The following is a 53,537-nucleotide window of genomic DNA, read 5'->3' as shown; positions in this document are numbered from 1 at the left end:
GCGTCTGTGTAGATGTTGCCTTCCAGATTCCGCATACCGTCGGCCTATCTCAATGTTAGTCAATTTCGGGGCTCCGTCACTTTTCAGGCCTACTGCCTGACTGTCTACGCTTAGCACTCAACATTACTGCTGATAGCCCAAGACTCGCTATTGGCAACGCGGCTGCACGTTCTACCAAGCAGGGGTTCCACCTGCTAAATTACACGACCTTGCCCGGTCGCTCACGGAATTCCGACTTCCGTTATCGTCTCCAATTTGCCGAGACAGATTGAATAGCGGAACTTTCAGTTCCGCTAAGGTACTTCATAGCTTGGTAATTTCTCAATACAGTAGCTTTAGCTAGTATCTGTCCAACTTCTAGAAACGATAACTCTACTCCAAGCTTTAGCTCAGTGAGGAAGTTAAGCTTTCTTAGCGGTTACACAGCAGCTGCTAAAGCTCTTTTTGCTTCTGCTCCCTGTATTGACCCGGAGTCATCCCCTCCAGCTTGCGGAACTGACGGATGAAATTTTGCGCATTGGTATACTGCAAGCGTTCAGCAACTTCCGTAATTTTCATTTCCGTAGCGCTCAGCCAGCTCTTCGCCATGTCGTGACGGTATCCGGATAAATAGTCGCTGAAATTAAGCCCGGTTTCTTTACGGAACATCCGACGAATATAATGGGTGCTGTAATTCATCCGCAGCGCACACTGCTCAAGGGTCAGGTCGCTATCATAATGCTCATGGATCAGATCCATCACTGAGCGGGAGATGCTTTTGCCGGATGATTCATGCCGTTTGCGTGTCAGCTCGATCATAGGATGAATAATCTGAGTATTGAACCAGCCTTCGATTTCTTGTGGTGTCTTTAGGCTGAACAGCTGCTCATACTCATTGCGGCGATCCTGGGAAAATAGTTCTCCTGTATCCCCCATGTCATAAATAACCCGAGCCAAATCCGTCAGCAGCATAGCGAAGGACATACGATAAAGGTTAGGGTCGGTTTCTACCCGAAGCACTTCTTGAATAAACTGTTGGAGCAGCTCACCCGCTTTGTCCCTGTCCAGAAAGGCAATCGCCTGTGTTAGCTCTGACACCAGGTGATGCGGATAGTAATGCCGGGACGCTTGCTGCGGCTTCAGGTCATCCAAATGCAAAATAGCTTTTTCCCCAAGACGTAATCTGTATTGCAGAGCTTCTTTGGCTTCTAGAAACGCTTGATGCGTTGCATACATATGCTCATATGGCCGGCTAATTCCTATGCTGACTTTAAGCTCCAGAAATTCAGCTGCTGCCTTCTGTACCGATTCAGCAAGAGCGCTCAAATCGCTCAACAGCTCCCTGTGATTCTCTACATCGCTGCCGACCAAGGTCACCTGATAATTGCCGATAGGCATTGCATGAATCCGCTGGGGCTGCGGGATCAGCTCGGAAGCGATATTGTTGATCGCAAACAAGAGCAGATCCTGCTCATTGGAATTGTACCGCGTTTGCTCCAGTGTATCGATTTGCAGAACCATTACAGCATACCGGTGCCAGGCAGGAATATGATACTGACTTGCTTTTTCATTCAGCTCACCGCGATGCATCTCGCCTTGAAACAGCTTAAGCATGAAGTAATCAATGAGCTGACCCGATTGAATCTTCATTTGACCCTCCAGCTGTTCTTTGGATTGATGCAGCGAAGCGAACTGTGTACCGATCCATTGCAGCTCATCCTTGACTGCAGCTCCTGAGCCGGACGCTTTACTGTGACGCATCGTAAATTCCATCAGGCTACGTACGGGGAAGGACATCCGCCTCGAGCCCCAATAAGCTAGCAGCGCAGTAAACAACAGCAACAGCAGACATGCCGTTAAAGTCGCCCACCCAATCGATGCAGATTCCTTCTTCGCTTCCTCTAAAGGAATTACCGATACATAGGTCCAATTATTGTACCGCGACTGATTATAGATCACGCTGTAGTCCTTACCCTGCAAAGTGCTATTGAAATAGCCCTGCATATTGCGAGTGTTCTGCAATTCCTTCAACCACGGCTCAGACAGGACGCTTTGACCGATTCGACTCGTGTTGCTGTGGATAATGACATTCATCTTGTCGTCAATAATCATCGTTTCCCGCGTTGAAAAACCTCCTGTCAGCAGCTTGGCCAGCTCCGTATTGGACACACGAACGGATAAATAGCCCTTTTGCTCGGAAGCCGTTGACGGAATAGGCTTCACCAGCTTAATGCCCGAGAAGGTTTGATCCATATCCGGCATCCATCGGGAGTTATAGACGGAATTGAATGTCCCGGCTTCCTTCCCTTTATCCGTACCAAAGTAAAAGCCGCCGTCTTTGATATACCATTCGTTCTGAAGACTGTGCAGCTCCACGGACTTAACGCCCAGTTCATACGTTTGCACACCCAGGAGACCTCTAACAAGCAATTCGATATCCTGAAAATCTTCAATTTTCATACGCTTCGCCACTGAATTAACAACAAATGGTGTTTCGGCATAACGACCGGACACCTGGTCAATTACTTTAAGAATTTGCTCGACCCTGTTTTGCGACTGCTGCAAGATGAAAACGTTTGCTTCGTTAACCTTGGTTTGGACTGTAGAAGTTGATTGGAAGAAGGAATAGATGCCAAGAGACAGAAGCGGAATCGTACTAACCAGTGTGGTAAACATCATCAACTTAATGAAAAAAGAGTATCGCGGGGGCATAGCATCCTCCATACGGCGGGTATAGTGCTTCCCATTGTATCATAAGCTTTCGCTTTTGAGGACAATTGTTTTGAGATAAATTACCATATATCTTCTCTAAATCCACAAAAAAAAGAAACCCGCCAACCAGGCCGATTTCTCGCCTTTCGCGGGTGCTTTTCATAATGATGCTGCCTACCTTACTAACAATGACGCCCAGGTGCTTTCGAGCCATGGATCAAAGTCAGCGCCCTTTTCACCTTCGTACGTATCGTATACATCGAGTCTCATCTTTTTTAGCTTCTCTTTAAACTCTTCAAACGTATGACCTTCCGGCAAACTCTTTTTAATTCTAAGCAAAATTTTAGTTACACCTTTAAATAATTCGCCTTTATTTTTGGACGGTAATTGAACTTCCTCACCCAATTCTCTGAGCTTACGGAAAGCCGCCTCTTGAACTTTATACACGGCATCGCTTTTCAATCTAGTCGTCAGCAAATCAATGATTTGTTTGTTTTTCCAACCGCCCAGCTCTTCAACAGCATCTAAACGCTCTCTCCAATTCGACGTTCGATTGACAGATTTTTTTAATTCCTCATAGTTGGGAGGCAAATCGATTTTTACTTCATTACTATTCAAGCCATTCAATCTCCTTTTATCTCCAAATGCTTTTGAACTGCTCCGTATGGAACGAGTATCCGTAAGGACAAACATACCACAGGTATGGCATTTACTCCAAATATATCTTTTAGGATGGCCACAATTGCATATACGCTGAGTTTGATCGTACGTAGACCAACGTGGCAGCAGGAAGCAACAGCCTATGGACCACGCAGAACAGGAATGGCCCTGGATGGGCAGTACTTCTTCTATGTGAATCGCAATTTCATACGATCTCTGCCGCTTCCGCAAGAAATTCTACAAGATGGAGCGCGCGCAGGGTGCCGGACTTATTTTCCCTCTCAATACCTAACTTCATTTGCAATAAGCATCCAGGGTTAGTTGTAATGATCGTGGCTGCCCTCGTGTCGTTCACATGCTCCATCTTTCGATCCAAGATCTCCATAGAAGCATCGAAATTGACGATGTTATAAATTCCCGCTGAACCGCAGCACATCTCCGCCTCTTTCATCTCAATAAACTCAACATTTGGGATGCTTCGGATTAACTGGACGGGTTCTTTGGTCACTCTCTGAACATTGGTCATATGGCATGAACGCTGATACGTAACGCGCTGTGGTGCGTGGCTTGCAAAGGGAAGCCCGCCGCATAAAACAAGAACTTGAGAGATATCTTTCGATTTGTCCGTAAACCTCTTCGCCCGTTCCACCCATTGCGGTTCGTCACATAATAGATGATCATATTCAACCAGCATCGCCCCACAGCCGCCAGCATTATTAACTATGAAATCCACTTCAATCTTCTCGAAAGCAGCAATATTTCTTCTGGCCAGCATTTTAGTTTCATCTAATTTTCCCGCGTGGGCATGCAGTGCCCCACAGCATGTTTGATTCTCGATAACTATGACGTCACATCCTGCTTCAGAGAGCAGCTTGACGGAAAGTTGATTAATTTTTCTAAACATGGCGTCCATCACACAACCGACAAAGAAGGCGATCGTATACTTTTTAGTTCCCTTAGCCGGGGTAAAACGCGGGAGGCTTGAACGCTCCAGCGGGGATACCGTCGGCGGTGTGACTGCTTCAAATTCACCTAAGTGAGAAGGTAATTTTTTCATGAGTCCGCTTTTTCTTGCCAGCTTTTGAACACCGCTTTTTTCATACATCCACATAGCATTTCCTATGAGATTCATTGCTTTTCGGCTAGGGAAAACCTTTTTGAATAACGTATTGCGCAAAGCTCGTACCGGAATGGAATACTTTTTCCTTCGTGTGATGGCTGCCCGAGCTGCTTCCAGGATCGATCCGTATTCTACTCCTGTAGGGCAGACCGTTTCGCAAGCGCGGCATCCCAGACATAGATCCATCGGTTCCTCCAACACAGAAAGATCCGTAATTTTACCCTCGCCAACCATTTTCACCAAATTGATTCGTCCGCGCGGAGAATGCGTTTCCTTTCCCATCGTTGCATATGTCGGGCAAGCCGGCAAACAGTATCCGCATTGAACACATGGATCGGTCTTATCGTATTTCAGTTCTTTGCGCAGCGCCTCTAAATTTTCGTTCATTCACTTAACACCAACTTTTGCCCCGGCTCAGGGAAGATTTTCCCAGGATTCATAATATGATTGGGATCCCAAGCCAGCTTGATTCGTTTCATCATATCTAATCCGGCCGCCCCCAGCTCCATTTCCATAAATGGCGCCTTCATGGTTCCTATGCCATGCTCTCCGGACAAGGTTCCCCCCAGTTGAATGGCAGTTTCGAAAATCTCGGCAACGGCTTGCTCCACACGTCTCATCTCTTCTTTATCGGATTTGTCCGCCAAAATATTCGGATGGAGATTCCCGTCCCCGGCATGGCCAAATACGACAAGATGGATATTGTACTTTATCTTGATTTCCTGAAGGCGACGACACATTTCTGGAATTTGGCTTCGAGGAACGGTTGCATCCTCCGAGATTTTGGTCGGTTTAATCCTGACAATTGCGGGAGAAACCAGCTTCCGTGCCTTCCATACCTCTTCTTTTTCCGCTTGGGTTTGGGGAATACGAACTTCTCTTGCTCCCGCCTCTTTACATACCTTCGATACCTGTTCGGCTTCGTCTTTAACTGCCAAGGGATGACCATCAAGCTCGATGAGAATCAGCGCTTCCGCGTCACGGGGAAGTCCTGAAGGTTCATAGTTTTCTACAGCCACGATGGAGGCTTGATCCATCAATTCCATTTTGGAGGGCAAAATTCCGGAGGTGAGAATTTTTGATATCGCTTTCCCTGCATCAACGAGGCTATCAAAAATAGCCATCACCGTTTCCGATGCCGGCGGCTTTGGAATCAGGCGCAAGATCGCTTTGGTAATAATGCCCAGGGTACCCTCAGAGCCTACGATCAGCTTGGTCAAATCATAACCGGTAACGTTTTTTACGGTCCTGCCGCCTGTCCGAATCAATTCCCCCTCTGGAGTAATCACTTCCAGTCCAATGACATAATCCTTGGTCACGCCGTACTTTAGTCCGCGTGGGCCACCCGAATTTTCCGCCAAATTTCCTCCTATCGTGGATACGTGGGAGCTGCTTGGATCCGGAGGGTATAATAGCCCCTTCTGTTCGGCCGCTTTATGAATATTGGAGGTTAATACACCCGGGGATGCTACAGCAACCAGGTCTTCCTCGTAAACTTCAAGCACATCGTTCATAACGGACAAATCAAATACCATTCCTCCATGAACCGGAAGCGGACCCCCACTTAAGCTGGTCGCTTGTCCACGGGGATATACCGGAATTTTCTCTCGATTGGCTAATTTCACAAGTGCGACCAGTTCCTCTACACTTTTAGTCTGAATAACTACATCCGGCAAATAGGTACCAAAAGAAGCATCAAACGAATAGCTGAAACGATCGCTTTCATTCGTCAGCACTCTGCCGGTTTTTACTATGCTTCTGATCTCTTTCACATGGGAATCCGTTACCTTTTTCAATTTATTCTCTCCCTCCCCTTGTTCAACTAAGTAGGCAAGTTTAGAAAAATAAGCTTAATTTTTTCTCCGCGTTTTTCAAGTGAATGGCACACTGGATTTTTGCCAGCTCCGGCTCTTCCATTTCGATGGCCAGTACAATATCCTGATGTTCCTTATAGACGGCTTTTCGCTTTTCTTTTAAGCCCAGATTGGGCCGGAGAGTAATCTCTAACGCTCTTTCATATAGGGCAGATAAGCTTTCCATCATTTGGATCATAATTGGATTCTGTGTCGCCAAAATAATCGTGCGATGGAATTCAATGTCGGCCTCTGTCCCTATTTTATCTACGTCGCTAGATTCGATTTCGAGCCAATTCAGTGCCTGATGCATTTGTTCCAATTGTTCCGGAGTACGTCTAAGTGCAGCTAAATACGCAGCTTCAGGCTCTAAAATTTTTCTCATCTCGAATAAATGTTTGATGACCCCGGCATCATCATTTTCAATTCGAATGTGATGCAATAATGCCGATCCGCCTATTCTCTCCTCAACATAGCTTCCTCCCCCTTGACGCGAGCTGATGACACCCGCCGCCCTCAAGACGCTGAGCGCTTCACGAATCGGGACTCTGCTCACGCCAAACTGTGCTCCCAATTCCATTTCCGTTGGCAATTTGGATCCTGGTAGGAACTCTCCGGTTTCGATCCTATGTAACAGCTCACGGGAAATCAGTTGCGAAATTTTTTCTTTTTCAGTCATAATTCTATCTCCAATCAGTCACCATACCAATTCAAATGTTGTAATACAAATTATTGCATATTGGAAAATTCAAGTCAACGAATAGCAACTGAAATAGGATTAAACAACGAAATTTTTAACTTTTATAATAATGCGGAATGATCGATTGAAAATATGTAATACAAGTTAGAAGGGTATTGGGTTTCACGTTGCGGTAGCTGTTCTGGAAATCGATACAATATCGTCGGACGGGAATCGGTCAATTTAATAGGAAGTTAAGTTCATTCGACCCAAAACAATGAAAGTACTCCGCTAAAGTGATAAAATGTTTCTGTATAAGCAGCAGAAAGGCGGAGAAGCTATGGTACATGCGTTCATCATTGAGCCCAATACGTATAACGCCTTTGAAAACGAGGCGGCACAGCTTGAACAATGCAAAGAATGGGGCTTACTTTCAGAGAAAGCAAACAAAACTAAAGCATTTTTTTACAAAAGAAATGGTACGAGTCTGCCCTGCACCATTATCGGCTTTGTCGATAAAATAACCGCAGTGATCGAATTTGATAACGAGCAGCGGCATTGCATCCATCCTTCGTACCTTAAGGAGATGCAGGCAGCGAATTATGGTCAGAAGCTGGCTGCGGCAGCTGAAGAAGCACTAGAGCCTGAGAGCTTGGAGCTTGAGCCGACAGAGGAAGAAGCGCTACAGCCTGAAAGCTTGGAGCTTGAACCGCCGCAGGAGGCTGCTCCACCTGCAGAAGAAGCCAAGATCGAAGAAGCTAAGGCAGAAGAAAAACCTGAAATCGAAGAGCCGAAAGCCGAGGAGCCCCCGAAGGGGAAAGCCAAAAAAGAAAAGGCGCCCAAGCTTCAGCTTCCCGAAGAAAAGGTGAAAATGATCGCTACTGTAACGGAGTTTACAACGGTGCCCAACAACTTCTCCGATAATGAGGATGAAGTAATCATCTACGAGGCGGTTTCCATTATTGATCCGGAAACTCAAATCGGCTCAGCTTGGTCCAGCCACAGTGCCACGCTTAAAAAATTGGAGCTGGAAATTGGGGATACAATCACCTTTGAAGGCAAAATAGTAGCCAAGAAGCTCACCAAGCATCCAGTGCCTTACAAGATCAACAATCCATCGAAGCTGCAAAAGGAAAAAGCCTGAGGCGGTGTCCACGAATACAAATACGGCTAGGGGCCACTTTCCAACTTTGTAAAACAGAAAAAACCGTTTCTTGACAAAATGGAGGTACTATCAACCATTTATCAGGAGACGGTTTTTTTATATGGATGTCAGCTTCCAAACGGAACCCTCAGTGTCACTTTCGTGCCGATGCCGATCTCGCTTTCGATGCTTAAATCCGTGCCATACATAAATTTTAGCCGCTTACTTATATTTTGCAGACCCACACTGGAACGAGAAGTTAGCTGGGTTCCCGGATCAGGCATCAGTACTTGCCTCAACCGTTCCTGCTCCAAACCGACGCCGTTATCCTCGACCTCAAACCAATAATGACCTTCCGCTTCGTAGCCTTTTATGCGTACAACTCCACCTTTCAGCCGGCTGCCAATGCCGTGCCGAATCGCATTTTCAACAAGCGGCTGAATGAGCAAAGGCGGAAGCATAACACTTTGCACAGCTTCACTAATCTCATATTCGATCTGGATGCGGTCCTTAAATCTTGCTTTTTCAATTTCGACATACGATTGAATTAAGGCCAGTTCATTGCTGAACGGGACACCCTTCTGAATGTTGCTGAATGAGAAGCTTCCCCTTAAGTAATCGGCGAGATCCGTTATCAATTTTCTTGACTTCATAACGTCCGTATAGCTAAGCGCCATAATCGTATTTAATACGTTAAATAAAAAATGCGGTTTAATTTGAGACTGAAGAAATGCGACCTCCAAATCAACCGTCTTGCCGACCGACTCTTTCATGATCAGCAAGCTTTTGACTCTTGCTTTTAATTCTGCCACATTGAAGGGCTTTGGCAAATAATCGTTTGCCCCTGATTCAAATGCGACTATTTTATCCTCCGGCTGGATCGAGGCCGTAACCATGAGAACGGGAAGCTCCAGAAGGCTGTACTTCCTGCGAATTTCCCGAACCACATCAAATCCTGACAGACCCGGCAGCATCAGATCGAGAATGACCAGATCAATTGAATGTCCTCCTTCCATTTGCTGCAAGGCTTCCTCACCGCTTTTGACGGCAATAACTGTATAATTAAGCCGTTCCAACGGATCTATTAACACCTTCAGATTGGAAAATTGGTCGTCCACTACCAATATAGTAAATGTCCCCTTGCTCTCGGATACATACGGCGTCACAAAAGAATAACCATGCTCAACCGGGTTACGGAGCTCACTAGACTCAATTTCACCCCCTCGGTTTTCTGGGTTCTCCCCTTCAGTGCTGCCTCCAGCGGACGGCAGACTCATCGTGAACACCGTACCTTCCCCTTTCACCGATGTCACATGAATCTCCCCATGCTGCAGCTCCAACAATTGCTTCACAATCGGCAGACCTAAACCGAAACTCTGATTAGAATCAACCTTCAACGATTTAAACGGCTCGAAAATAACAGATAGATCCTGCTCATCAATACCTATACCCGTATCTTTGACGAAAATGACAATCATCCCGTCCTTTTCCGCGGCACCCACTTCGATAGTGCCATACTCGGTATATTTCACCGCATTGTCCAGTAAATTACTAATAATTTGCCGAAAACGGCTAGGATCCGCAAACACGAATGGAAGATTCTGCGGCACGCTGTTTATGAGTTGAACCGGCTTTCCACCGGTCATAAATACGAATATTTTCAAAATAACTTCTATCGCTGATCGAGCATGAATTGGAACAGGATTAACTGTCATTTCCCCTTGCTTCAGCTTGGAGAAGTCCAATATATCGTAAACAAGCATAGATAACCGCTTTGCAACCGTAGTAATTATACCTATATTTTCCTTTTGCTCAACCGTTAGCGGATAACGATGGTCCTCCAGCACCGACTGTGCAATGTTCATCATGCCATGCAGCGGCGTTTTAAACTCATGTGCCGTCTTCGTTAAAAATTCATCCTTCAGCTTATCCGCCTGAATGAGCTGGAATGACAGCTCCTCGTTTTGCTTAAACGCATTCGAAAACCGAAGTGACATGAGCAGTGTCAGCATCAGTAAGAACATGAACGGCTCCACCGGTGGAAATGTGAAAAGCGGAACAAAAAAATAGATATTCAAATTTTGCACAAATGCATAAAGGTTCAGGGAAACAGCGGCAGCAGCCAAATACAAGCTCCCTTCCACTTTATGCAGGGCGGCCAAAACAAACACATAAAGGGCATAAAAAATCGGAAACACCCCATAAAACGTCGTTACCGGCTGCAACGCGATATGTTGGAAATAGGAGAAAAACAAGGCATACCCGATGAGCATTATACATCCTAAACCCAGCATAAACCTTATAACCCGCTTAGAGCAAAAAAGTCGATACGCCGTGTAAACATAGAGACTCAAAGACATTCCAGCTGCTATGACTGACATGTATTGAATGCGTAAAAAAAGCCAGCCCGGCATGAAATCGATGAGTTCATACACCACTCTCTCGCCGCGGTATGCAGTAAAAGTGCCAATAAACAAACATATGAAACCAAACATGAGGACAGATGTATCTTTTCTGCGCTGGATATATAAGCCGATAAAATAAAGCCCTACCATAATGAAAGCGGTAAGTCTGATCCAATCATAGGCTATCGCTTTGCTCTGCAACTTCCCAATTTGATCGGCATACCCCAAATAAATAGAATGGATAATCCCGCTGCTTGCAGGAAAATCGTAATTCGAGACCTGAACAATTACTTCATTGGTTCCTGGCTGCAAAGTAAAAAAGCCGGCGAATGGCTTATTCCGGCCATCATAAGATCGATCATCTGACGGATTTCCGCTGGACCCGATTGATTGACCGTTTACGAATACGTGATTCGCCATGGGGATTGACAATGTTTTCAGCCCGTACATACGCTGTTCGGCGTCGTTATAGATACGCAGTCGATACGTTGCGCTGCCGAATGTGTCCATCCGGTCTGACCATGATCCCGGTACGGCAATCATCTGAAGGGAAGAAACGCTCCCCTCAGCAAAGTTTTGTGCGGACAATAACTGATTAGGATAAAACTCCCACTGGCCATCGAGCTTAATTATTCCATCCTCAGCGAACCGCCAGTTGGATATATCGAGCACCCCATACTCCGCCTTCGGTGCTCCGTTATCATCAAGCTTCAAAACCATTGGGATCGTACCGTATGTGCATACGAGCATTGCAAATGTAATGAGAAATGCCGCTATTTTCCGTTTCATTGGCCGCTCCTGATCCGGAAATTGGACGAAATCAGCTGCTGGTACAATCCGACCGTTTCCAGTTCCAATTCAACATCCAGACGTTCGCGTACTTCCAGCTCTAACTGCCGGTATACTTTAATGGCCTCTTTTCGATCCCCCATCTCCATGTGCAGCTTCATCAGCTCCCGGCTATCTTGCTCAGAATCTGGGGAGATGGCTACGATCCTGCCTAAGCATTCCTTAGCATTAGTTAACTGGCCTTTCTTTTTGAAAAACAGGAACAGTTTGCGTAGCGAATGTATATATTTGTCCAAGAGCTTTTCCCGTCTCGGATACACCCAATTGAAGCCGCAATCCTCCATGTAATCTCCTTTGTACAGAGCAACAATCCGCTCAAGCCGCTGTAAGCCGAGACCTGTCTCTTCCAGCGGCTTGTCGAGCAGCTGTTCGAGCTCCAATACATCGCAAATCAGGCTGCCGCAATCAAGCATATAACCATTACCCGTTTTTTGGACGGCAATTGGCAGGCCGCTCTCGCGAATATTTTTCCTAAGCAGCGAAATACAAGTATGCAGATACGATCTCGCCTTCTCGGCATCGGATTCCGGCCATAGCGCTTCAGTAATGACGGCACGCTCCACGGCTCTGCCGGATCGATGGACAAGAAATGCGCATAATTCCTTCTCTTTATTCGTCCGCCACGACAATTGCGTGCTCTCAGCTTTTCCCGATTGAACAGTGAAACCACCCATGCAGCAGATTCTTGGGTCATCATTCACCTCGTGTTCCCCATTCGATCCCGTTACAGCTTCCTCGATCCGCTTGAACGAATGATGCAGCCTCTCCAGCTTGATCGGCTTCAACAAATAGTCGAGAGAATGAATTTCAAATGCTTCAATCGCATACTCCGCATAGGCAGTTGTAAAAATAATGTGCACGCCCGGATGAACCGTTTGAATGGCACGTGCGGCGTCCACACCTTTCATTACTGGCATTTCTATATCCATAAAAACGGCATCTACTTGCAGTTGTTTAATGTCTTGAACAGCTTGCAGCGGATTCATATATTTGCCTACAATATCCACATTGCCGAGTTCAAGCAGCATAATTTCCAGCATATCCAGCGCATGTTCCTCATCATCAATCAACACGACGCGAATCATAGATGCTCCTCCAGTACTCGTATGTTCTCATTCATTAGTTCTTTTATTCGACAAATTTAGAGGATGTCCTGCTCTTTTTCCACAATCAGGCAAGCTATGAAGGATACTCTCTGAAGCCGCAGTGACGTGCAAAAAGAAAACGCCTTGCGGCGTTTTCGGTGTACGATATTCGTTTGTGCATTGCCTGAAATCAGTACTTTCCCTCCTCTGACCCTCACTTCCCGTAAAATCCTGCAAACATACAGTTATTTTCTTCAAAAGCTTGCTGTTGGGAGAAAATAACTGCGATAGTACATCAATTTTCATGGAAAACGTTCCAGTTCAGCTAAGAATGAAAAAAAAGATGCACATTTGCATGAATTCAATAATACTACGATAAGACGGTTAAAAGGATGTATGAATGCAGGTTTTTGAGGTAGCCAGAGATTTGAGTTCCGCCCTTCTCTTCTCTATTCAAACTTCCCATAGAATGCTTTACGGTAAATCTCTGCCAGCTCTGTTACCAGAGGCATTCTCGGATTTGCGGTTGTGCATTGGTCTTCGAAGGCGCGGTCAGCCAGTTCATCTGCCCGGGTTTCGAACAGCTGCGGATCAATTCCGAGCTCAGAGAATGAAGAAGGGATTCCAAGTGCCTGATTCAGCTTGCGGATTGCTTCGATCAAGCTGTTCACGCCTTCCTCCGTCGTCCTCGCCGGAAGTCCTAGAATACGGGCGATTTCAGCGTAGCGCTGATCCGCAATGAAGTGGCCGTATTTCGGGAACGAGGCGAATTTGGTTGGCTTTTGAGCGTTATAACGGATGACATGCGGCATTAGGATTGCGTTCGTCCGGCCATGCGCGGTATGAAATTCACCGCCCCACTTATGCGCCAAGCTATGATTGATTCCCAGGAAAGCATTGGCGAAGGCCATCCCTGCAATCGTAGATGCATGTGAATCTTTTCTCTCGCCAACGAATCTCCTGTAGCCCAAGATTTCTCCAGGTATTCAAAAACCAACTGGATTGCTTTTATCGCCAAGCCATCGGTATAGTCGTTGGCCATTACGGATACATAGGCTTCAATCGCATGGGTAAGCACATCCATACCTGTGTCGGCTACCGCTGTTTTCGGCAAGCTGTACACATAATCCGGGTCGATGATCGCTACATCCGGGGTAAGCTCGTAATCTGCAAGCGGATATTTGGTGTTGCCTTCGCGTTTATCCGTAATGACCGCGAAGGAGGTCACTTCTGAGCCCGTCCCTGAGGTTGTCGGGATCGCAACAAATTTCGCTTTTCTCCCAAGACAAGGATATTTATAAACCCGCTTGCGGATATCCATAAATTTTTGTTTCAATGATTGGAAGCTCGTATCCGGGTATTCATAAAACAGCCACATCGCCTTTGCCGCATCCATCGGGGAGCCGCCACCCAAAGCAATAATGCAATCCGGCTGGAAGCCCTCCATTATTTTCGTGCCGCGCTCAACTGTTTCCACAGACGGATCAGGCTCCACATCCGAGAAAACCTCGATATACACAGGGGTTTTACGTTTCCGCAAATAATATTCCACACGTTCTACATAACCAAGCTTTACCATCATCGGGTCGGTTATGATTAGAATTCGGGAAATATCCGGCATTTTCTCAAGGTATTGCGTCGAGCCCTTCTCAAAATAAACCTTGGGAGGAATCTTAAACCACTGCATATTCACGGTCCGGTAAGCAACGCGTTTGATGTTAAGCAGGTTGACCGCCGTTACATTCGAGGTTGTAGAGTTATGTCCATAAGAACCGCAGCCCAACGTTAAAGAAGGCAGGTTCGTATTGTAAATATCGCCAATTGCGCCATGGGTAGAAGGTGCATTTACGATGACACGCCCAGTTTGGAGAGCTGCTGCAAAATTTGCAATAACCTGATCATCCTTGGAATGAATGACCGAAGAGTGACCCATGCCGCCATAAGCTGTTACTTCTGCTGCCCGGCTGATGCCCTGGGCCGCATTCTTCACCTTGTAGCAGGCCAATACCGGACTCAGCTTCTCAGCGGACAGCGGATAAGCTTCACCTACTCCATTCAGCTCGGCTACCAAAATTTTCGTATTTGAAGGAACATGAATGCCTGCCATCTCAGCAATCTTCACTGCAGACTGTCCTACTATAACCGCATTAACGGCACATTTCTCCGGATTAATGACCAGCTTGGACACCGCTTCCGTTTCTTCCTTATTTAAGAAGTAGCAGCCCATCTCAATCATCAGATGTCTGGTTTGCGCATAGACCGGCTCTTCAATGATAACCGCCTGCTCTGAAGCACAAATCATGCCATTGTCGAACGTCTTCGATAAGATCAAATCCGTGACGGCTTGCTGCAAATCCGCTGTTTTGTCAATGAAGCAGGGGACATTGCCCGGCCCGACGCCCAGTGCGGGCTTACCGGTGCTGTAGGCGGCTTTTACCATCGAGGAGCCTCCTGTTGCAAGCACCAAAGCCACGTCCGGATGATTCATTAGCAGAGCGGTTGCCTCCAGGGACGGATGCTCGACCCACTGAATGCAGCCTTCGGGAGCGCCTGCCTTTACCGCCGCCTCCATCATGGTTCGAGCAGCCGCTTCACTGCATTTCTGAGCGGAAGGATGGAAAGCAAAAATAATCGGATTACGCGTTTTTATCGCGATAAGCGCCTTGAACATCGTGGTAGAGGTAGGATTCGTTACCGGAGTCACACCTGCCACAATGCCAACGGGCTCAGCAACCTTTTGATAATTCTCATAGACATTATCTTCGATTACACCGACTGTTTTGCCATATTTAATGCTGTGGTAAATATACTCGGAAGCGAATAAATTTTTGGTGATTTTATCCTCATAAACCCCTCTGCCTGTTTCCTCCACAGCCAGCTTGGCAAGAACCATATGCCGGTCCAATCCGGCCAATGCCATTTGCTGAACGATGGTATCCACCTGCTCTTGGTTCAACTGCATGAAGGACTGCAGCGCCCGCTTTGCATGTTCAACCAGCCGATTAACTTCTTCCTGCGCCGGAGTTCCGCCTGCAGCTTCCAGCTTCTTATTTACAGCCATAAGTTCCGCCTCCACAATCGATATATTTTTTTGCTTCCTCAGCCTGATACTTTGCTGCAATCCTCACAACTAATTATATATTGACATAACTGCTTAATATAAAGACTTATCGCGTAATCAGGCTTGAGCGATATGGCCGAAGGAGCCGTCATGGCGCTTATAGACTAACTCCGTCAGGTTCGTCTCCCGATTATGAAATAGATGGAAATCATGGTCCAGCAGCTTCATGTTCAGAATCGCTTCCTGCACATCAACCGGCTTCAGCAGCACGTTCTTCCTGCGAACCACTGCGAAGTCCTCCACTTCTGCCTGCTCAGCTTCTGCGATATTAGCAAGCTCCGGAATTTCAAGTCCCGACTTCCGCAGTCTGCCTTGAACCTTTTCCTTCAGCTTACGCATCCGCCGCTCCAGCTTATCAGCTGCCAGATCAATCGCCGCATACATATCGTCCTGCTTCTCCTCCACCCGCAGCGTCATTCCATAAAACCGAATCGTCACCTCCACCGTATGCTCATGCTTATGTCCCTGTACGGATAACGTTATATGCATATCCCCTTCCACATCGTACATATCGTCAGGCTTCCCAAGCTTCCGTTTTGCATAGTCGCCTAACACCGGGGTAATCTCCATATTTTTTCCATGTAAAATTTGTCTCATGGTTATCCGCTCCTTACATATTTGAATAATGCGTGCTTTATGATCCTTCGATTTTCAGGAAAATAAATAATCCAAATCCGTTAAAACCTGAGCTGTCATTGGAAAAACAAGCTGTTCTTCCTTAACTAAGTGCTCCTTAAGAATGCGGCACGCATGAATCAGATAAGCCAATGCCTGGTGCAGCTGCACAAGCTCCGAATCCTCCCCAACCTCATGAACAGCCCTCAAAAAATATTGGATATACTCCTCAGCTAGCTCATGATCCTTCTCAAGCGCCCAAAATGAAAGAATCATCGAAGGCGATGATTGCTGGTGGAAGTAACCGTTTAGAAAAGGAAACAGCTCCTCCTTCTCCCAATCCGAATGACGTTCCAATTCTTGCATAAATGCTTTCACCCAAAGTCTCAGATGCAGAAGCGATTGGATTGCCTTTCTCTTGTCCGTTTCCTGCTCCGCCAGCTTGGCCTGGCCTTCCATATCCAACAATATCTGCATTAATTCACCGTGCTCCTGTGTCAATCGGTCCAGTGCGGCACTTAATTCAGTGGAGTGGGCAGTACCTGATTCCATCGGATATTGATCGTTTTTCATTCTCATTCCCTCCAAGTTAAAGCATTCCTTACTCGCTGATCCCTTCTATCCATACCAACTATGGATTTCAGCAAGCAGAAAAACGAGTTCTTTCTGATACCAGTGCATTTGAAATTGATTTTCATGTGAAATAAATCACATTGTTGAAAGGAAGCCTGCACTATTATTAACAATGCGGGCTTTTCACTCAGCTATTTTATAATTAAAACCGGAACCTCCGCGTGCTGTACAACATAATGGCTAACACTACCCAGAAGCATTTCCTTCAATCCCGTAAGCCCACGGCTGCCCATAATAATCAGGTCGGAGCCCTGCTCTTTCGCGAAATGGAGAATTTCGTTCTCCGGCGAGCCTTGAATCAAGGAAACAGAATGAGGATTTTCCAATTGCGATAATTCCCCCTCCAGCCTCTTCACAATCTCGTTTCCATACAACAGGTCGGATTCATAAACATTTTCAGTAGTAACGGGATAAGCGCCTGCTATAAATGCATTAAATTTTATAACCATAATGACATGCAGAGCAATATCCGGACTGGTTTGAGCGATTTTTACTGCCTTGTCCAACGCCTTTTCAGATAATTCCGATCCGTCAAAAGCAACCAAAATCTTATTGCAAAACATTTTGAACACCAGCTTTCTTATTGGTTATGCATTAAGTATACGCCCTGCAAGCGCTGCTGGATGTGAGATAAATCACCGTTAAGTATAATCTTCGGATCGAAGCGTTATTCGTTGTATGAGAGAGACTTACGGTAAGCTATCCGATAAATTCCTGCAACAAACAAGCTTCCCCCTACAGCATTTCCTAGAAATACAGGGACAAAATTCGTTATATACTGCGCCCAGGTCGCCTGACCCGCAAAGATCGCAGCCGGTATTAAAAACATATTGGCGACAACGTGCTGAAAGCCGAAGGCAACAAAGGCCATGGTAGGGAACCAGACGGCAAGGATCAGCCCCGCACCATCCTCCGAACCGTTTGACATCCAGACAGCCAAGGAAACTAACCAATTACATCCAATACTGGAGATAAAAGCTGCAACGAAAGGCTCCTCCAGCTTGGCATGAGTTAGCGCGACCGTCTGGGCCAAATACGGCCCCTGCTCTGTCATCCCTCCAAGGTGGCCAAACACGTAAGCAACAAAGATCGCTCCGGCGAAGTTGCTTATAGTTATGACCAGCCAATTTGCGGCTACCTGCCAGCAGGAGGCTTTGCCCGCAAAGCAAGCGAAAGGCAGAGCCATCATATTGCCAGTTAGAAGCTCACCCCCTGCAACCAGACAAAGAATAAGACCTAACGGGAATACCGCAGCTCCCATAAAGCCCCTGAAGCCTTCCCAATCGGGAGGCAAGGCAGCACTTACCCGGATGGCTAACAAGAAGCCTAGTGCTATAAACACCCCAGCAGCAAATCCAAGCGGAAGTTGGACAGAAAGCGGCATATTCGCTTTTTTAAAACCGGCCTGCAAGGTGCGAAGGGCGATTTGATCCGGTTTGATGAAGCCCATTGCTTTCCCTCCTTAGTAAACATACTGTTGCTTAATAAGCCACATGTATCCGATCTATATTTGGCAGACTGCTGATAGAACCTTGATCAACATGTGAAAAATATCACAATTATAGAAAGAAGCAGTCCTCCCTTTGCATCCTAAGAGGATTCAACTGTTAGGAGATTCTGCAATCAAAAGCATGACCTTTAGTATAAGCTTGGGCATGCTTTTGATCATGATCCTTGTATGGCTATGCGACTGCTGCGCTTCTGTTCACTACTAGGTTATTAAGTACGGAAAACGGATGCTTTTTCCTTCAGTAAATCCGATTGGCGCTGCAGCAATTCCGACGAGGAAGCAATTTCTTGCATAACAGCACTTTGCTCCTGAGTAGAAGCGGCTGCTTGCCGGGCAGAATTTAATATCTCTTGTGCAATCGTATCTATGATTCGTTGCTTCTGTCCGGCATCTTGTATTTTCACCGCTTGCTTATCAACGGTTTGAGCGATTCGCAATACGGCGCCTTCCGTTTCATGAGCGCTGCTTCTAATCATCTGGAGTGCTTGTTCCGTCTGCTCACCTTTGGATGCTTCCTCGTGCATCGCTTCTCCTTGCTGCTTTAACCGTTCCACTACGTCATCCACTTTACTCTGGACCTGCCGAATTAACTCATCAATCTCTTGAGCGGATTTGGAGCTCTGCTCGGCGAGCTTTCTAATCTCCAGAGCTACGACCGAGAAGCCGCGCCCTTCCTCGCCTGCTCTGGCTGCCTCGATGCTTGCATTCAACGCGAGCAGATGCGTCTGGGCGGCAATTTCACCAACCAATTGGGTCACGCTCCCTATTTCCTTGGCATAAGCTTCAAGCTGCGCTGCTACCTCGATGGTCTCCAGCCCTGAATTAGACAGCTCTATCAGGGTATGCACTAGCGACCTGACAATCTGGCTGCTATCCTCAATGGTACGAACCATTTGCGAGGAGAAGGAGCATGTTTGCTCCGCCTGCTCACTGACCTCAACCGCAGCCTGAGTTACTTGCTCCATTGCATGGAAAGACTGTAAGGATTCCGTCTTTTGCCGTTCTGCTCCTGTAGCGATTTGCTCGGAAATGCGGGAAATTCGCTCCGCTTGATTCGTAGCCTGCAGGATCGCTTCGCTCAGTGCGGCAGAGCTTTGGCTGGCGGCTACTGCGTTCTGTGTAATATCTTGAACGATCTTCCTGAGCTGATTTACCATAAAGCTGAAGGACCTGTTCAAAATGCCCAGCTCATCCTTGGAACGATGCTCAGGAATAGTAAGCTTCAAATTACCCGCAGCAGCTTCATTAGCAACGGCCGTGAACTGCAGTAACGGTTTCACAATCCATCTCGCCATAAGCCAGCCAAGAATTCCTGTCCAGCAAATTCCCATACCAAGGGTTAAGGAAATGAACAACCAATCCGGTAAAAATCCAGCAAAGGAATCCTTCAATACAAAAATAAAAAAGGCACTGGTTCCATAAGTTACTGCAGAAACACCCGTTACGCCGATGACCATTTTTTTAATCAAACCAAATGACATGAAACAGCCCCCAAACCCATAGTGTTGACACATTTTGATTATACACAATTTTGGCAGATATTAACTGTGACAAAAATCATATACATCAAGTGCGCAGGTTGAAGGCTGGACTTATAACATTAATCAGATTGACGCATCCGTTCCCACGTATAGCTCTACTTCCAAAGGCAGCACGGTATCCTCTTCCGTTTGCAAATGCTCTTTGACCAACCGGCATGCTTGGAGCAGCTGATCCGTTAAGCGGGAGCCTGGAGCACGCTTTTGCTGAGCCAGACAACTATCTGCCTCTTCCAGGAAATAACGGAAAAACAGGTTAGCCAGTTCATGCTCATGCTCCAGCATCCACAGAGACGTTGTTGTATGAGGATGACCAGGCAGTTGGAAGTATTCAATCAATAGAGGGAACAGCTCGTTATCCTCCCACTCGGAATGTTTAGCCAGCTCTGCAATCAAGCTGAGTGCTTGATCACGAAGCACCTCCAGCTTACTTACATATTCTATAGGCTTCTCTACTTTATTAAGACGTTTGGCCCTATTTTCTAATTGATAGATAGTTTCGTATAAACAAATATGCTCATTTTTTAATCGTTCGAAAGCAAAGGTAAGATCAGTCGGGTCAGCTTGCTTCAGCTTCATTTCATTCATTGATCTTCAGCTCCTGTATGTCAGGTAAGTTCCACTCTGTCTTCCAATTCCAAATTCAGTTTCCCGTGAGAAGCTGCAATGCCTGATTGCACAATTCCCCATGCACGTTCCACCTCGCGTTCGGACGGAGCAGGCACACCTTCTAACGGGTAAGCTTTATTCAGCTGCTGCCATTTATATATGCCCATGCGGTGATAAGGAAGAAGCTCTATTTTTTGCACATTTCGCATGGTTCCTATGAAAGACCCCAAAGCATATAAATCTTCAAAACTATCCGTAATACCGGGGATCAGAACATGACGGATCCAGACCGGCTTCCTATGCTCCGACAGCCAATTGGCGAAACGGTGAATCCGATCGTTAGGTTGGCCGGTTAGAGTCTCATGCCTCGCTTTGTTCATCTGCTTCAAATCTAGCAGCACAAGATCGGTAGCTTCCATGAGCTCTTCCGCATGGTTCGGCTCACAAAAGCCGGAAGAGTCGAGTGCAGTATGCAAGCCATACCGCCGCTTGCACTCCCTGAACAGCTGAGCCACGAAGCTGGCCTGCAGCGTAGGCTCCCCGCCGGTGACTGTTATGCCTCCTCCTGATCTGCGGTAATACTCCAGGTAAGGCTCCAGCTCCCCAATAATTTCATCTACCGTAACTTGCTTGCCACCCTCGGTATCCCATGTATCGGGATTATGGCAAAACTGGCATTGCAGCGCACAGCCCTGCATGAACAGAACGAAGCGAATGCCTGGCCCGTCCACCGTTCCGAAGGTTTCTATCGAATGTATTCGGCCTTTCATGCGGGCCACCTCCCTTGTGCAGTAGCTATAGCTCTAGATGGCTCCGTGGAACGTGCGGTTGATTACATCGAGCTGCTGCTCGCGGGTCAATCTAATAAAGTTAACAGCGTAACCCGAGACGCGGATCGTCAGCTGCGGATAGTTTTCCGGATGCTCCATCGCATCTAGCAGTTGTTCTCGTTCGAACACGTTGACGTTCAGATGGTGGCCGCCGCTAGCCGCATAGCCATCCAACAAGGATACCAGGTTGTTGATCCTCACCTGCGGCTCTTTGCCAAGCGCCTTCGGAACCATCGAGAAGGTGTTGGAAATTCCGTCCAGGCTGTGCTCATAAGGAAGCTTGGCCACCGATGCGAGCGAAGCCAGCGCGCCTTTGCGGTCGCGGCCATGCATCGGGTTAGCTCCAGGAGCAAACGGCTCTCCGGCTTGACGGCCGTCCGGCGTGCTGCCGGTTTTCTTCCCATACACCACATTGGATGTGATGGTGAGTACCGACATCGTGGGCATAGCGCCCCTGTATGCCTTATGCTTGCGCAGCTTGTTCATGAACGACTCAGCAAGCTCGACGGCCAAGCTGTCGACTCGGTCATCGTTGTTGCCGTATTGAGGGTATTCTCCCTCGATCTCGAAATCTACGGCAATCCCTTGTTCATTGCGAATCGGGCGCACTTTTGCATATTTAATGGCGCTCAGGCTATCGGCGATAACTGACAAACCCGCGATACCGCAAGCCATCGTACGTAAAATTTCACGGTCATGCAGCGCCATTTCGATGCGTTCATAGCAGTATTTGTCATGCATGTAGTGAATTACGTTCAGTGTGTTCATGTACAGACGTGCCAGCCAATCCTGTACCCTATCGAATTTGGCCCTCACCTCGGTAAAATCAAGAACCTCCGATGTGATAGAAGACATCTCAGGTCCAACTTGAATGCCCAGCTTCTCATCGATGCCTCCGTTTATGGCATACAACAAGGCTTTGGCCAAATTCGCCCGGGCGCCAAAAAATTGCATTTGCTTCCCTATCCGCATTGCCGATACGCAGCAAGCAATACCATAATCATCACCGAAATAAGGACGCATCAAATCATCGTTTTCGTATTGGATAGAGCTTGTTTCAATCGAGACCTTTGCACAGTACTTTTTGAAGTTTTCCGGCAGCTCTGTTGACCATAGAATAGTTAAATTCGGCTCAGGCGCTGGTCCAAGATTATACAGGGTATGCAGAAACCGCATGGAATTTCGGGTTACACGTGTTCTCCCGTTCAACCCCATTCCTCCGACAGATTCAGTAACCCATGTGGGATCTCCGCTGAACAGCTCGTTGTAATCCGGGGTCCTCAGAAACTTTACAATCCGCAGCTTCATTACAAAATGATCAATAATTTCCTGCGCCTCAGACTCAGTCAGAGTTCCTTCGGCCATATCACGCTCGATATAAATATCAAGGAAGCTCGATACACGACCTAAACTCATCGCAGCGCCATTCTGCTCTTTAATAGCGGCAAGATAAGCGAAGTACAGCCATTGAACCGCTTGCTGTGCATTGACGGCCGGCCCCGAAATATCGAAGCCGTAAGATAGAGCCATCCGCTTTAATTCCTCAAGACTACGAATTTGCTCCGAAGTTTCCTCACGTGCACGAATAACCTCTTCGGTGATGGAATCCACTTCCAATTGCAGAAGATCCTGTTTCTTGCAAGCAACTAGCCGGTCTACCCCATACAACGCTACCCGCCGGTAATCTCCAATAATACGCCCGCGGCCGTAGGCATCTGGGAGCCCGGTTATAATACCGGCTTTTCGAGCTGATCGCATTTCCGTCGTATAAGCATCAAACACGCCTTGGTTATGTGTCTTGCGAATTTCCGTAAACAAATGCTCTATATCGGACGGCAGCTTGTATCCGTAAGCCTCGCATGCATCCACTGCCATTCGGATGCCTCCGTACGGTTGAATGGACCGCTTCAGCGGCGCATCTGTTTGCAAGCCGACAATTTTTTCATTCGATGAATCAATGTACCCAGGTCCATGTGAGTTAATGGTCGATACTGTGTTCACATCGATGTCAAGCACGCCGCCTTTTTCTCTCTCCTGACGAAGCATTTCACCAACCTTGAACCAAAGCTTCCTCGTTGCATCCGTAGGTAAGGCCAGAAAATCCTCATTTCCCTCATAGGGTGTTATATTTCGCTCAATAAATGACTGAATGTCAATTTGTTTCTGCCAACTACCCGGTTTAAATGTGCGCCATGCTTCTGTCGCATCTGCCTTTTTCGCAACATCTGATTCTTTCATTACCATGGGATAACACCTCCGTAATTGTTCTACAAGGATATGTTATCTTTTTCACAAAGTTGCTGCTATGAAATAAGTCACATTGGTCGCCATTACCTAGTTAATAATTCCCGAGTTGATTATTTCCACCCTTACTTGAGTATGAAACCGGACCTGAGTATAATTGTCGGTCCAATTCTCCTTTACCTGGTTCCAAACCTTTGGATAGTGGGCCATCAGCCTGCGGGCAAGTCCAAAACCATCATGATGCGCGCGCTGCATCTTATTAAGGATGGTTTTGCTTTTCTTCGTCAACTCTTCGGATAATAGCTGGTCCAGCTCATCAACAACTTCCTTCTTATACAGCTGGTTTTGAGGATCTTCAGTCACAGTAACCTTCAATTTCAAGTCAAGCTGAACATCGATCTGCTGATCATCCTGCACCTTCACTTTCAAAGCTCTCTTTATCTTTTGAACAGCAATAGTAACATAGTCAAAACCTGCCATTTTCCGCTCAGCTACTGCCTCTACAGTTAATTGGGCTGTTTTCCCCATTTGGTCGGCTAATAGTAAGTACAAAGTCGATTCATCCAAATTTAGACTCCCTGTCATCTGAGTTCCGTGAAACATCGCTATTCCATGTACGGTAGGATAAGGCTCGGAATTCGTCAAATAAGGGAGTGCAAAATCATATCCTCGATCTAACGGATGTATTGACTGAAGATTTACTTTGGGAATCGTAGATGAATCTTCAATACTCTCAATCAGCTTATCCAGGTATTGTCCAATAGTAGTGGTACCGATCATTTTCTTGCTAATCGTATCCAAAGCTTTGCCATGAACAACGGCTAAGCGTGCATTCAAGGGACTTCTCGGGTCACGATAATATACATCCAAATAAGGCAAGAAATCATGCTGTTTCACCAGTTCCTCCCCGAACAACAACACTCGCATTTTAGAGGAGGAATAACTCCCCCATAGTTGTTGATTAAGCAGTTCTCTGGCATGCTGAGTTGTTTTAGCGATAACCGAATGAGTTTCATTGGAGTTCTTAGGTCCGGCTTCCGAGGTCTTCATGTCACGGATGGAAACAGTAGCAAGAATCATGCCATTCGATGCCCGGTCCATCCCTCCGATACTAACATTCCTTTGGTTCTTCAGGAGCCGCTGATCCCAGCAGCCGCTAAGCAATACCCAGATTAATCCACAAGCAAGAAGTAAGCAGCATCTTTTCATGCCAGAGCCCTCCTCTTCCTGATTTTTTTGGTTAAATAGTGAATGCTCAGAAGAAGGATAGGCAGCCCAAATATGAAAATGTAACTTAAGTACGAAGTCATTTTCAACAAAGCACTGATCATGGCCTGATCTTGAGGAATCAGCGCAATGATAAGAACCACAATCGTAACGTAAGGAACGGCCTTGCTGTGCTGTTCTTGTCCAAAAAGCCTGGATACCCCTTTAACTGCCATAAATAAATAAGCCATAGCTGAGGTTGCAACTACAATAACCCATATCGACAGAAAATAAAGGTCAGGCCGCTCTATAATACTAAAGGATAGAGCTTTTATCATATATAGTACGGGCTGGGGAATAATTTTGAGTTCCAGCTGCGTAAATACCACCAGACATGTGAAAACCATGAACGTATAGAGTAATGTTGAGAATACATTAGCAAACAATACGGCCTTTAATTTCCCCATGCTTCCCCCTTCCACAAACGGATAACAGACCAGAATGATTTCAAAACCGTATATAGAATTCATGGCCTCCCTCATTCCCTTGACGATGTTGAACAAACCCGCTTGACCAATAGGTAAAATATATAAAAAATCCACTTGGGTATAGGCATAGGCAGCGATGAGAATCAACACAAAAATTAATCCGCTGACAAGTACAAAGAAGCGGGCAATAGTCAGAAAACTGTCCTGTACCAAATAAGCACACACAATCACCGTTAGAAGAAGAATGACCCATCTGGGTGTTTCCGTAAACATCCAGTCCCTGATTACATCCGTAAATAGAACCAAGATCAGGCTGCTTTCAAAAACAAAAAATGCGGCCAAAAGAAAATGGATGATTTTACCTAACACCTTACCGAGCAGCAGGTGCAGATAATCAAATATAGTAAATTCAGGAAATTTCCTCGCTAGATCCCACATGATCACAATAAACAATTGAGCTAACAGACCGGTAAGCAGAACCGATATCCATGCATCCCCCTTAGCAACCGCTTCAACTCTGGAAGGTAACGACAATACCCCTACTCCAATTTGCGTCTGAATGACCGTAAAAAACAGCTGTCCGGGAGTTATTTTATTCTCTTCCACGATCATTATGCTGCCACTCCCTCGACTCGGTTTCTTGAACAACTTTTTGGGGATGGGCATCCATCGGGCGTTCATTCAGCTTCCAGAAGGGAAGGCGAACCAGGGTATCCTTCCAATCTTTCCATCTAAATGGAGATGCCGGAGCTAAGTAAGGAGTCCCAAATGATTTCAATTTACACAGATGGATTAAGATCACAGTCACGCTGAGCACGATCCCAAAGAATCCTAACAGAGCAGCGGAGAACATGACCGGGAAACGCAGCAAGCGAACAGAAGCACTCATTTCATGAGCGGGGATGACGAAGGAAGCAATGGCGGTTAAGGCAACGACAATAATCATGGGGTAGGAAACCAACCCAACTCTGACAACCGCATCCCCAATGACAAGACCTCCGACAATACCAATCGTCTGACCGATGGGGCCTGGTAGTCGCATGCCCGCTTCCCTAAGCAGCTCGATCGTAAGCTCCATAAATAAGGTTTCCAAAATAGGTGGAAAAGGTATCTGATCGACACTCCCTTTAATCTGATAGAACAACTCCGCGGGAATGACCTCATAATGAAAAGAGACGACTGCAATATAAAAAGCGGGAAGAGCCACGGTAATAACAAGACTTAATAAACGGAGGACTCTTATAAATGACCCTGCAAGAGATCGGCTGTAATAATCATCAGGAGACTGAAAGAAGGCAAAGAAGGTGACCGGCATGATCAAGGCGCTGGGAGTCCCTTCGGTAAAAAGCACGGCTCTGCCTTCCAGCAGATTGCTCACTACCCTGTCTGGCCGTTCCGTATTCAACAGTTGCGGAAATGGGGAATAAGATTTCTCTTCTATATACTCTTCAATCACGTTGGTGGATACGACACTATCTGCACTTATCGCTAGTAAGCGTCGGTCGATTTCCTCGATCAGCTTTGGATTAGCGAGATTGTTTAAATAAACGACTGCTGTTTTGGTTTGAGTGATCGCGCCTAATTTATAGGTGCGAACCACTAGATTAGTGCTTTGAATCTGTTTGCGGACGAGTTGGAGATTAACCGTTAGGCTCTCAATAAAGCCTTCGTGAGAACCGCGAACTGTCTTCTCATTCTGTGGCTCGTTCACATCTCGATTATAAGTAGAGTTCACCTGAATGACATGGCATTCAGTTTCCCCTTCGAAAATGAGTACAGCATACCCCTGGATCAAGTCATGAATGACTTGTTCAAGCTGGGTTCGTTTTTCTACGCGGATTGAAACTAGGATATCCTCTAAGCTGCCTTCGCTTCCTTGCATCAGCGGCTTCAATATCATTTCAAAAATCTTCGCTTTATCGCACATTGAATCCAGATAGAGGAGGCTGCCCTTTTGTAATTGATAGGAAATAGAACGCTGAATCAAGTCCTCCGTATGAAAAAGTGCCTCCTGAACATAATCCGCATTTTCCTGAAGGGAGGAGAACAAGGCAGGTGCAGGATGCGGGGGGGTATTGAAACTACGTTTACTCTTAGTTTTATTGTTATTAAACATCTGCCGAAAAAAGTTCATAGTCATACCCCCCTCAATTAGTCATTCGTGTATAAATTTCCCTATTTACTGTCTAATTATTCCTGCCGATTCCCCGATCCTCCAATGGGATTGCGTAAGGCATTATCGCCGCCCTCCTTGTTTACAAAGTTCCTATTTAAACAAAAAAGCCTGAACCAGCAAAGGTTCAGGCAAACGACATTTAGCTTCAAATATCCGATATACTCATTAGTCTCACACTTAAAAGATAAGAGAAGACCGGAAGCAGCTACAGCCACTGCTGAGCTGCCCTGCGGCTCCAGGCAGAATCCGGCCGAAGCCCTGGCCGCCGATGGGCTCAAGGGACTCTCCTTTCAGAATCAAAGAAAACAATGTGGCTACCCGTCTGCTCCATTAAGATTTATGAATCGGGAAATAAACCGAGTAGCTCTCATCCTTGATTTCATAAAGAGGAACAAAGCGAAAGCCGCGATCCACACCCTTTGTGCGAAAGTATCCTGGATTCCACCACCCGTGATTCCGTTCGCGGTCAGGAGCCAGTAGCGTTTCCGGTTGAGCCGGATCGCCTGTAAGGACCCTTTCCTCAGGAGTTAGCCCGGCCAGCAGGATCGGACCGTCCATGAACGCATAGGTTCCCGGTTCTCCGGAAAGCGGCTCTGCTGTGAGAGACTTCGGAAGCTCGAGAGTAATCGTATCACCGCTGACCCACTCTCTAGTCACTTGAAAGAAGGATGAGGCTTCCAGCGCTCCCAGCTCCTGCTCCCGCTCGCCGCCATTGATTGAAATTTTAGGTGCACAGCTTAACCACCACGGCAAACGAAACTTCAGCGTAAACGTAGCAGCCTGTTGTGCCTCTATGGTGAGCTTATAGACAAAACGATCTGGGCGATGCACGGGAATCGAAGGAATATTTACCTTGGTGATTGCCGTCATCCCTTCAACAGACCAATTGTTGAGAGGATAAATACCGTGCTGACCGTCTTGCTCCAAGCGGATACGAATTGAGTTTCCGCTACGTTCGCAGTGCAGCTCCGAGGGCAGCCATTGACAGATTGTAATACCGCTCTCTTCCTCCAAAAAAATTGGCTGCACATAGGAGGAATTGGCCTGCATTAATGTCCCATGGCAGCACCAGAAGTGCTCTGTTGGCGAACCCCATGTTTTTTTACTGCCTGCGGCCAAACCAACGAAATACGTGATCATGCCGGTTTCCCCATGCTGATGAGCAAGCACACCATTGATGAAGCGCCGTTCCCAATAGTCCGCATACGTTGGATCCCCTGTCCACCGGAGCAGCACCTGTGCGAGGCGCATCATGTTGTAGTTGCAGCAGTGCTCCTGTCCGATGCCCATTCTGGCAGCCATATCCTTAGCAGGCATCCAAAGCTCACCATTATCGCCTGCTCCTGTAGCAACATAGCCTCGATTCGTGACTGCGCAGGCCCAGAATGCTTCCACCACCTTACGATATCGATCATCACCCGTCACTTCCCAAGCCCGCGCAGCCCCAAGAATTTCGGGAATTTGGGTATTCGCATGCTTGTTTGTCAACACGTCTTCGCCTTCGAGTAGTGCATCGAAAAAGCGCCGTCTATCATATCTTCGGATCAGCTCCAAATGTTTCTCGTCTCCGGTAATACCATAAAGATCTGCCCAACTCTCCAGCATGCCTCCGGTCTCTAGATCAAGCAGCTCGTCCAATTGCTCCTGTGAGAAATCTTTAGTCCAGCGATGAAACCATGCTGCGATCCCCGACATTAATTGAAGGGCTTGCTCATTACCTGCAATCGTATACATTTCATACAAGCCCATCAGCAGCTTGTGAATTGTATAGTGCGGAGCCCATACAAATTTGCCGTTGGCAATTCGACACATGTAAGTTTCCGGAAAAGCCGCAAGCCATTCGCCCCCGTTCGCCTCCTGACATCGGACCAATTCTGAGACCACATAATCCGCCTTTGCTTTAATCAACGGATCCATGGTTTGGGCGTAAGTTCGAGCCGCGGCCGAAAGCCAATGGCCCATAATATGGCCCCTAAGCTCGCATGTTGGCGATTCCCAACCCCAATGCCAACTCTCCGGACCGTCCATGCTGGTTGTAGTTGCGCTGGTTGTCCCCCCGTTACCACTATAACTCCATAGCCCCGCTTCCAAATAGAAATTACGGAGCAGATTTTCGTTAGTTAGGCTGCTGATGTACTGTTTGTTCAACTCAAATCGCTTTTTGAACGGACCCGGAAGCAATTTCACACAACCCGCAGGAAATTCCGACATGGCTGTTATTTTTTTCATTACTTATCACCCCGACACTTTTTTTGTTATCTGAATTTATTGTATTATCATTATATATAAGAGACCATGCACTCCTTTTTAAAATACCTGCACTTTATTTGGTTTCATTTTTATATTCACAACGATTATTAGGAGAAAACTGCCGTGGACACATTTACTGAACTAACCGCCGACAGGTTCCCGCTGATCCGGGATATCGGCAGGAACCGAACGGACAACCTCTATACTCATCCCGACCGGATATTGGACTACCATGTATTCCTATATGTCGCCGAGGGCAGCATGCAAGTCATCGAGGAGGGGACCTCTTATGTCGTTAAGGAAAAAGAGTACTTATTTTTAAATAAAAACCAGCACCATTGGGGGCTGCCTGAAACACCGGCAGAAACCTCATGGTACTGGATTCATTTCAATACACTTTCAGATGACCGTAAGGATTACAATGCTTATACCCCGCTTCCAGAGCTGGAATATTATTATCCGGATCATTACGAATATCGAGTCGCCTTGCCTAAATACGGCGTTGCACCAATTGGAACTGAACAACAATTTCTTTCTATGATCAAAGAAATGCAAGAACCTTCCATTCACAAAATGACGCGAATAAGCTTGAATGTCTTTCAGTTCTTCCTCGATCTGAATGCCGCTGCAAAGGACGGACCCGCTGGAGCTGCTCACCGCTTAACCGAAAGGGTCATGGCCATTCTGGCCGCTAACCTTGAGCAGCCTTTCGATGCTGCCCACCTGCAGGCACAGTTGAACATGAATTATAGCTACATATCCTCCTCCTTCAAGAAATCGACTGGCCAAACGATCGTGGAGGCCCACACAAAGCTAAGGCTGAGCAAAGCGATCGAGCTGATGCGCAGCAGCTCACTCAATATAGCGGAGATTAGCGAGCAGCTTGGGTATCAGAACCCTTTTTACTTTAGCAGAGTGTTCAAAAAAGTATTCGGTGAACCGCCATCCTCGTTTATGCGCCAATTCTACAGGTTGTAGGAGTTGGCTATAAGTAGCGAGCAGGCCCGCACACAGCTTTCCTTCGTCAGTTCCCCATTGTACATACAGTTAGCTTCACAATACTTTTAGCGAAGAGATCACCTGCACATAACCCTAAACAACACGCCAGTACTGCTGCACTCACGGAAGTGAAGGGTAATTCGGAAGTAATTCTTCCTTTATTACTTGAAAAGTCCCAAAATCAGAGTGATAAGGGAACAGCCAGTTCCGTTATTGCTCTGTTTTGTGCACAAATGCTCTAATTCGGTCAACATAACGGAATTCTCACTTCCGCTATTGCCCCAGATTGGAGGCGGCAGATGGAATAGTGGAACTCTCCGTTCCGTTACAAAATCCGCCAGGGCTCCTCGCCGCTATCCCTATAAAAATCCCCCTTGATCATGGGGGGCATTAAAGATCTTAAGCTCTAAGGTAGCTCTAATCTAAGCAAGGCAAGCAGGTTACTCGCTCATTCTTCATTCCTTAGAAAAGCTTTCTGATCGAACCCCCTCTTTCATTGAGGATACTCTATGTTTTAAAAATTAATAGCTGACAGTTGGCTCCATTACAGTTAATGTGCTATTAAATGTATTCAAATTTGCAATTGCTCCTATAGGAATTGCCGCCTTGTAAGGTCCGTGTGCGGTAGCCAGGTTTGTCATAAGCGGTTTGCCGAGTGGCACTACGAATTCTTGAATCAAATCTTCATATGACTTGCCATAGGCAACTGGACAATCCGTACATTGCCCCATGATAATTCCAATACATTCTTCGAATTTTCCAGCCAGCTTCAAATGGTTCATATACCTGTAAACGGTATTAACAGGCTCGTGAGTCTCTTCCAGGAGTAATATTTTCCCCCTCGTATCTATTTCGAAAGATGTCCCCAGAGTATCAACAAAGGATGTCAAGTTCCCCCCGACAATCGGACCAACTACGTTACCCGGAACCCTGCTTACCAGCGGCATTCCTGGCGGATTCTGAATTTGCCTATAAAAAGCTAGCGAAGACGTCGCAGAAAAAAATTGATTGTAGCTATATGCAGGAGTTTGAGGTGTAAAGTCAATAAGCATGAGACTTTGGAAGGTAATTAAATTGGAATATTGGTACAACACATTCAGCAGCACTGTGATATCGCTGTAGCCTGATACAATTTTCGGATTGCTTTGGATCAAATAATAATCAAGGTAAGGAAGAATTCCGGCGACTCCTACCCCTCCTCTCGTAGGCAGTATCATTTTAACCTGATTGTTCTCAAACATCCTCATCAAATCATAGGCTCGCTCTTGGTCGGTGCCTGCAAGAAATCCGTTTTGGGAGTAAACATATTGACCCAGTATTACATTGAACCCCATGCTTTTCAGAAAATTCACATTGGTATCAATCACATTTGCATCCAATGGACTACCCAAAGTAACGACTCCGATCGTATCGCCTTTTTGTAAAATAGTCGGTCGAATTGCCATTTTGCATACCTTCCTCCCGAAAATACATATCACTACCGCTTTTATAAATTATATGGACCCATTAGGCTCGACATAACAAAAATCCCCTGCTATCTATCGTTACTTATTATTAATGATCCTCAAGCGCAAAAAAGACCACCTTGCGGCAGCCTTTAAAAGGTTAGGATCAAGCCTTCGTCTAAGTCAAGGATTATGATTTCGACGAAGGCTTATTAAAACCGTGTGCTCTATTTTTGGTTATACAATCTGTAGATGACTACCGCTGCTTCCGCTCTTGTCACTTTGTTTTGCGGATAAAGATAGGAACTATCGCCTTCGATCAACCCTTTTTTCAGTAAGCTGCTGACACTCTTGATAGCATAAGAAGAAACAGAGGATGAATCCTTATAGCTGCTCAACTCTGCTGAGGCTGCTTTTTCACCTGCAGCTTTTACCAAAGCTAACGCTCTATCAAGAATGACCATCATGTCCTGCCTGGAAATCGTGTCATGCGGTCGGAACAAATTATCTTCCACTCCGTCAACGATACCGAGCGCCTTCGCTGTTCCTACGGCCTCATAGAAATAATCGTCTTTGCTCACATCATGGAATACGGCCGGATTGGCTGCCGTTAAGCCTAGCGTACGGTTCAGCAGCAATATAAAGTCAGCTCGGCTTACTTGAGCTCCCGGACTGTAAGCATCGTCTTGCGTGCCTTCCACAATAGCCTTTGATGCTAATACTTCGATCGCTTTCTTAGCCCAGCTATAGCTGGGGCTGGATAGATCTGCGAACGTTTTGTACACTTCGGTTACCGCATACAAGCTAAAGTGGTTTATTTTAAATTTCACAACGTTTTGTCCGGAATCGTATTTTCCAGATGGAACAGTTTGAGTTCTCCCTGCTGGATCTACATACCAAACAACTACATGCTCAGGATCCGCACTATTTGAACTTGGAGTGTATGGCACCGATACTTCAACGAATGAATCCGCGCTTTTCCATTCACTTAAGCTGCCGCCAAGTTTGAGCGCAAGATCAAGGATCGGTTTACCCGCCAGAGTCTTTTGCAGCTCAGCGGGAAGCTGGGCTGTGTTAGCTTTCGTAATAAGCAACGAAGCCGTTGCAGACCTTTGCGCATCCGCAGCTTTCAGCATTGTTGTTGACAGGATTATGGAAGCGAACTCGGTTTTGAGCTCCAGCTTTTTGGTTGTATCATTGGAGCTTAGGAAAGAAGCCGGCAAGGCGATTTCATATCCTTTTGAGCCCTCAATTTTGACTACATTTATCGTAAGTGTCTTAATTCCATCGGCATCTGGCTTTATTTTCTCAAAAGAACTGCTTAAAGTTTCCGAGGAAACGGCTGTCTTCGCTACATTTGTTTGGGGATCCAACGCAGGGGTCACTTGGGTTCCATCCTGCTTAGCTCCGTTATTATCGGCAGGTGACTGTTCAGGCTGCTCAGACTGGCCTACTTGGCCTGATTGTCCCGAATGGCTGGATTGTCGCCCAGGGTCTCTTGTCACAACAACATTGTAGCTCTTTGTAGAGCCGTCTGCTGCAGTTACGACATAGTTGACCGGGTTACTGAAATCATTGACTGTGACCCCGCTTACTTGCGCAATAGATCCTACTGACACATTTTTTCCTGTTGTGGTAAACATCGCGACTAAATTCGTCAAAGCAGTTGGATTGGGCACCCTTACAGCAATAGTTGTGCCAGAGATAACGCCGTTCGATGATGCCGGCAACCCTTGGAAGCTGAAAGAGGTCATATCCTTATCACTACTTGGAGCTTGCGGAATATCCAGAGCTCCTCCCCCTACAGGTGTAGTCGCTATATTTTGAACGGCTTGCCTACCCAGACGTTCTTGCAATTGCTGAGTATACAGGCTCAGCGGCTGTACATGGCGGCCTTCCTGCTCCCAGTAACCTTGCGCTCGTTCGCGGGTTGGATCCTTTCCTGCCGGAAAAGTTCCGTCTGCTGGAAAATTGCCGTAATCGCCTTGATAACGTTTGCCCACGAGTCCGATGGCATAGTTTTGCGCCGTAGGCGGTGCCTGCACGGCCAACTCCCCAGTTTGGTTCCACACGACATAATTCGCTCCAGCCCAGCCATGTCCTGTACCGTAGTTAGCCCGGTCGATGATATTGGCATTGCCCCGAATGTTGTCAAACAAGCCTCCTACAGACCAGCGATGATGCGGCTCGCTGCGGGCGAATGAGTTGACTGAATCGCTATCCGTAAAAACATTAGGCCCTGTGACCTGACTGTTAACAATAAACGAATGACGGGCTGTTTCCGTATATACCCGCTGTGTCAAAGCTAATTGCCCGGTATAGAAGAAAGCATATCTACGGCTACCCGTAATGATGCTAACCATATCATAAACCTTAGCATCCTGAATGGTGATCCATTTCGAAGATCTTCCCGTGAAAACGAGAGAAGTTTCCAAATGATAGCCACTTACATTCCGAAGCCACCCATTCTGAATATAGCCAAACCGTGCAAAGGTATGAGCTTTATTCTCATCCGAATAATAGGTGGTTCCATTCAATACATCTGTCACTTTAGGGTCGAATTCCACATCAACCCGAAGATTCTCCACGCCTACCCGCTCGATCCGACCTTTATCGTCATACTTGCGGATATCCCCCCCGCCCCATTGAAGCTCAATTGCATTCGGTATGGGAGCGTCGATGGTAATTTCATTTCCGTTTACTTTAGTCACCACTCGGTCGAATTCAAGCGAGAACGGCTCCCATTGAACGGTTGTTTCCGTTGTGCTTGGCAAAATCTGATCCATATGAATCTCATGGATCCAGCTGCTGTTACCATAACGCCGGATCATAATTTTATCTCCAGTTTTATAGCCGGAACCATCCTGAACATGAAATGTATGATTGCCTGACGGTACGTATAAATCTGTAATCTTTGTAAGTGTATCCCCCAGCAAGACAGGCGAAGCCGAGGTGTCCCCGATATTGAGGATATATCGCCTTGTTGTCCCGGTTGCGTAGAGAACGGTATCCTCTTTCCCCTCTCCCAAACCTCTCAAGACAACCCCGCTCTTCCGGATGTACAGCTCTCCGCCGATATCATAGCGGCCCTTCTTAAGCAGAACGGCTCCACGGAATCCGTCTTCTTGAATAGGCAATCCTGAAACATAATCTATGGCAGCCTGTATGCGGGCCGTATCATCACCGTCTCCCGGCTCCACGGCCACTCTAGCCTGCACATCCGGAAGCTTCACGCCGCCACCCATATAACCTACGTTGGAGAAATCCAGGATGCGATTCCCCCGGTAATCGGGTACATAGACCATCTTGCCTTCCGTTCCTAAGTAGGCAATCTGACTTTGATCATCTGGAATTTGATTCACATCCGCCACGGTGAAGTATAGCTTGTCGAATACAACGCTTCCATTCTCTAATTTTAACTGCAATTCGACTTCATATTGTCCGGGCGCTGCCGATCCCGGAATTTTTAATACCGTATCAGTCCCAGACCCCAGCTTAACTGCGTCAAATTGGTGAATGGTTTCATGACCGTCCCGTCGTACTTGCCCCGTCAGTTCGGCGCCTACAAAGGCTTTGACTGTCAAATCCGGATATTTGGACCCTGGTGGAATGAATGCGGGCGTTCCAATCTTTGTCTGAATGCTTGGATGCGTTAATCCGGTATCGGCTATGCGAGGCGTATCGTCCTGTACGATAAGAAACAAGGACGCCGATTTGGTTATCGGTCCATAGGTAACCGTTCCCGTCAAGAGTGAGACCCCACCTGCAAGCGCCTTGATTGTCCCGTCTTGCTCGATGCTCGCAACCTCAGGCAAGCTGCTCGTAAAGCTGATTTTTGCTTCACTCGGATTCAGATTCGTTTTATCAAACATCTTGCCGCCTATTGATAATTGCGCTGCGCTTCCTTTAGGAACATTAATTTCAGCTTTTTCCGGATAATTAGCGACCGTCTGGTCGTATAAATAGACGGAAGTCAGCGCATTGCTAAGGGGCGGCACAGGCGCTTCATTCGTTCGATAGACCTCCACCTCGTAGATCAGAGGCGATGCGGCTTTCGTCGCAAATACGTTAACCAAGAGATATCTGGCGGTAACCGGTTCGAAAATCGCCGTATCTGATTTGGCAATCAAAATCCGATTTTGATACAAGCTCTGCCAGTTTTTCTGGGAATTACTCCAGAGGATATCTTTCCCCAGGTTATCTTTCCCGAAAGTCTGAGACCAGTTTTTCTCGTCATTTGAGTAATAGAGCTCATAATTATTGACAGCTCCAGTGTCTCCGCTGTTCAAATTCATAACCGTTTTATTAAACTCAGTAGGTCTGCCGAAATCTATTATAAGCTGGTGTTGCTTATCATCATTAAAATCGGCAGTAAGCGCACGCCAGTATGTGCTAGAATCGCCGTCAACCGCTCTGTAGTCATAGGTTCCGCTAGAGCCGCCGCAGGTACTGCCGCAGAAGGAACTTGCGGCCACAGGCTTTTTCAGTGCCATATTCACTGTAGACATATCCGTACCCGGTGGATAAGCATCTACCCAGATGCGGGTCGATTTGGTGACGCCTCCCTTGAGCACGGAAACGTTAATGTAGGTGGTACCGCTACCTACTGCTGTGATCCGCCCGTTCTGATCAACCTGGATCACCTCAGGATAGCCGCTGCTGTAGGTGATCGCAGCATCGCTTAAGTCCGCAGCAGCTTGATTATCCGTCACGCCCCTCACCGTCAGCTGATGAGAGCCCCCGGGAGACAGCTTGAGAGTTCCGTTATTGGGGTACGGGTTCACACTGGCATCATATAAGTACACCGCGCTAAGAACGGTTCCACTCTGCTGCTGAGTTACATTAACCTGCAGATTTACGGTTTTCGTTACGCTATTTAGCGTAGCGCTTCCTGTAATCGTTGCCGTACCGGATGCTATGGCTTGGACCTGCCCGCTCCCGTTAACCGTAGCAACGGCAAGGTTGGAGCTGCTATAAGTAATTCCTGAAACGGTCAATGAGGCCGGTTGTCCGTTCGTCAGCTTGCCATACAGTTGAAGTGATGCGGTTTGCCCAGCCGTAAGAGTGAGTACATCATTGGAGGCATAACCCGTAAAGTATACGTTGTCGAGAACACTTGGATCCGTCGGTGGCGTAGCGCTTGTATTATAAATCTCTACCTCAGACAGCACATTAGCCTTTGCGGAAGCAGTCCCGACTACCGTTAGGTCAATTTTAACATACCGGGCATCCGTTGATGCAAAGGTGACTGACTCCGTTGAGGAAAGGCCGCTTAGCTTTTTAAACACTTCCGTTCCCGTTCCCACCGTGCTTCCGTTCTGCCTTGCAACCACCCTGTAGGCGGTAATGAAGGAAGTGTTCAGCCCTTTCAATACAACCTTATCAAAACGGGTGTTGCCAGACGACCCCAAATCAATTTCTATCCATACATTATGGTCGTCGGTTACATCTCCGTTGGTTGTTTGCCAATAGGTGTTCGCATCTCCGTCTATTACATTCGTAGCGGGAGATGTAGGGGTGCAGCCGGCACACTCGGAGCTTTTTCCGCTAATCGCTTTCGCCAAGTTTACCGAGTCAGCATGTACAACAGGGATCGAATACAGTAAGGGAATGATCATTGTAAATAAAATAAAAAATGTTATGGTTTGTGCAATCCTCTTGCGAATGGATTTCATTGTACCTTCTCCTTTTCGATCTCATTCTAACCTTTAATAGCTCCCAGCAATGCGCCCTTCACAAAATACTTCTGGAGAAAAGGATAAACAAACAAAATCGGGAGTGTTGCAATCATAATGGTTGCATACTTAAGCGTTTCTGCCAGCATGACCATGTCTCCTGACTCCGCCCCGGTAACCATTCCGGCCGTTTCCCCGGAGATTAGTATCTCGCGAAGAATTAATTGCAATGGAAACAGCTCCCGATTTCGAAGAAAGATCATTGCGTTAAACCACGAGTTCCAATGGCTAACGCCGTAATACAGTATCATAACAGCCATGATCGGCAAGGAGATAGGTATAATAATGCGAAATAATATGACAAAGTCATTCGCTCCGTCGATCTTGGCTGATTCCTCCAAACTGTCGGGAATGGCCTGAAAGGTGGTTCTCATGATTATGAGGTTAAACGTATTAATGGCTTGGGGAATGATCAGCGCCCACACGGTATTGGTCAATCCAAGTCCCTTGACCGTTAAGTAGTAGGGGATCAGACCGCCGCTGAAGAACATAGTAAATATGATAAACAACGTCAGTTGCTTCCGGTAGTAGAGTCCCTTTCTTGACAGGGCGTAGGCGCCGAAGGCTGTAAGTGTCAGGTTAAAAAGCAGTCCGACAATCACTATAAATAGTGTGTTGCCATATCCTTTCAGGATCATCGGGTTGTCAAAGACCATAGAGTAAGCCTTGAGCGAAAGGCCCTGAGGAACCCAGATCATGCCCTTATGAGCCATTAATTCGGTCGGATTGCTTATCGATGAAATGGCCACGTAATAAATAGGATACAATGTTACGAGCATTAACAGCGATAGGGCAATAACGTTAAACACATCAAATATTCTCTCTCCAAAGGTTGGATACTCGCGCATGCTGTCACTTCCTTACCATAAGCTAGTGTCATTAACCTTGCGACTAATGTAATTAGATAAAATGACTAAACCAAAGTTAATAACTGAGTTGAACAAGCCTACTGCCGCACTAAAGCTATAATTAAATTCCTGCAGCCCGACGCGATACACATAGGAGGAGATAACATCCGCTGTTTCATAGGTTGATGGATTATAGAGCAGAATGACTTTCTCGAAGCCTACATTCAGCAGTCGTCCCAGGTCCAGAATTAACATAATAATAATTGTCGGCACGATACCGGGAAGCGTAATGTACCTCATCTGCTTCCAGCGGTTAGCACCATCAATTTTTGCCGCTTCGTATTGTTCAGTATCAATGGTAGTCAGAGCAGCAAGATAAATAATAGTGCCCCAACCGACATGCTGCCAAATACCTGATGATATAAAAATCGTTCGGAAATACTCCGGCAGTAGCAGCAGACTTTCCTTCGGACCGCCGAGCCAACCGACTATTGCGGCAATAAAGCCTCCTGAGGAGGTAAAATCTTTAATCATACCGCAAATAACGATTAACGAGATAAAATGCGGCATATAAGTAATCGATTGAACCGCTCGCTTAAACCAAGAGAGCCGAATTTCATTCAACAACAAAGCAAGAAGAATCGGAGCCGGGAAACCAAACAGCAAATCATAAAAGCTTATCAGAAGTGTATTTTTCAACGTTCGAATGAAATAAGGTCCGTTAAAAAATTGGATGAAATGATCGAAACCCGCCCATTCGCTTCCCGAAATTCCACGTGTCGGTGAGTAATCCTTAAAGGCAATCATTGCTCCGTACATCGGCATGTAATGAAATAAAAAATAGTAGAGCAACACAGGAGCAAGCATCATATACAAATATTTATTTTTACGAATATCCCATAAGAGATTTATTTTTCGGTTTGAAGCAAGCGTTAGAGGGGCTTCCACCTTCGCTGTTTGCACTATAGTATCCCCTTTCAATCAGGGACATTCCTTGGAATGTCCCCATGGTCTATCATGGTCTATCATGGTCTATCATGGTCTATCATCGTTTACCGTTTGTTATATCGATCCAAAGCCGCTTGATAAATTTCAAGAATCTTTGGCAAACCGAGCTGATTCTGCTGGGCTACGAATTTATCGTAGTTTTCGATTGGCTCCTTGCCCATAATAAACTTGAGCTGCATCTCTTCCTTGTAGCTCTTGAGGGCTGTAGTAAGCTTGGCCAGCTCTTTGCTCTCGCTTTCGGTTGGCGTTATAAACGAAGGCAGGGTATGCTTCTTCGCATCGGTAGCCGACCACAGCTTTACCGCTTCTTCCTGCTGCGGATATTTCAAGATCATCTTGCTGTACTTCTCATCAATCATGAACGGCCCATTTTGCCTTGTATACTGAGACAGCATTTGTATCGTAGTATATTTCGGGTCCTTATTCACCTTATCCGTGAATGTTAGATTACCATTGTTTGAAGCATAGCTTTCATTCGGAATGCCAAAGTTGAACAGCTCGTTGCCATCCTTGCCATATGCGTAATCCAACCACTGGGCTGCAAGCTCCGGATTTTTCGTGTTGGCGGAGATGGCCACTCCCCGGCTCGGCTCTACCTTGAATTCATAATGGCCAATAAACGGAGTCTCTCCTTTGGTTAATGTCGGAAAAGGAGTGCCGACCATATTAAATTTTGGATCTTTTGCTTTCATAGCTTCCAGATAAGACTGAAGTCCGCCGCTCAGCAGGTATACCGTAGCACCGGACTGTCCGCTTAAAATCTTGTTATTGTTCGCTTTTGGATCTGTTACGGCAAAATCTTTATCCAGCAATCCCTCATTGTACCACTTGCGGAATAATAAGATGACGTCCTTGTACTGCTTGTCCGATGGTCCATATTTGACTTTCCCGTCATCACCCACATAAAAACCAGTTGCCGTCTTATACGCCCCGATGAAAGCTTCCTTAAGATCCATGCCGGCCGTATTCGAATAAATGATGCTTAGCGGAGCTGCAGCCCCTTTCTTCTCTTTAAACGCCCGTAAAACGGTTTCCCATTCATCGATTGTTGTGGGTACCGGCAGCCCGAGCTCGTCAAGCCAATCCTTGCGAATCATGGGTCCATTAAAAACTTGACTGAAGCTGTTGCGGACCATTGGAAACACGAAATATTTTCCGTCATCCGTTTGAAGCATTTTGGCCAATTCTTTATCTTCTTCCAATAATTTATTTAAATTCGGCGCATTTTTCTTGATCAAATCATTCAAGGGTATAATCACTTTATCATTGATGGCCTTCTGGGAGCCTCCAGGATAAACACCATTATTAAACCAGTTCGTTTCAATCATATCGGGAAGCTCGTTGGATGCGACCATCAAATTGAATTGCTCTCGATCCTGACCTTGGGGAGGATGCGTAAAATTGACTTGAACCCCGGTTCTTTTGTTGAGCTCCTTCCCGAATGGAGACTCCCCGATATTTGAGAAGAAGTTAGACATAGCCGAATTGCCCATTAATCCCCAATAAGACAAGGTCTGCTTGGTATTAATCGGATACGTCACAGCAGCTGATTGACTTTTATTTGTTGCAGCTTTGTCTTCGACCGGGCTGGCCTGCTTACTGCATGCGATGGTCAATGTCGATATCAGCGTAACTGCTGTCATACATTGAAGCATCCTTTTGCTTTGTTTGTTCATGGATGGTTAATCCCCCTTATGTATTTGATAGCACTCTCTTTGCTCAGACCGATCATAACCTAATTCTGGTAGGGTCCATAGAGGTAAAACAGTGAAACGAATGGTAAAACTGTTAATTAAACGCCCGTAAAAGTGCAATCCACTTGTAAAAAAAAGAAAACTGAGGTAGAAGCCCCTCAGCTTTGCGGTAATTATCTATATTTCCCTGGCGTAATTCCTTCATATTTTTTAAAAATCCGATTAAATGTAGATATTTCATTGAAGCCAACCTGGTTTCCAATCTCAAGGACGCTTGCGGAGGTTTCCTTTAACAAGCGCTTGGCATGAGCGATCCGAATTTTTTGAAGATATTCCAACAATGATTCTCCAGTATGATTCTTGAAAAGCCGGGCCAGATAAGGAGGAGTCAGGTCAAATGCAACCCCGATTACCGATACGTTCAAATTCGGGTCGCAATAATGCTGTTCGACATAAGCCTGTACCTTCTCCATCAATTCATTATTTGCACCTGATTGCTTCTCTGAATGACACAGAAGCTGGATAGTCCTGTCCAGTTCCTCTTCCAAATCTTTAATACTGCGGCATTGCAGCAGCTGATTGTGAACTCGCTCGAAGGAAAGGCTGTCCTGCTCGGTTCTTCCTGGCAGTTCTATCATAGCTTTCATAAAGGTACTGGCAAATTCAACTACAATGCAGCGAATGAACGGAATAGAAATCTGCCTGCGAGTAAGGTTCGTTGAAATAATATCCTTGGTTACTGCCATAGCTTTCTCAGCATCACCAGTCTTAATAAAATTGATTAATTGTTGTTCTGCGGCTAAAGGATAATAATAAGCTGGACGATGATCCTCTGAATCTCCTTGAGTCATTTCATCATATACCAGGATCTCCCCTCCGCCCATCAGGAATTTGTATTCCATAGCCTCCATAGCTTCCTCATAAGCTTCCTGCAGTCCAAACAAGCTTTGTTGCATAGAACTGATAGAAACAGTCACTACTACTTGTACATGTGTTGATAAAAACTCTTGGGTCTGCCTCGCAATAGATTTCCATTCTTCGAGCACTGCGGAATTATCGGGACTATTCAGAATGCAGCATAAATATTCATCCATTTCAACCATATACGCTACATTATTCTTATTTGCCAGTTCCTCTACTACATTGATCATCATAAAATGCAGCAGCTTAACCCTGTCGTAATGAGACTCATCATCAACAGGTGAATCCAGTTTGCCGTAGTCATCAATATACATCATTAATACGCCAAACCGCTCATGTGGAAAATACACTTCATAGGCGGCAAGCACTTCGCTTAAGGGGAGGGTCCGTTTCATTCTACCTTTAAGCAACTGACCTAATAAATGGTTGCGCATAGCAGGATGCTGCTCTTTAAGCTTATGCATGAAATGTTCCTTCTCCTGAATCAGGCTTTCTAGCGCGTTCTGAATAAAGTGGTATTCATTGTAGGATATGTTGTGCGGATCAGCCTTCTGATGATTCACCTTATTCATTAGAAGCTGAATTGGACTGTAGTTCCGGCGTAAAAAGAAATAAGCTGCCGCACTGCCTAATAATAAACTAAGGGCAACACATAGATAGATGATCCGCTTAATATAAATCAGCTTCTTCATGAAGACATCCTCAGGAGTTATAAATATATATTGCCATCCTGATTGACTGGAGGTGACGTAAGAAATAGCCAAATCACGTCCCCCATCCGACTCTTGAATGACTCCGCTAACACCTGTAAATTTAGGAAGCCATGAGTCGTAATTAGGGATAACGGAGCTTGTCGATGCGATGACCTCATGCTTCGCATTGAGGATCAGAATGTGCCCGTCATCGACGATAGGTACGTGTTTTATCGTATTCAACAGCTTGGATGAATTAAACATAAACATTACACTTACACCGGGGCGGTCAGGATAATTGGGTATTAACGTTCTTACATACATGACTGATTTCCCTTTATTATCCACTTCCTGCTCTAAGGCAAAATAGGTGTTGATATATCGTTCCTTCAGTAAGGAAGTCCAGTCCATATGATTATCCGGCTTAAGAAGATCGAATAAAAAATGGCTTTGCTGTGCATTTGAATCTGAAACAACCATGTCAATGCTGTGGAAATATACAAATACATAGTCGATAAAATCATTTCCAAACTTTGTCGTCTGCAAATCCTTCATCAGTTCATACATTTTGTATCTCTCATCATTCGTAAGGGGATTTTGGGCATTGTACAGACTATCCAGCTTTTTATTTATAGCCAAATCAACACTGAACTTGTCCATCTCCGCCAAACGGCTATCCACTCCGCTTTGAATTTGGGTCAGCAAAGACCGGTTGGATCGGTCAATCTCATTGCTTAAGACCTCGGTTGATTCTACATAAATTAATACACCTACAATAATAGGGATCAAAAGGATGGTTACATAGGAGAGCAGCCAGCCTTTCATGATTGTATTCTTTTTCATAGCTCTAACGATCATCGCATCTCTCTCCCGAGTCTAATTATTATCGCTGAGGTCTCTTCTCGGTTATCGTTGTATTTCAACATGGATCCATTTAGCGACTATTCGGCGAAACGCTTACCATCTGATTATAGGTCACAACATCAAACAATCATATCATCTTACTTGCATCATAACCATCCTGTTAACCGTACATCAAGCGTTTTTGCTCCGTTTTCACCAAAATGCTTTTCGATTCACAAAAATGACTATTGTGAAACAAGGCAGCTAAAAAGTAAATTGAATATTGTAATCAGAAAACGCTTTCATTATAGGAGGAGTGTGTTTATGAATTTATTTCGTGCTGCGTTTTTGCTTGTTGTGGTAGTCATTATGTCCCTGGAGGGCGGATTTGCAGCCCATGCAGCCGTGTATGGAAATACGGTCGTTAATTTTAACCAGTGGTCTGCATGGACTAATTACGGAACCACACAAGTAAACACCGATTTCGGCAATACTAAAACACTGCAAGGAGGAGATCGAATCAAAATCAACGCTAACGGTGAGCTTCGTTTCTTTATGCCTAAAGGGAAATACGGAAGTGCTGATGCCGGTGGTATTATTAAATCATCCATTACAGAAAAAACAGATTATACGATGGAGTATAAAATGAAATTCAGCGACAGCTTTCCATGGAGTAAAGGCGGTAAAATACCAGGACTTAGCGGTGGCGCGGGGTATACCGGCGGCAATCCCGCTTGGCCGGGTGATGGGTTTAGCGTACGCCTGATGTGGAGGGAGAACGGAAGGCTCATTCCTTATGTGTATCATATGGATCAGCCGGATAGCTACGGAGATACCTTCGGAGCCACAGTTGATACCCTTAAATCCGGACAATGGTACACTATAAAATACTGGATAAAACTAAACAGCGGCAACAACAAGGATGGAGTTCTCAAGATCTACGTAAATGATGTTTTGAAATTTCAAAAATCCGACATTCGTTTCAGAAATGATAATTCCAAGATCGATACGATTCATATTGCCAATTTCCCTGGCGGAAGTGACTCCTCATGGGCAATGAAAAATGATGGATACGTTTATTTTGATGATTTTAAGTGGAACTAATAAGGCAGAGTATCTGACAAGCCTATTTTTCAACTAACCGAGAACCACCGAAGAACAGGAAAAAAAGGAAGCAGCCCGGCATTGCCGGCTTCTGCTTCCTTGCAGTCTTCGTGCATTCTTACTGCTGCATACCTCTATTTACTGTTCGTTATTACTGGCAGTCCGGTCACCAACCGTGACGGTGATATCTTGTTTATTACCGTTTCGGATGACCGACAAAGTCAGCTTGTCTCCTACTTTTAACGCTTGTACCTTTTTGGTCAATTCTGCAGGAGTTGAAATTTTGGTGCCATTCACCGCGGTGATGACGTCATACGGACGAATACCGGCTTCAAATGCAGGAGTTTTCCGTTGTACATCAGCCACCAAGGCGCCTTCGGTATTATCAAGCTTCAAATCGCTTAACATATCCTTAGTCAATTCACCGAGACTTACTCCGATAAAAGGTACCGGTTCCTTCGGAATTTGGACGTTATTTTTTAATTGATCCAAAACCGTGCTAATCGTGTTCGTTGGAATGGCAAAACCAATTCCTTGAGCCTGCGAGCTGACGGCCGTATTAATACCGATAACTTCACCATTAAGATTCAGAAGCGGACCACCGGAATTACCAGGGTTGATAGCCGCGTCGGTTTGGATCAGATGCTTATATTCTCTCGTCCCTTTATCATCCGGAATACTGATCGGCCGCTCTTTGGCGCTAAGCAATCCGGCCGTAACCGTATAGTCCAGATCATACGGGTTGCCGATAGCAACGACCCAATCGCCTACTTTCGCATTGTCCGAATTGCCGATAGGCAAGGTTGGAAACGGATTGCTGTCCTCAATCTTCAGAACCGCCAAGTCCAAATCATAGCTGTTACCTAACAGCGTTGCTTTAAACGGCTTGTCATAGCCTTGTATGGTAACATCAATTTCGTCCGCACCGTCAATAACATGCTCGTTTGTCAGAATATACCCGGATGATTCAAAGATGAAGCCGGAACCGATGCCAGCAGGCTGAAGCTCTTGGCTTTCATTCTGTTGCTGCTGCTGCTGGGATTCGTTCCCCCCTCCAAAGAACTGCCGGAAAAACGGATCGCTATAGAGCGGATTATTGCTGCCGCCGCTTTTAGGTTTTACCTTTGTTTCGATTTTTACTACAGCAGGACCGGCTTGCTGGGCAATATCAGCAATATTATTAGGCCGCATATCGACTGAAGCGGTTGTAGCTCCACCATTATTGGAGCTTGCTGCCGAAACATTGGAAACAAGAGGGACTTGGATGCCTCCGAATAAATTCATTTTGTCAGATGTATACATCAAGCCGCCTACCACCAGCGCTCCCGCCAAAAACGCGGCCAGCATACTTTTACCAGAAGAGCGTTTTTTACCTGAAAACTCATTTTGGCCAGAGCTGAATTGATTGTTAGCAGAGTTAGAAAATTCAAAGAAACGGGGCTTCACCACGGTAATATCTCCCGATGTCTCTTTGGCTGACTGCTCCTTGTTTCCTTGATGCTCGCTATTATTGTGCGGTTCTACGTCATATGGTTTTTGCTTATCGTCCATGATTACTACCTCCGTTTTTTAGAATAGTTATGAGTATTAGATATAAGTGCTAACTTACATAATCAATAATGCACCCTTAATCTTAATACCAACTTAAATGTTCATAAAAACGGAGTTAATTTTGATAATGTTTCGGTCATTGGAATAAATAAAGGAATATGAATTCGGGTAACCTAAGGATAAAATAGCTGTGAGTTCAAGATTCTCGCTAAAATCTCGGAATCGTCAGCTCGGGCAACCTGTTGGAATAGTGCATTTATCCATAATATTTCTTCACTAATCCTTTAAGATGATACCTCATCAATATGGTTTGTTCTACAGGATTCATTCCTGCCGCTTCTTCCGCGGGACCGTTCCAATATTCCATGGCTATTATTCCGTCCCAACGAAGTCCTCTTAACCTCTTGATAATGGTGTCAAAATCAATTTCACCGTGCTCAAACGGACATTTCGGCCAACCAACTGCCGCCTGTCTTGCATGCATATGTCCGGTGTATTCCAACAATTTCATAGACTCATCTTGACTATGTCCGTTAACCTGAAAATGTAAGAAATCAAGTGTATACTTTAATCCTGGCACTGCCTTTGCCATCTCAACAGCCTTCGACGATAGATTCAGCAGCGAGTTCCGGCTAGGCTCAACGTGAAAAGAAATCCCATGCTCAGAGGCGATCTGTACCATCTTTCCCAAAGTCAGCGCGGCATTATCAAATGAACGCTCATAGCCTTGTTCCTGGATTAACGTCCCTGCCGACCCCATAATACTTCGAAACCCGGCTAGACGAGCGTACTTGCAGATTTTATCGAAATTGACATACATGTTATTCCTTTTTCTAATATCGGGTTGGCTTGTCTCTATTTTTTCACCGTCAACCCCTACATTACCCAAAAAATATTCAGCCAGCTTAATCCCGTATTTCTCAGAAAGTTGTTTAACAAAGCTCGCCATGCTCTCCGGATTTTCAATTACATCCGCCTGACGAATCGTTCCTACAGAATCTACATCAATAAATTCAAAGCCCAGCTTCTTAATAAATTCAAATATTTCATCCGGTGTGCCGGCACCGTAATTTCTCGAATGGCAGCTGAAGCCTATCATGGATTCCTCCCTCTTGAACCTTGGGCTATCAGTCCAATATAATTTGCTTGCCTTTATTTTTCATCGACAATTTAAGCGCATCCAATACTTTCATGACTACGACGCTTCTCTCGCCGTTGCTGATATAGGATTCCTTTCCTTCAGCAATACATTCAAAAAAATGCTTGTACATAGCGGCATGTGTTTTTCCGCATGAGATAAGCGGTCTGGTTTCCGACAGGTGACCCGCTTCATGCTGCGTATAAATGCGTATGCAATCATCCGATAGTTCCTTATAGCATTTATTTACATCATATTTGATTAACCCCATATCTCCCTGAATGCTTACCTCATATTCGGCGGGAGCCGCTGCCGACCTCATCGCTTTATACATAAAGCTGCTGCCATTGTCGAATTGAATCAAGGCCAAGGAGCAATCGTCCACTTCGCCCTCTTCCCTTTGCTCCAGTGGGATAGAGATGTTGTCATATTTGTAGTATCCAAGACCTGTAACAGATACCGGTTTAGGATCTCCTAAAAAGAACAGCGCCCATTCTACATTATGTGAAGCGCTTTCCATACTGATACCGTCTCCGCCTATTGTTTTGCGTTTGGAGCTGTCTGCGCCTCTTGGGAACGATCGAGTGATGCTTACATTGAACACTTCACCGAGCTCTTTATTGTCGATCATTCGTTTGAACATCAACATCTGATTTTGCAGCATGCCATTGGAGCCGACAATAAATACTTTGCCGCTTTCCTTCGCCGCCTTCATCACATCCCGCATCTCGGCTTCATTCATAGTTGCGGGCTTCTCAAGGTACACATTTTTCCCCGCTTGCAGTGCATCAATTGCTATTTTTGCATGTGTGAATGTTGGTGTACAGATCGAAACGGTATTGATTTCATCCATCGCAAGAAGCTGTTTATAATCTTCAAAAGCATACGGAATAATAAGATCATCCGCTATTTTTGCGGCAAGTCCAGGCTTAGCGTCAGCTACCGCTACTAGCTGTACATTAGGATTATTTATAGAGCGGATCGAGGGAATATGTCTTTGTACCGTAACTTTTCCCATGCCAATGATCCCAAGACTTATCTGTTTAGTACTTTGCATGCCGAATCATCTCCCTTATTTTAGGTTATTGCAAGGTTGGAATGGATGGACTGCGCAGCTCGATGAGGCCGGTTCGATATCCTCGTCTCAAGAGGAACGTTGCATTGCGTAAGCATGGCTGAAAATGTCCCCCCAATACTGCATCCGCTTCCATTTTAGACAACCGATTCAGTGATTTTAAATAAAGACCTGCATCAAAATCCTCAGCTACCGTAACCCCAAGCCTAGGTTGGCCATTAGGTCCGGACATGACGGTATCTCCGGTAAATAGTATTACTTTGCCTTGATTATTCAGCTTATAAATAACAGAACCACGCGAATGCCCCGGAGTATGTATAATTTCGAAAGAAAGTCCGGCGATTGATATAACCTCTCCATCTTTTACTTTCACATCGACAGGACATGGAACAAAATCTTGCTTATAGGAATAATATAAGGTCCTCTCGTCTCCAAGCTCTATACCCTCCGCATCCCCAACACCGGCGATTAATTTAACGCCTTTTTTGCTGAATCTATGGGCGTTGCCACTATGATCAAAATGGGAATGGGTAAGCAGCAGATGGCTTATAGGGTATTGGTCCAACCCCCATAATGTCAAATTTTGCTCAATAAGCTTGTAGTCCTCATCACCGGTTCCACAATCAATCAATACGATAGACTCTTGGCCCATGACAGCGTAAACATTTGAAGATATGCCATAGGGTTGGCCGCTAAGTAAATAGACATCCTTCATAATTTGCATATTAAGTTCCCTTCTACTATTACTGCAATGTTATCTGATCGTGCCGAAAAGCTCGTCGATGCGCCAGCCCTTCCCTTCAATAAAGCTTATCTTGATGTCCTTCTCACTTGGAGCCTCACCTGATGTGCCATCGCCAAGCGGTACGCTGAACTTGAATGTTTTTTGTTTCGTATCGTTTTGGATAAGTTTGACTGTAGAATTCTCCCAGCTTAGAAGGCTTCCTCCATCCGCATTTGGCTGCGCAAGCTTCCCGTCTTTTTCTACAAGACTGCCGCTACCTATCTGTTTCTCAATAAAAGCAGCAACCTGCATAGGGGTATAAACCTCTTCCAGATATGCAGAATATTTCGCCTTTGTGTCCAAAGAGCCTGATAGCCAACGATAATCTTTTCCATTTACCATAAAAGTAGCAATCGGCTGCCCGTCACTTTGCTTATCGGGATTCGGATCACGGTCATTAACCAGACGCCCATCGATGACATGCCCATTTATTAATAGTCCGTTGGAGATGTCCCAATAATGATTTCTGGCGTTAACTGCCAACTGCAGCATGTCGACCTCGCTAAAATCCAGATGGCTTTGCTTCTCCACTATTACGAGTTGATGGGCCGCATCCCAGCTGACTTTAGCTCCCAATGCTTCTGCCAGAGCACGTGCCGGAACGAGTGTACTGCCATCAATAATCTGAGCGGGAACCTCGGACTTAATTTCCACGCCGTTTACCATCAGCTTTACAATCCCAGGGCCAGCATAAGAAATACCGGAAAACAAAACTGAACCTACCATAATTCCGCTAACAAATGATTTCATGTTTAGTTTTATTGTAATCAACTCCTTTGAATTATGCAGCGGCCGTGGATGCCATACGTAAGGATCATTTTTCATCCGTAGGCTGCCTTTGAGCATGAGCATCCCTTTTATTTTAACATACGTAGCTATTTAATTCAGGACATAGATACCAAAAAATATTTTTGTCAATACATGAGCCTCCGTTTTTGAACGTGTCCAACATTGTTTTCCTCTTCTCACTTTTGCTGATTTGAGCAACACTGTTTCTCTAGACCCACTCCTATTCTATCAAGTATTATTATCAACGACATAGATAGAGAGTGGGGTACAAATGGAAAACACGTATGAAGACATCAAGCAAGGTGAGAAGGGTGCATGGTTAAGTATTATTGCGTATATTTTCTTATCAGCTTTAAAGCTGTCGATTGGCTATTTTACAAATTCAGAAGCTTTGTCGGCTGATGGTTTAAATAACGCGACAGACATTATCGCTTCCATAGCTGTTTTAGTGGGGCTAAAAATATCACGCAAACCACCGGATAAAGACCATCGTTACGGCCATTACCGGGCTGAAACTGTAGCCGCTTTAATCGCATCATTTATTATGTTTGCAGTAGGGCTCCAAGTGCTGTACCAAGCATTTATAAAATTCCAAGTTCCGTCCATGGAGTCACCCGATATGATTGCGGCATGGACAGCCGTTTTTTGTGCCATTATTATGTACTTTGTTTATTTATACAACATTCGCCTGGCGAGAAAAATAAACAGTAATGCCATGATGGCTGCAGCGCAAGACAATCGTTCGGATGCATTTGTCAGTATCGGTGCTTTTATCGGAATTGTTGGTTCTCAATTTGGACTACCCTGGCTTGACCCTTTAACAGCTCTGCTCGTTGGAGTTATTATTTGCAAAACAGCCTGGGATATTTTCCGGGATTCTACTCATGCCCTTACGGATGGCTTTGATGATGCCGAGCTTCAAACCATTCGACAAACCATACGCAATATACCCGGAGTGGAAAAAATCATCGATATCAAAGCCCGTATCCATGGAAATAATAAATTAGTCGATGTAACCATTGGGGTAGACCACCAGCTTAATGTAAGCGAAAGCCATGAAATTACCGAACATATTGAGAGTCGAGTTCATGAGCTTCATAACATATCACATGTACATATTCATATAGAACCCTTCGAGAGTCAAAAAGGATGATGTTATAAACCATTTGCAAAAAGGGGCTCGCCGCATGCCGGCAAGCCTCTTTTTGTTATATATCTCCCCTATCAGAGCTTACATTCAAAGCTTCTTCCAGCCACACACCGCACCATAAGCCCCGTACTCAGGCGACGATTTACGAGATACCGTCCCATTTCGCAGCCCATTTATCCATCTCCTTAAGAGCCGTCTTAAAGTCCATACCTTTTTCCGTTAAAGAATATTCGACTGACACCGGTACAGTAGGAAATACTTTACGCAGTACAATCCCATTGTGCTCCAGATGGCGCAGCACATCCGTTAAAGATTGCGTCTTGACGATAGCTAAATCTCTATGGAGCTGTTTAAATCGTTTCGGCCCTTTAGATAATTCAGCAATGACCAAAAATGCCCATTTTGCGCCAAGAATTTGCAACACCGAACAGATGTTGGAGAAGCCCTGTTCTTCTTTTATAGGTTCCATTCGCCACCACCTACTTACTTATATTTAGTTAGTCAAAATATTTGGACAATATCCAAATATTTTGCCTTCTTACATAATTTATGTAGCTTAATTATAATACAGTCAAATGATTTCGCAAAGACATGAAAGGAATGAATCATATGAATCGACTGTCTATTTACATTCTTGCTTTAGGGGTATTTTTAACGGCAACTGCCGAGTTGGTTGTCTCCGGAATCCTTCATATCATCGCCAAAGACTTAAACATAACCATCGCCCTCTCCGGGCAATTGATTACAGCTTATTCTCTTGCTTTCGCAATTGGAACTCCCATCATAGTGTCACTTACTTCCCGCATGGGACGCAGAAAAGTATTGGTAGGTTCATTAGCAGTTTTCATTCTGGGCTGCATAGCTTGTTCTGCCAGCTCGAACCTTACGATCTTGATGGCTTCTCGAATGATTCTAGGGGGAAGCTCAGGCGCTTATCTGGTTGTCGCGTTTGGAGCGGCTGCCAAATTAGTGCCTGCTGAGAAACTAGGCAGTGCCATCGGCACGATTGTTCTCGGATTTAGCAGTGCTATGATCTTGGGAGTACCGATTGGGATAGCTATTACCAGCTGGATGAGCTGGCATGCCATTTTCATAATTCTAGGCTTATTCAGCCTAATAATTACATTAGTAATCTTGCGTCTTCTTCCGGAGATCGAAGGGGATGAACCGATTTCTTTCCAGCAACAATTCAAAGTACTGGGAAGCCTGGTCATCATAAGTGGTCTGTTCCTCACCTTTTTTAGGGAATCAGGCAATTCGATCCTGTTTACTTACCTAACACCTTTTATAACAGACATCCTTCATATGAAAGCCTCCAACATTAGTATCATCATGCTTGTTTTCGGTATTTTCGGCGCAATCGGTTCACGTGTGGGCGGCTATGGCGTAGATAGATGGGGAGCTTCTCGAATCATTACATTTAGTACTATCGTTCAAGTTGCAACATTAGCCCTTCTCCCCCTGTTCTCCGAATCTTTAGGAATCGGACTAGGGTTGATAGCTCTCATGATTTCTTCTATGTTTGTGGCAGGCCCTGCTATTCAAACCTACTTTATTCAACAAGCACCCCAATCGTCCAATCTCGTTCTTAGCTTAAATACATCGATTGTTCATTTGGGATTGGCGGCAGGGGCTGGAGCAGGAGGTGTGATGATAAATGCGACTTCCACTACTTTGTATAATCCATGGATGGCATCCTTCATCGTGACTCTCGGGCTGGCAGCCGCCTTCGTCAGTTTTTCGTTGGGGAAAAAGCAGCGTTTGCTTAAGTTTCATAACCAAGCATAAAAGCTTAAGCCCCTGGCTACAGGCATTAGCGGAAGTGGTCATTCCGCTATGGCACGGAAAGCACCATAAACAGTGCGGTAGCGGAAGTCCTGGTTCCGTTATTTCTCTGTTTGTTGTTCATGTGCCCCTATTTACCCCAAATAGTCGAGTAGGCGGGGCCTCTCCTTCTCTTGGATTGCGCCCCTTACCCCTCACAGATCCGTACGTGCGCTATTAACGCATACGGCTCTTCACTTCACCATTACAGGTCGACTGACGAACAGGTTC

At 45.7% G+C, this 53,537-nt stretch carries 36 protein-coding genes and 1 pseudogene; 5 read left to right on the top strand and 32 right to left on the bottom strand.

Features of this window, described 5'->3' with window-relative positions; all coding sequences use genetic code 11:
- Positions 1 to 432: 432 nt before the first annotated feature.
- The 5 genes from NV381_RS35410 to NV381_RS35390 all read right to left on the bottom strand — a co-directional run bounded on the left by NV381_RS35410 (position 433) and on the right by NV381_RS35390 (position 7,003).
- Complete coding sequence (locus tag NV381_RS35410) at positions 433 to 2,691, bottom strand: helix-turn-helix domain-containing protein (protein WP_258217979.1); 2,259 nt, start codon at positions 2,689 to 2,691, stop codon at positions 433 to 435.
- A gap of 174 nt (positions 2,692 to 2,865) precedes the next feature.
- Positions 2,866 to 3,309, bottom strand: coding sequence for a HEAT repeat domain-containing protein (locus tag NV381_RS35405; RefSeq protein WP_258217978.1), 444 nt, complete (start codon positions 3,307 to 3,309; stop codon positions 2,866 to 2,868).
- A 247-nt stretch (positions 3,310 to 3,556) separates the two neighbouring features.
- Positions 3,557 to 4,858 (bottom strand): (Fe-S)-binding protein, encoded by a 1,302-nt coding sequence (locus tag NV381_RS35400; protein WP_258217977.1) that lies wholly within the window; start codon positions 4,856 to 4,858, stop codon positions 3,557 to 3,559.
- Positions 4,855 to 6,267 (bottom strand): FAD-binding oxidoreductase, encoded by a 1,413-nt coding sequence (locus tag NV381_RS35395; RefSeq protein WP_258217976.1) that lies wholly within the window; start codon positions 6,265 to 6,267, stop codon positions 4,855 to 4,857. Before NV381_RS35395 ends, NV381_RS35400 begins: the two co-directional genes overlap by 4 nt.
- A 40-nt stretch (positions 6,268 to 6,307) precedes the next feature.
- Positions 6,308 to 7,003, bottom strand: a complete 696-nt coding sequence (locus NV381_RS35390; protein WP_258217975.1) for a FadR/GntR family transcriptional regulator — start codon at positions 7,001 to 7,003, stop codon at positions 6,308 to 6,310.
- A 340-nt stretch (positions 7,004 to 7,343) separates the two neighbouring features.
- Here NV381_RS35390 and NV381_RS35385 point away from each other — a divergent pair, with 340 nt between their 5' ends.
- On the top strand, positions 7,344 to 8,147 hold the full coding sequence (locus tag NV381_RS35385) for a hypothetical protein (protein ID WP_258217974.1): 804 nt from the start codon (positions 7,344 to 7,346) through the stop codon (positions 8,145 to 8,147).
- Between the two features lie 128 nt (positions 8,148 to 8,275).
- Here NV381_RS35385 and NV381_RS35380 read toward each other — a convergent pair whose 3' ends face one another.
- The 15 genes and pseudogenes from NV381_RS35380 to NV381_RS35310 form a co-directional block, all read right to left on the bottom strand.
- Positions 8,276 to 11,341: an ATP-binding protein gene (locus tag NV381_RS35380; RefSeq protein ID WP_258217973.1), complete on the bottom strand. Its 3,066-nt coding sequence runs from the start codon at positions 11,339 to 11,341 to the stop codon at positions 8,276 to 8,278.
- Positions 11,338 to 12,486 (bottom strand): response regulator, encoded by a 1,149-nt coding sequence (locus NV381_RS35375; RefSeq protein ID WP_258217972.1) that lies wholly within the window; start codon positions 12,484 to 12,486, stop codon positions 11,338 to 11,340. The genes NV381_RS35380 and NV381_RS35375 overlap by 4 nt, the downstream gene beginning before the upstream one ends.
- 449 nt (positions 12,487 to 12,935) lie before the next feature.
- A pseudogene (gene adhE, locus NV381_RS35370) lies at positions 12,936 to 15,547 on the bottom strand (bifunctional acetaldehyde-CoA/alcohol dehydrogenase).
- 117 nt (positions 15,548 to 15,664) lie between these two features.
- Positions 15,665 to 16,204: a ribosome hibernation-promoting factor, HPF/YfiA family gene (gene hpf / locus NV381_RS35365; protein ID WP_258217971.1), complete on the bottom strand. Its 540-nt coding sequence runs from the start codon at positions 16,202 to 16,204 to the stop codon at positions 15,665 to 15,667.
- A 54-nt stretch (positions 16,205 to 16,258) separates the two neighbouring features.
- Positions 16,259 to 16,795 carry a hemerythrin domain-containing protein gene (locus NV381_RS35360; protein ID WP_258217970.1) on the bottom strand — a complete coding sequence of 179 codons (537 nt, stop codon included), beginning with the start codon at positions 16,793 to 16,795 and terminating at the stop codon, positions 16,259 to 16,261.
- A gap of 191 nt (positions 16,796 to 16,986) precedes the next feature.
- Positions 16,987 to 17,418 carry a universal stress protein gene (locus tag NV381_RS35355; protein WP_258217969.1) on the bottom strand — a complete coding sequence of 144 codons (432 nt, stop codon included), beginning with the start codon at positions 17,416 to 17,418 and terminating at the stop codon, positions 16,987 to 16,989.
- Between the two features lie 104 nt (positions 17,419 to 17,522).
- Positions 17,523 to 18,305 (bottom strand): formate/nitrite transporter family protein, encoded by a 783-nt coding sequence (locus NV381_RS35350; RefSeq protein WP_258217968.1) that lies wholly within the window; start codon positions 18,303 to 18,305, stop codon positions 17,523 to 17,525.
- Between the two features lie 269 nt (positions 18,306 to 18,574).
- Positions 18,575 to 19,846, bottom strand: coding sequence for a methyl-accepting chemotaxis protein (locus NV381_RS35345; protein ID WP_258217967.1), 1,272 nt, complete (start codon positions 19,844 to 19,846; stop codon positions 18,575 to 18,577).
- 123 nt (positions 19,847 to 19,969) lie between these two features.
- Positions 19,970 to 20,491 (bottom strand): hemerythrin domain-containing protein, encoded by a 522-nt coding sequence (locus tag NV381_RS35340; RefSeq protein ID WP_258217966.1) that lies wholly within the window; start codon positions 20,489 to 20,491, stop codon positions 19,970 to 19,972.
- Between the two features lie 20 nt (positions 20,492 to 20,511).
- Positions 20,512 to 21,282, bottom strand: a complete 771-nt coding sequence (gene pflA, locus NV381_RS35335; protein WP_258217965.1) for a pyruvate formate-lyase-activating protein — start codon at positions 21,280 to 21,282, stop codon at positions 20,512 to 20,514.
- A 33-nt stretch (positions 21,283 to 21,315) separates the two neighbouring features.
- Positions 21,316 to 23,586 (bottom strand): formate C-acetyltransferase, encoded by a 2,271-nt coding sequence (gene pflB, locus NV381_RS35330; protein ID WP_308862421.1) that lies wholly within the window; start codon positions 23,584 to 23,586, stop codon positions 21,316 to 21,318.
- A 90-nt stretch (positions 23,587 to 23,676) separates the two neighbouring features.
- A complete protein-coding gene (locus NV381_RS35325) occupies positions 23,677 to 24,795 on the bottom strand; it encodes a Ger(x)C family spore germination protein (protein WP_258217964.1) in 1,119 nt (372 codons plus the stop codon).
- Positions 24,792 to 25,892, bottom strand: coding sequence for a GerAB/ArcD/ProY family transporter (locus NV381_RS35320; protein WP_258217963.1), 1,101 nt, complete (start codon positions 25,890 to 25,892; stop codon positions 24,792 to 24,794). The genes NV381_RS35325 and NV381_RS35320 overlap by 4 nt, the downstream gene beginning before the upstream one ends.
- Positions 25,873 to 27,414 carry a spore germination protein gene (locus tag NV381_RS35315; RefSeq protein ID WP_258217962.1) on the bottom strand — a complete coding sequence of 514 codons (1,542 nt, stop codon included), beginning with the start codon at positions 27,412 to 27,414 and terminating at the stop codon, positions 25,873 to 25,875. Before NV381_RS35315 ends, NV381_RS35320 begins: the two co-directional genes overlap by 20 nt.
- Before the next feature lie 372 nt (positions 27,415 to 27,786).
- A complete protein-coding gene (locus NV381_RS35310; RefSeq protein ID WP_258217961.1) occupies positions 27,787 to 29,685 on the bottom strand; it encodes a glycoside hydrolase family 127 protein in 1,899 nt (632 codons plus the stop codon).
- A 144-nt stretch (positions 29,686 to 29,829) separates the two neighbouring features.
- On the opposite strand from NV381_RS35310, the gene NV381_RS35305 reads away from it, so the two are divergent.
- Positions 29,830 to 30,684, top strand: coding sequence for an AraC family transcriptional regulator (locus NV381_RS35305; RefSeq protein ID WP_258217960.1), 855 nt, complete (start codon positions 29,830 to 29,832; stop codon positions 30,682 to 30,684).
- 542 nt (positions 30,685 to 31,226) lie between these two features.
- On the opposite strand, the gene NV381_RS35300 is transcribed toward NV381_RS35305, so the two are convergent.
- The 6 genes from NV381_RS35300 to NV381_RS35275 form a co-directional block, all read right to left on the bottom strand.
- Positions 31,227 to 32,150 carry a S66 peptidase family protein gene (locus NV381_RS35300; protein ID WP_258217959.1) on the bottom strand — a complete coding sequence of 308 codons (924 nt, stop codon included), beginning with the start codon at positions 32,148 to 32,150 and terminating at the stop codon, positions 31,227 to 31,229.
- Between the two features lie 227 nt (positions 32,151 to 32,377).
- Positions 32,378 to 37,825 carry an S-layer homology domain-containing protein gene (locus NV381_RS35295; RefSeq protein WP_258217958.1) on the bottom strand — a complete coding sequence of 1,816 codons (5,448 nt, stop codon included), beginning with the start codon at positions 37,823 to 37,825 and terminating at the stop codon, positions 32,378 to 32,380.
- Between the two features lie 26 nt (positions 37,826 to 37,851).
- Entirely contained in the window at positions 37,852 to 38,733 is an 882-nt protein-coding gene (locus tag NV381_RS35290; RefSeq protein ID WP_258217957.1) for a carbohydrate ABC transporter permease, read from the bottom strand.
- 12 nt (positions 38,734 to 38,745) lie between these two features.
- Positions 38,746 to 39,603, bottom strand: coding sequence for an ABC transporter permease (locus tag NV381_RS35285; RefSeq protein WP_258217980.1), 858 nt, complete (start codon positions 39,601 to 39,603; stop codon positions 38,746 to 38,748).
- A 182-nt stretch (positions 39,604 to 39,785) separates the two neighbouring features.
- Positions 39,786 to 41,417 (bottom strand): extracellular solute-binding protein, encoded by a 1,632-nt coding sequence (locus NV381_RS35280; protein WP_258217956.1) that lies wholly within the window; start codon positions 41,415 to 41,417, stop codon positions 39,786 to 39,788.
- 191 nt (positions 41,418 to 41,608) lie between these two features.
- A complete protein-coding gene (locus NV381_RS35275; protein ID WP_258217955.1) occupies positions 41,609 to 43,906 on the bottom strand; it encodes an AraC family transcriptional regulator in 2,298 nt (765 codons plus the stop codon).
- A 309-nt stretch (positions 43,907 to 44,215) separates the two neighbouring features.
- Between NV381_RS35275 and NV381_RS35270 the strand changes: the two genes are divergently transcribed.
- Positions 44,216 to 44,995 (top strand): polysaccharide lyase, encoded by a 780-nt coding sequence (locus NV381_RS35270; protein ID WP_258217954.1) that lies wholly within the window; start codon positions 44,216 to 44,218, stop codon positions 44,993 to 44,995.
- 138 nt (positions 44,996 to 45,133) lie between these two features.
- On the opposite strand, the gene NV381_RS35265 is transcribed toward NV381_RS35270, so the two are convergent.
- From NV381_RS35265 to NV381_RS35245, 5 genes are all read right to left on the bottom strand, one after another.
- Positions 45,134 to 46,546, bottom strand: coding sequence for a S1C family serine protease (locus NV381_RS35265; protein WP_258217953.1), 1,413 nt, complete (start codon positions 46,544 to 46,546; stop codon positions 45,134 to 45,136).
- 256 nt (positions 46,547 to 46,802) lie between these two features.
- Entirely contained in the window at positions 46,803 to 47,645 is an 843-nt protein-coding gene (locus tag NV381_RS35260; RefSeq protein WP_258217952.1) for a sugar phosphate isomerase/epimerase family protein, read from the bottom strand.
- Between the two features lie 28 nt (positions 47,646 to 47,673).
- Positions 47,674 to 48,741, bottom strand: coding sequence for a Gfo/Idh/MocA family protein (locus NV381_RS35255; RefSeq protein ID WP_258217951.1), 1,068 nt, complete (start codon positions 48,739 to 48,741; stop codon positions 47,674 to 47,676).
- 25 nt (positions 48,742 to 48,766) lie between these two features.
- Positions 48,767 to 49,483: an MBL fold metallo-hydrolase gene (locus NV381_RS35250; RefSeq protein WP_258217950.1), complete on the bottom strand. Its 717-nt coding sequence runs from the start codon at positions 49,481 to 49,483 to the stop codon at positions 48,767 to 48,769.
- A 30-nt stretch (positions 49,484 to 49,513) separates the two neighbouring features.
- Complete coding sequence (locus NV381_RS35245; protein WP_258217949.1) at positions 49,514 to 50,368, bottom strand: DL-endopeptidase inhibitor IseA family protein; 855 nt, start codon at positions 50,366 to 50,368, stop codon at positions 49,514 to 49,516.
- 235 nt (positions 50,369 to 50,603) lie between these two features.
- Between NV381_RS35245 and NV381_RS35240 the strand changes: the two genes are divergently transcribed.
- Positions 50,604 to 51,485: a cation diffusion facilitator family transporter gene (locus NV381_RS35240; RefSeq protein WP_258217948.1), complete on the top strand. Its 882-nt coding sequence runs from the start codon at positions 50,604 to 50,606 to the stop codon at positions 51,483 to 51,485.
- A 139-nt stretch (positions 51,486 to 51,624) separates the two neighbouring features.
- Here the strand turns inward: NV381_RS35240 and NV381_RS35235 are convergent, their stop codons facing one another.
- Complete coding sequence (locus NV381_RS35235; protein WP_258217947.1) at positions 51,625 to 51,951, bottom strand: winged helix-turn-helix transcriptional regulator; 327 nt, start codon at positions 51,949 to 51,951, stop codon at positions 51,625 to 51,627.
- A gap of 140 nt (positions 51,952 to 52,091) precedes the next feature.
- On the opposite strand from NV381_RS35235, the gene NV381_RS35230 reads away from it, so the two are divergent.
- Positions 52,092 to 53,270, top strand: a complete 1,179-nt coding sequence (locus NV381_RS35230; protein WP_258217946.1) for an MFS transporter — start codon at positions 52,092 to 52,094, stop codon at positions 53,268 to 53,270.
- The last annotated feature ends 267 nt before the right edge of the window (positions 53,271 to 53,537 follow it).

This window comes from Paenibacillus radicis (ex Xue et al. 2023), from assembly GCF_024722015.1.
Taxonomy (GTDB): domain Bacteria; phylum Bacillota; class Bacilli; order Paenibacillales; family NBRC-103111; genus Paenibacillus_S.
Note: the sequence above shows the minus strand (reverse complement) of the source record. Positions and strands in the feature narration are given on the sequence as shown.

What these genes read in the sequence shown, in the direction of transcription:
- NV381_RS35410 (WP_258217979.1), bottom strand. Translation starts at nt 2,691, where the DNA reads ATGCCCCCGCGATACTCTTTTTTCATTAAGTTGATGATGTTTACCACA.
- NV381_RS35400 (WP_258217977.1), bottom strand. Translation starts at nt 4,858, where the DNA reads ATGAACGAAAATTTAGAGGCGCTGCGCAAAGAACTGAAATACGATAAG.
- NV381_RS35390 (WP_258217975.1), bottom strand. Translation starts at nt 7,003, where the DNA reads ATGACTGAAAAAGAAAAAATTTCGCAACTGATTTCCCGTGAGCTGTTA.
- NV381_RS35385 (WP_258217974.1), top strand. Translation starts at nt 7,344, where the DNA reads ATGGTACATGCGTTCATCATTGAGCCCAATACGTATAACGCCTTTGAA.
- NV381_RS35380 (WP_258217973.1), bottom strand. Translation starts at nt 11,341, where the DNA reads ATGAAACGGAAAATAGCGGCATTTCTCATTACATTTGCAATGCTCGTA.
- NV381_RS35375 (WP_258217972.1), bottom strand. Translation starts at nt 12,486, where the DNA reads ATGATTCGCGTCGTGTTGATTGATGATGAGGAACATGCGCTGGATATG.
- hpf (WP_258217971.1), bottom strand. Translation starts at nt 16,204, where the DNA reads ATGAGACAAATTTTACATGGAAAAAATATGGAGATTACCCCGGTGTTA.
- NV381_RS35360 (WP_258217970.1), bottom strand. Translation starts at nt 16,795, where the DNA reads ATGAAAAACGATCAATATCCGATGGAATCAGGTACTGCCCACTCCACT.
- NV381_RS35355 (WP_258217969.1), bottom strand. Translation starts at nt 17,418, where the DNA reads ATGTTTTGCAATAAGATTTTGGTTGCTTTTGACGGATCGGAATTATCT.
- NV381_RS35350 (WP_258217968.1), bottom strand. Translation starts at nt 18,305, where the DNA reads ATGGGCTTCATCAAACCGGATCAAATCGCCCTTCGCACCTTGCAGGCC.
- NV381_RS35345 (WP_258217967.1), bottom strand. Translation starts at nt 19,846, where the DNA reads ATGTCATTTGGTTTGATTAAAAAAATGGTCATCGGCGTAACGGGTGTT.
- NV381_RS35340 (WP_258217966.1), bottom strand. Translation starts at nt 20,491, where the DNA reads ATGAATGAAATGAAGCTGAAGCAAGCTGACCCGACTGATCTTACCTTT.
- pflA (WP_258217965.1), bottom strand. Translation starts at nt 21,282, where the DNA reads ATGAAAGGCCGAATACATTCGATAGAAACCTTCGGAACGGTGGACGGG.
- pflB (WP_308862421.1), bottom strand. Translation starts at nt 23,586, where the DNA reads ATGGTAATGAAAGAATCAGATGTTGCGAAAAAGGCAGATGCGACAGAA.
- NV381_RS35325 (WP_258217964.1), bottom strand. Translation starts at nt 24,795, where the DNA reads ATGAAAAGATGCTGCTTACTTCTTGCTTGTGGATTAATCTGGGTATTG.
- NV381_RS35320 (WP_258217963.1), bottom strand. Translation starts at nt 25,892, where the DNA reads ATGATCGTGGAAGAGAATAAAATAACTCCCGGACAGCTGTTTTTTACG.
- NV381_RS35315 (WP_258217962.1), bottom strand. Translation starts at nt 27,414, where the DNA reads ATGAACTTTTTTCGGCAGATGTTTAATAACAATAAAACTAAGAGTAAA.
- NV381_RS35310 (WP_258217961.1), bottom strand. Translation starts at nt 29,685, where the DNA reads ATGAAAAAAATAACAGCCATGTCGGAATTTCCTGCGGGTTGTGTGAAA.
- NV381_RS35300 (WP_258217959.1), bottom strand. Translation starts at nt 32,150, where the DNA reads ATGGCAATTCGACCGACTATTTTACAAAAAGGCGATACGATCGGAGTC.
- NV381_RS35295 (WP_258217958.1), bottom strand. Translation starts at nt 37,825, where the DNA reads ATGAAATCCATTCGCAAGAGGATTGCACAAACCATAACATTTTTTATT.
- NV381_RS35290 (WP_258217957.1), bottom strand. Translation starts at nt 38,733, where the DNA reads ATGCGCGAGTATCCAACCTTTGGAGAGAGAATATTTGATGTGTTTAAC.
- NV381_RS35285 (WP_258217980.1), bottom strand. Translation starts at nt 39,603, where the DNA reads ATGATGCTTGCTCCTGTGTTGCTCTACTATTTTTTATTTCATTACATG.
- NV381_RS35280 (WP_258217956.1), bottom strand. Translation starts at nt 41,417, where the DNA reads ATGAACAAACAAAGCAAAAGGATGCTTCAATGTATGACAGCAGTTACG.
- NV381_RS35275 (WP_258217955.1), bottom strand. Translation starts at nt 43,906, where the DNA reads ATGATCGTTAGAGCTATGAAAAAGAATACAATCATGAAAGGCTGGCTG.
- NV381_RS35270 (WP_258217954.1), top strand. Translation starts at nt 44,216, where the DNA reads ATGAATTTATTTCGTGCTGCGTTTTTGCTTGTTGTGGTAGTCATTATG.
- NV381_RS35265 (WP_258217953.1), bottom strand. Translation starts at nt 46,546, where the DNA reads ATGGACGATAAGCAAAAACCATATGACGTAGAACCGCACAATAATAGC.
- NV381_RS35260 (WP_258217952.1), bottom strand. Translation starts at nt 47,645, where the DNA reads ATGATAGGCTTCAGCTGCCATTCGAGAAATTACGGTGCCGGCACACCG.
- NV381_RS35255 (WP_258217951.1), bottom strand. Translation starts at nt 48,741, where the DNA reads ATGCAAAGTACTAAACAGATAAGTCTTGGGATCATTGGCATGGGAAAA.
- NV381_RS35250 (WP_258217950.1), bottom strand. Translation starts at nt 49,483, where the DNA reads ATGCAAATTATGAAGGATGTCTATTTACTTAGCGGCCAACCCTATGGC.
- NV381_RS35245 (WP_258217949.1), bottom strand. Translation starts at nt 50,368, where the DNA reads ATGAAAAATGATCCTTACGTATGGCATCCACGGCCGCTGCATAATTCA.
- NV381_RS35240 (WP_258217948.1), top strand. Translation starts at nt 50,604, where the DNA reads ATGGAAAACACGTATGAAGACATCAAGCAAGGTGAGAAGGGTGCATGG.
- NV381_RS35235 (WP_258217947.1), bottom strand. Translation starts at nt 51,951, where the DNA reads ATGGAACCTATAAAAGAAGAACAGGGCTTCTCCAACATCTGTTCGGTG.
- NV381_RS35230 (WP_258217946.1), top strand. Translation starts at nt 52,092, where the DNA reads ATGAATCGACTGTCTATTTACATTCTTGCTTTAGGGGTATTTTTAACG.